This is a genomic window from Blautia sp. OF03-13 (assembly GCF_003460685.1).
In the GTDB taxonomy this organism is placed as follows: Bacteria; Bacillota; Clostridia; order Lachnospirales; family Lachnospiraceae; genus Fusicatenibacter; species Fusicatenibacter saccharivorans.
In genome coordinates this window covers 1-47,686 of the sequence record NZ_QTVR01000023.1, presented here as the reverse complement: position 1 = coordinate 47,686, position 47,686 = coordinate 1, and the positions used below count along the sequence as shown (strand labels likewise).

Here is a 47,686-nt window from a genome sequence, read left to right as displayed (position 1 = left end):
TTTGATTTTTTGTAGATACTCTGGCATAAATAACTGCCTGACGTTTATCATTTTCGATATTTATGCCTTTGAATTGAAGATATTGGTCATACGTATAATAACGCCTGTCGGTCGGAGTTCGATTTGCTTTTAAAATTCCTTCTCTGTCCCAACGCTGTAACGTTTTAACAGATATCCCTAACAGTTCAGCAAAATCTTTCGGCTTGTAGTTTGTGATATTTGATGTGTTCATAATATGATTCTCCTTTTATATATTTAAACACGTTATATCACATTTGACAATATATTTAGTTACTTATATTTTCCTCCTCATGTATGTGGTGTGTTACTGTATTCACAAGTGACTTGTCAGTCGACTTTTAGTCTATCATAAGATGGAGGCGGGTGCAATCCTTTTCCGGGGGCATAAGTTGACAAAAGAAAGGGGCACGCTTATAATTGAGACAAATTCAGAGCGCTTCCAGAAAACAGCGCAGACAGTAAAAAAGTGATAAAGGAGACGCATGGGAAAACAGAAAAAGAAACAGAAAAAATGCGGCAATCCGCTTTGGACTCTGGTATTTTTAGCGGCACTTGCTGTTTTCTGCTTTTCCGGGTACAAGCTGATCGGCATTTACCTGGATTACAAGACCGGCACGGATGAATACCGGGATCTGCAGCAGTATACGACGGAAATTACAAAAACACCGGAGACACCGGCAACGACGAAAACAGAGGAGCCGCAGGCGGAATCCGAACCGGCGGAGCCTTCCGAACCGGAGCCGGAACCACTGTCGTATCCGACAGAACCGCCGCTTGCCGTCGATTTTGAATCCTTAAAAGCGATTAACCCGGATGTGAAGGGATGGCTTTATATCGAAGCTCTCGACATCAGTTACCCGGTCGTACAGGGGCCGGACAACGATGCGTATCTTCATACGACGTACGAGGGAACGAGCAATTTTGCGGGTTCCATTTTCCTCGATTACCAGAATCAGGGTGATTTCAGTGATGGAAACACAATCGTTTACGGTCATAATATGAAGAATCTCTCCATGTTCGGAAAATTGAAACAGATGAAGGAGCAGGAAAAATATAGGGACAGCGTCTATTTCTGGATGCTGACGCCGGAATCAAACGATGTGTACCAGATTTTTTCTGCCTTTTATACGGAGGCAGACAGTGATGTCTACACGCTGCATTCCGGCGGGGGTGAAGCGTTTGTACAGTATCTGAATACCATGGCGGCACGGTCAGAGATCCCGGTGGAGCAGCCGGAGATGGATGAAAACAGCCATATTATTGTGCTGTCCACCTGTGCGGCGAGCGATACGACTGGACGGTTCGTCGTTCTGGGCGTGCGGCGGAATCGGTAATGATTGGTCAGAAGGAGGAATGACAGATGGAAGAGGAAAGAAAAATCGAAGAACTGCAGAGATTGATTGATACACATGAAAATATCGTATTCTTCGGCGGCGCGGGCGTGTCCACGGAGAGCGGGATTCCGGATTTCCGGAGCGTGGATGGCCTTTATCATCAGAAGTATGACGTTCCGCCGGAGACAATTTTAAGCCACAGCTATTTCCTGCGGTACCCGGAAAAGTTTTATGCTTTTTACCGCGACAAAATGCTTCCGGTCGGCGCGAAACCGAACGCGGCGCATAAGAAACTTGCAGAGCTGGAAGCGGCGGGAAAATTAAAAGCGGTTGTGACGCAGAACATTGACGGACTGCATCAGGCGGCGGGAAGTAAAGTAGTGTATGAACTGCACGGAAGCATACACCGCAATTACTGCATGAAATGCGGGGCAGCCTGCGGTACAGAGCTGGTGAGAAAGAGCAGCGGCGTTCCAAGATGTGAAAAATGCGGCGGCATGATCAAGCCGGATGTCGTTCTCTACGAGGAGAGCCTGAACGAGAAAGTGCTCGACGGAGCGATCCGCGCGATTGCGGCCGCCGATCTTCTGATCGTCGGCGGAACGTCGCTTGCTGTGTATCCGGCAGCAGGTCTTCTCCAGTATTTTCGGGGCGATGCACTGGTCCTGATTAATAAAGGTGCAACACCGATGGACAACAACGCAGATCTTCTGATCCAGCAGCCGATCGGACAGGTGCTCGGCAGTATCCGGGTGTGAAAATTCAGAGCTGTGAAAAATGGAGGTGCGGCTCTGATGATACAGAGAGAACCTTGAGAAAAAATCTCGGAAAGTGTCAGGAAATATAAAAATAAGGCGGAAGAAACATGGCAGAACATTACGAAGTAGGCGATATTGTAAAACTGAAAAAGCCGCATCCGTGCGGCAGCAGCGAGTGGGAAATCCTGCGTGTCGGCGCAGATTTCCGTCTCAAATGCACCGGCTGCGGCCACCAGATCATGGTAGCACGCAAGCTGGTCGAGAAAAACACCCGCGGATTACGAAAAAAAGATGCGTAATATCGTGAAAAAAACAAGAAAACACGCGAAAAAGGGCTTGCTATAAGCCCTTTTTTATGTTAAAATAACAAATTGTGACGTATAAAAATAATTCCTTGCTCCCCATAATGAAAATGGGGTGCCAAAAAGTCCAAAAGGAGGTAAAGCATGAACAAGTACGAATTAGCACTGGTTGTGAATGCAAAACTTGAAGAAGAGGAACGCGCAGCTGTAGTTGAGAAAGCCAAAGGTTATGTAACCCGTTACGGCGGAACAGTTGGCGAAGTAGAAGAGTGGGGCAAAAAACGCCTTGCATACGAAATTCAGCATATGCGTGAAGCATATTACTACTTTATTCAGTTTGAAGCAGACGCAACAGCTCCGGCAGAGATCGAGAGCCATATGCGTATTATGGATAACGTACTGAGATACTTAGTCGTTAAAAAGGAAGCTTAAGAGGTAAGCGAATGAATAAAGTTATATTGATGGGAAGATTGACCAGAGATCCCGATGTCAGATACTCTGCTGGAGAAAACTCCACAGCGGTAGCCCGTTATACACTGGCTGTTGACCGCAGATTCCGCAGAGACGGCGATTCCGCAACCGCAGACTTTATCGGATGCGTTGCTTTCGGCCGCCAGGCAGAATTTGCAGAGAAATACCTGCGTCAGGGAACGAAGATCGCCATCACCGGCCGCATTCAGACCGGAAGCTACACCAACCGTGAAGGCCAGAAGGTCTACACGACAGACGTAGTTGTAGAAGAGCAGGAGTTTGCAGAGAGCAAAAATGCAGGTGGAAACAACGGAGGATACTCCGCACCGCAGCATAACAATCCGGCTCCGTCCGCGAATACATCTGACCTGGGCAGCGCCGATGGTTTTATGAATATTCCCGATGGCATTGACGAAGAATTGCCATTTAATTGATAGAAAAGGAGAGATTGATCATGGCTTATAATAATAGTGAAAGACCAGCTTCCAGAAGACCGGCCCGCAGAAGAAGAAAAGTTTGTGTTTTCTGTGGTGGAGAAGAGATCAGCTACAAGGATGCAGCTAAACTGAAAAAATATGTATCCGAGCGTGGTAAAATCCTGCCGAGACGTGTAACTGGAACCTGCGCAAAACATCAGAGAGCAGTAACAGTAGCCGTTAAGAGAGCAAGACATATGGCTATTATGCCGTACGTAGATGATTGATTCTGACTTGCGCTAAGCACTGTCCGAACGTTCATTTTGAATCGGTAAATAAATGGAGGTATCTGCCCGAAAAGGGCGGGTACCTTTTTTGTATCCAGAAGTATCTTGTTGCCAAAGTACAGGTCAAAGTGGTATAATCGGAAAGACAGGAGCGAAATACAACACGCAACGTTGGAAAGGTGTTAGGAAATGAAAAGCAAAATGAAGTTGAGCGGCCAATTGCGGAGCTATCTTCGATGGCCGCTGATTTTGTCCATCCTGATGCTTGTGATGAATATCGGCATGTATTTTGTGGATGTGATGGCAGGAATGTGGTTCACGCTGTTTTTTGCAGTCTATGTGATCGCAGCCGCAGTTCTCTATTACAGACAGCGTCCGCAGGTGATCAACGAGCTGATTACCTTTGCGACTGAATACGGCCAGGTTCAGAAGCATCTGATCCAGGAACTGGCGCTGCCCTATGCCGTTATGGATTCGCAGGGAAAACTTCTCTGGGTCAACAAAGAGTTTACAAAAATCACAGGGAAGGATACACAGTATCATAAATGTATCGCCACCATTTTTCCGGAGCTGACGGTCGAGCGGCTGCCGAAAAATGAGGAGGAGACCGACATCAACGTGGCTTACGGCGAAAAGAATTTCCGTGCCCATGTAAAAAGCGTCTGCATCGACGAGCTGATCCAGAATTCGGAGATGATCAACACAGATATCAAAGGCTATTTTATTCAGGCACTGTATCTGTTCGATGAGACGGAGCTCCGCGAGTATATGCGGAAATTCGAGGACGAAACGATGGTCACCGGTCTTCTGTATCTGGACAACTACGACGAGGCGCTGGAGAGCGTCGAGGAGGTCCGCCGTTCCCTTCTGACCGCACTGGTCGAGCGAAAGATCAACAAATATTTCAACGATCTCGATGGACTGGTGAAGCGGTATGAGAACGACAAATACATCGTGGTCATGCGCCGGAGTTCGTTAAATGAACTGAAAGAGAAAAAGTTCGATATCCTCGAGGACGTCAAGACCATCAACATCGGAAACGAGATGGCGGTCACAATCAGTATGGGTATCGGAGCAGATGCTGGATCGTTTGCGAAAAACTCCGAGTATGCGAAAATCGCGATCGACCTGGCTCTTGGCCGGGGCGGCGATCAGGTCGTTTTAAAGGACGGTTCGAAGATTCAGTATTTCGGCGGAAAAACGCAGGCTGTGGAAAAGAATACGAGAGTCAAAGCCCGCGTCAAGGCGCACGCGCTGAAAGAATTTATGAACACGAAAGAGAAGGTCGTTGTCATGGGACACCGCCTGCCGGATGCCGATTCGTTCGGTGCGGCCATCGGTATCTACCGTGCGGCGAAAACGCTGAATAAAAAAGCGTACATCGTCATCGACAACCCGACCAGCTCGATCATTCCGCTGATGAATACGTTCAGCGACAACCAGGATTATGAGGCGGACATGTTTGTCAACAACCATGAGGCGAAAGAGATCATGGACGACAACACGCTGCTCGTTGTGGTCGATACGAACAAGCCGAGCATCACACAGTGTGAGGATCTGCTGTACATGGCGAAAATGATCGTCGTGCTGGATCATCACCGGCAGGGAAGCGATACGATCCGCAACTCGGTGCTTTCCTATATTGAGCCGTATGCATCATCCGCGAGCGAGATGGTTGCCGAGATTCTCCAGTATTTTACCGAGGGAATCCGCATCCGGAACGTGGAGGCGGACAGCATCTATGCCGGCATCATGATCGATACCGACAACTTTATGCAGAAAACAGGTGTCCGCACGTTCGAGGCGGCAGCGTTCCTGCGCCGCTGCGGTGCGGATGTGACGCGTGTGCGCAAGCTGTTCCGTGAGGATATGAACGATTACAAGGCAAGAGGAGAGACGATCCGCAATGCGGAGCTGTTCCGCGGCCAGTTCGCGATTTCCGAATGCCCGAGCGACTATGTGGACAGCCCGACGGTGGTCGGAGCACAGGCGGCGAACGAGTTGCTGAACATTGTCGGTGTCAAGGCGTCCTTTGTACTGACCGAGTATAAAGGCGTGATCTATATCAGCGCCCGCGCGATTGATGAGGTCAATGTACAGATCATCATGGAGCGGATGGGCGGCGGCGGTCATCTGAATATGGCAGGATGCCAGCTTGAGACCGTCGATCTGGAGGGGGCGCGCAGCCTCCTAAAATCAACCTTAACAGAAATGCAGGATGGAGGAGAAATCTGATATGAAAGTTATCTTACTGGAAGACGTAAAAGCACTTGGTAAAAAAGGACAGACTGTAAACGTAAGTGATGGATATGCAAGAAACATGCTTCTGCCGAAAAAGCTTGGCATCGAGGCAACCGCAAAGAACCTGAATGAACTGAAACTGCAGAAAGCACACGAGGACAAAGTGGCAGCAGAGCAGCTTGCCGAGGCACAGGCTTTCGCAAAAGAAATCGAGGGAAAACAGGTTACCGTAGCCATCAAAGTCGGTGAGGGCGGAAAAGTATTCGGAAGTGTATCGGCAAAAGAAATTGCAGAAGCAGCCAAAGAACAGCTTGGATACGACATTGACAAAAAGAAAATGCAGCTTCCGAACCCGATCAAGGTTCTCGGAACGACAGAAGTGCCGATCCGCCTGCATACCAAAGTAACTGCAAAGCTGAAAGTTATCGTAAAAGAAGCATAATTCTATGGAAGAAGCACTGATTAAACGAATCCTTCCGCACAGCATCGAGGCGGAGCAGTCGGTCATCGGTTCCATGCTGATGGGACGCGAAGCCATCATGGCAGCATCGGAAATCCTGACGAGCGACGATTTTTACCAGCACCAGTACGGCGTCATTTTTGATGCCATGGTGGAGCTGTTCAATGAGGGAAAACCGGTCGATCTGGTCACCCTGCAGAACCGCCTGCGTGAAAAGGATGTTCCGCCGGAGATCAGTTCGATGGAGTTTGTCCGCGATCTTTTAAATGCGGTGCCGACTTCGGCGAATGTGCGCCATTATGCGAACATCGTCAGCGAGAAAGCGGTGCTGCGCCGTCTCATTAAGCTGACAGAAGAGATTGAGAATGACTGCTATCTGAACAAAGAGCCGGTGGAAGTCATCATGGAGGAGACGGAAAAGAAGATGTTCCAGTTATTGGGCCAGCGGAATTCCGGAGACTTCATGCCGATCCGCCAGGTTGTCATCAATACGCTGGAGAACATCGAGCGTGCATCGAAGACGAAGGGAAATGTCACGGGTATTCCGACCGGATTCACGGATCTGGACTACAAGACATCGGGTCTGCAGAACTCTGACTTTATCCTGATTGCGGCACGTCCGTCTATGGGTAAAACGGCGTTTGTCCTCAATATTGCGCAGTATATGGCGTTTAAGAAAGACAAAGCCGTTGCGATTTTCAGTCTCGAGATGTCGCGGGAGCAGCTGATGAACCGTCTGCTCTCGATGGAGTCGAAAGTAGATTCCCAGCATCTGAGAACCGGAAACCTGAAAGACGACGAATGGAGCAAGCTGATCGAGAGCGCCGGCATGATCGGTGAATCCCGACTGATGATCGACGATACACCTGGTATCTCGATCGGAGAGATGCGGTCGAAATGCCGCAAATACAAGCTGGAGCACGGTCTTGATATCATCATCATTGACTACCTGCAGCTGATGTCGGGAAGCGGAAAGAGCTCCTCGGAATCGCGTCAGCAGGAGATTTCGGATATCAGCCGTTCCTTAAAAGCACTCGCGAGAGAGCTGAATGTGCCGGTTGTTGCACTGTCCCAGCTTTCCCGGGCTGTTGAGCAGCGTACCGACCACCGTCCGATGCTTTCCGACCTGCGTGAGTCGGGAGCGATCGAGCAGGATGCCGACGTTGTTATGTTTATCTATCGAGATGATTACTATAATAAGGATTCCGAGAATAAGGGAATCGCGGAAATCATCATCGCCAAACAGCGAAACGGCCCGATCGGAACCGTCAATCTGGTCTGGCTGCCGGATTATACGAAATTTGCGAATGCAGAGAGATAAAAGAAAATATTTTATGTGTCAGAACGTGTCGTGGGATAGTCCTGCGGCACGTTCTTTGTGTATAATTGTATGAAATTGTCGGAATATTACGATGAGATTTTCTTGCGGCAGGGGATAACAGATCCTATAATAAAGGGAAGAAGGGAGTGGCTGCCGTATGGAAAATAGAACGTATCTGGTCACGGAGGCGGAGAAGCTGACCGGGGAGAAAGCGCATGTGCTCCGGTACTGGGAGGACGAGCTCGGCATGGAAATCCACCGCAATTCGCTGGGACACCGCTGCTATACTGCGCAGGACATTCAGATTTTTCTGGGAATCCGGGAACTGAAGAAAAAGGGGCTTCACCTGAAAGCGATCCGCGAGCTGATGCCGAAGCTGGTGCAGGCAACGGCGGAGATCAAAGCGTTTCCGGCGGAAGCGGCAGAGACGGCAAAGGAGAAGCCGGATCCGGCAATACCGGGAAAAGCGGACGAAGTGCCGGAGGTGGTTGTCGATCTTCTGCCCGAGCGGGAAGCAGAACAGCTGGCGGACACTGTGATGCGGCAGGAAGAGGAGGAGCGTCAGACGGAGTTTTACCGCGTGCTCGGCCGTCTGCTTGATCAGATGATACAGAAGCGGCGCCAGGAAGAGCGGAGCCGCCGTGTGGATGAGGCGATCCGCCGCCACCAGCAGAGCCGGAGAGAAGCAGCGGCGACGCTGGAGCAGAAAGGAAAACGGACGAAAGCAAAACGGGGCCATCGGAACAATGGGTAAATCGGACAGAAAAAAAGAACGCCTGTGAGAGGCGTTCTTTTTGGATCCACGCGGAAATCCGGCTTATTTTGCAGCCAGATAATCGTTGATCTGGTCTTCCAGAACCTGAGCGTCCAGGCCGTGAACCATAGCTGCTTCTTCCAGGGACTCACCCTGTGCAGAAGGGCAGCCGATGCAGTGCATGCCGGCTCCCATCAGGATTCCGATGATATTTGTATCCATTGCGATTAACTTGCCGATTGTCATGTCTTTCGAGATCTTTGCCATCTTAAAGTTCCTCCTTTAAATGTGTATATACCCGTCGTTCCGATTTTGACGGCTATTTTGATTATAGCGTACCCCCGGGGGGAATGCAAGAACAAATTCATAAGATTATAGAATGTTTATAATTTTGTACTTGTATTTCAGAGGGCAATCGTTTACAATGTGGATAGTACCGAAAGGGCCAAAAAATCTACAAGGAGGATAAGATCATGGCATATGTAATCACAGACGAATGTGTAAGCTGCGGAACCTGCGCTGGAGAATGTCCAGTAGAGGCTATCGCTGAGGGAGATTCCCATTACGAAATCAACCCGGATGTATGCGTTGAGTGCGGAACATGCGCAAGCGTATGTCCAACCGAGGCTATCACAGAAGAGTAATTTGTACGGAACGTACAAAAAAGGAAGTCCTTCGCGGACTTCCTTTTTTTATACATACGTTTCAAAACTTACAGAGAAGCCAGCTCCTGCAGAGCATTCTCTTTTACCATTGCATTTCCATGTTCCAGCAGAAATGCTTCAGCGGCCAGGGAGAAGGATTCCTGTCTGCCGTACTCAGAAAGAATGTTGCAGACCTTGTTGAATTCCTCCGGTTTGCAGCCGGACTGGTGCAGAACGAGCTGATAGTTGGCATCTGCCTTGTTCTTATAGAGGGAATTGCTGCCGGTAAAATACTGGTTCAGCGCTTTTGCGGAGCTGATGACATCGTCGAGGGTTGAGAAGTGGAAGGTGCGTACCAGATCCACATTCTTTTCCTCGGATGCTGCAGGCTCTTTTTCGTTTTCCTTCTGTGCCGCTTTCTTTGCGATTTCCTGTGCCTTGTTCTTCACATCGCAGAGCTTGTGGAACAGGTCGATGATGTCGTCCGCGCCGGAATACTGTACCGGTTCCGGTCCGTCCGTATCGTCGCCGGATGGAGCAAATTTGGCGAAGCGGGTGTCGAGCTCCTGTGGATCCTCGACTCTGGTGATAATGAGGACAATACTGTCCGGAGCCACCGGAACGGCCTCGACCATGAGCGGGGCATTATCCACATTGAAGCCGAACTGCTGGTTGGCTTCAAGCATCATATCCTGAAACAGGCTGCGGGCCTTTTCCGTGCCGTAAGCCAGTTCGCTGAGCTTTAAATTTCTTTCGGCAAGATCGGCGCTGGTCAGTGTGCAGCGGATCTTGTTATCATTGATTTTTTCTATTTTCATAACTCTCACGTCCTTAATTACTCTTTACTTATATAAATAGGGCTGCTTACGATATAGTATAACACATCACGGAAAGAAGTAAAGAACTTAAGATTTTTTTTACATTTCGCATAATTTTTTCAGAAATGAAGGGACAAACTTTATTTGTAATTCCCCCGGTTTGAAGTATAATGGGAGTTGGGGAAACCTTTGCTTCTGTCCGGAGGGTGCATACTCCGGCCGGAAGCAGGCACAGAAAAAACGGATCGGATAAGAAGGCGTCCCCGCGAAACATGATCATTGAAACTAAAAACAAAAGTATTTCATACGGATCGATGGGGCTTTCTTTTTTGTACGTCACAACTGCAAATAAGCCATGAAACAAACAATCGACAAAACTTTTTAAACAGATTTTCTGAAAAATACCCAATAGCAAAAAGCAACGATACTTTCGTTACTGTTCAATCAGCAGTGAAACACCTGCTGTTTCGCTGCGTAAGAACATGATTCAGGTGTGAGCAGCCCTCCTTTTGCGAAGCAAAACTTTAAATGAGGGCTGCGAATGTTACAGTTCGCTGGGAACCAGTGAACTGTAACGATACTTTCTGACTCGCATGCGGTTCCCTTGCGCATAACGGTTGCTATTGGGTATTTTTTTTGTTATAATGGGCGCAAGTGGGGAGATCTTCAGAGCGAAGAAAAGGGGAAAAGAACACATGAAGGAGCAACAGAAGAAAAAAGCAGCGCCGGTACTGGTCGTACTGATTCTGATCGTGCTAGTCGGTGCAGCAGGCGTTGTTTCATTTTTGATAAACCGATATAAACCCGGAACCGAATACATGGCCGGGAACGAATATTTTAACCTGACAGACGAAAACAGCGTTGCGCTGATCCAGAACGGAGAACTTCTGGAAGAGCAGGCCGTCCTTATCGGAGGAGAGCCGTATGCGGCGTACACATATGTAGAATCCCAGCTGAACAGCTGCTTCTACTGGGATGAAGAAACAAAAGGAATCCTGCTTACAACGAGCGGCGGCGTGCAGACACTGCTTCCGGGCGATGCGGCCGTTGCCAAAACACCGGGCGGACAGCCTGCCGTACAGCAGGAGAGCGACGGAACGGTTTACATTTCGCTGGATGTCGTAAAAGAATACACAGATCTCGACTATGCATATTACAGCGATCCCAACCGTGTTGTAATCCGGAATGAATGGGACGGCGTGGAGCAGGCGACGGTACAGTCAGACACCGCGCAGGTGCGCCAGAAGGGCGGCATCAAGAGTCTGATTCTTGCGGATGTACAGAAGGGAGACACCCTGCTGTATCTGGAAAATCTGGACAACTGGTGCAAAGTCATGACGGCGGACGGCTATACCGGATACATCCAGACAGAGGATATCTCCGAGCCGGAGGCCATCGAAGCGCGGACGGCAAAGAAAGATTCCTATGAAAGAATTACACGGGATCACAAAATCAATCTGGTCTGGCATCAGAGCACATCGACCGAGTCGAACGACGCGATGGCAGAGATGACAGCAGAAATGACCGGCGTGAACGTGATTTCACCGACTTGGTTTTCCGTGACAGACGAAACCGGTACGATTTCCAGCCTTGCGAGCGCCGATTACGTGAAACTGGCGCATGACGCGGGACGGGAAGTCTGGGGATTGATTGATAACTTTAATGAAGCATTTGACGAAACAACCGATCTTGCCTACGCATCCGTGCGCAGCAGAATCATTGAGCAGCTGCTCGCCGAGGCAGCATCGTGCGGCATGGACGGCATCAACGTGGATTTCGAGAATCTGAAAGAGGCCGGAATCCCGCATTACCTGCAGTTTCTGCGGGAACTAACGAGCGCGGCGCATGCACAGAATCTTGTGGTGTCAGTCGATACGCCGGTACCGCAGGCTTACACGATGTATTATCAGCGCGGCGAGCAGGCAAGATTTGTGGACTATATGATTGTCATGGCCTATGACGAGCATTTCGCGGGAAGCGAGGAGGCAGGCTCTGTTTCATCCCTCCCGTTCGTACAGCAGGCCGTGGAGGAGATGACGCGGGTGATGCCTGCCGATCAGGTGATCTGCGGAATCCCGTTTTATACCCGTGTCTGGACGGAAAAGTTCGGACAGAGCGCCATTACCAGCGAGGTGCTGGGCATGGATGGCGCCAAAAACTATGCCAAAGAGAATCAGATGACAGAAACCTGGGATGCATCCCTTGGCCAGAATGTGGCAACGGTAGAAACTTCCGATGCCAGATACACGATCTGGATGGAGGATGAGCAGTCCATGGAGGAAAAACTGAAAGTGATCCAAAGCGCCGATCTCGCCGGAGTGGCAGAGTGGAAGCTCGGATTCGAGTGCGCAGACGTCTGGAGTCTGATTTCAGAATATATTGAAACAAACAGTTGACGAGGAGTCCGGGAAGGATAAGGGGAATGATAAAAGCCCGGGCACGAAGGAGGAGTATACATGTCAGAAAACAATCACGAAGAATTATTTAAAACAACGCTGATGGGCGGTTTCGATAAGGACGATGTCATGACGAAAGTGCAGAACCTGAAAGATCAGGCGTATGCCGCTCAGAAGAAACTGGAAGCGAAGATCGAGGAAAAAGAGCAGGAAATCGAGAAGCTGAACCGCAAGATCCGCGAGCGTGAGGATAAAATCGAGGAGCTCGAAAAAAACATTCATGAGAAATACCAGAGCTATATCGACAATTATGACAGCATCAGCGGCCTTGTGTTTGAGGCACAGGTGAAAGCGAAAAAACTGACACAGGAAACAGAGGAGAGCTGCAGAAAGCTAAAAGAAGAGACCGAGGAAGCCTGCCGCCGGAAAACCGAAGAAACGGACGAGTCCTGCCGCGAGAAAACGGAGGAAACGGATGAGGCGTGCTGCAAAAAGAGAGAGGAGACAAACGAGTCCTGCCGGAAACAGCGGGAAGAGACAAAGGAATCCTGTGCAAAGCAGCGCCGCGAGACGAAGGAACAGTGCGAATACATGGTAGAGAGCGCACGTCAGAAGGGCGAGGAACTGGCTGCTGTTTATGAAGAAAAACTGCAGGCCGAAGCAGAAGAAATCCAGAGCCATATGGACGCGGAGCTGCAGAAAGCCAACACCAGATACCAGAAGATTTACGCCGAGATGGAAACCATGACGAGTGTACTCGAGAAGAATCGCAGAATTTTTGAGGAGACCTTTGCCGGCATCGAAAAAATGCGTGAGGAGATGAAACGTTCTGCATCGGAAGTGGAAACCTTCATGAAAGATCCGGTAAAAAGTATCTTTCCCGGAGAGGCAAAAGAAACAGCCGCAGAGCCAGACCGTGAAGATACCGCAGAAGAAGCAGAGGAAGAAGACGAAATCGTCGAAAATTCCGCAGTCATCGATTTCGAAAATGAGCCGGATTATCTCGATGATGACAACGACGAAGAAGAGGATGAAATCCCGAATCGCGCGCATGATGAAGAAGATGAGGAAGAGTAACCGGAAGCAATAAGAGTTGTAACCTGCCCCGCTGCTGCATAAAATGACCAAGAAAGGAAATTTGCAGCAGGGGGCTTTTTATTTGGAAAAAGGGAAAAAACTGGAATGGCTGATGGCGGTGATTCTGCTTTCGGCGGCGTATGTTCTGTCCCGCGAGGGCGCACGGCTGGTGGCAGCACAGAAGGCAGCCACAAAAGTAGTGGTGCTGGACAGCGGCCACGGCGGCGACGATCCCGGCAAAATCGGGGCAAACGGTGTCAAAGAAAAGGACATCAACCTTGCGATTGCCCGTCTGCTGAAAAAGAAGCTGGAAAAGCAGGGAATCCTTGTGGTGATGACGCGGGAAGGGGAGGATGATCTCTCCAATCCGGGAGCCGTGAATGCGAAAGTGCAGGATCTGCAGCGGCGCGTGCAGCTGATTCATAAAAAAAAGCCGGACTGTGTGATCAGCATTCACCAGAACAGCTACCCGGATGCGGCGGTCAAAGGGGCGCAGGTGTTTTATTATACGGATTCAAAAGAAGGCGAAAAACTGGCGCTCTGCATGCAGGCTGCACTGGTCGCGGGGCTCGATCCGGCGAATCACAGGAAAGCCAAGGGAAACAAAACGTATTACATGCTGAAGAAGACAGACGCAGTGCTGGTGATCTGCGAGTGCGGATTCCTCTCAAATCCGGAGGAGGAAGCGCTCCTGAACACAAAGGAGTACCAGAAAAAGGTGGCGGATGCACTGTGTGACGGCGTTTTAACGTATCTGGGAGAAAAGAAGAATGGCAAAGAGAAGACACAGACGAAGACGGAAGAGACCGCTGCGGGCGCTGCTTCCGCTTATGCTTGCCCTGCTGGCGGCTTATCTGGTATTCGGAGAATTTGATGAGAGCGATCCCGCGCAGAACGGAAGCGGAGCGGACAGCAGCACTGCTTCACAGACGGCAGACGAAAACAATGGTCTGTCAGAGAATGGCGCAACACAGTTTCAGGCGGAAAATACAGATGGGGAGGAGCTGGCGAAGCGGTATTATTACAGCCAGCTCGATGAAAACAGACAGATGATTTACCGCGAACTGGTGCAGGGAATCGCGGAACACCAGGAAACCATCATCACAAAAGGCGGCGATCCCGATGTGACGGCGGAGGTTTACGGATGGGTCTATATGGATTACCCGGAGTACTGCTGGATCAACGGAGCATCACATGTCACGGGATACGGTGAGCCGAAAAACTACTGTGAGGTAGTTCCAGAATACACGATTTCTGCGGAGGAGATCACAGGCCGCCAGACCCAGGTCAAAGGGGCGGGAAATGATTTCTTAAGTGATATCGACCGTTCGATGGATGACTATGGGAAGATTAAGGCTGTCTTTGAAAAATGTATCCGGCAGATTGATTATGTGAAAGATGCGCCGGAGAATCAGACACTCTACAGCGGACTTGTGAACGGACAGACGGTCTGCGCAGGCTATGCCAGAACGTTCCAGTATCTGATGAACCGCCTGGACATCCCGGTCATTTATGTGACGGGAACGACAGACACCGGCGAGGCGCACGGCTGGAATATCGTAAAGTGCGGAGACAATTATTACAACGTCGATGTAACCTGGGGCGATCCGGTATTCGCAGAGGGCGAGAGCGGCGAGTACAATCTGCCGGACGACCTGATCTACTACGATTTTCTCTGCGTTTCCGATGCGGAATTTTCGGACACGCATCAGGCGGATGCGAATCTGCCGCTCCCGGCGTGCAATGCAGATGACCTCGAGTATTACCGCCAGATCGGCCGGTACATGGATACATTTGATGCGACGCAGATTCTGTGGGAAATGGAGACGGATATTGAAGAGACAAAAGAGTATTCCGAATTTAAATTTGCCACCGATGATCTGATGGCGCAGGTCATGGAAGCCCGACCGGAGCTTCTCGATAAGGCTTCCGGCTATCTTTGTAGCTATTACGGACTCGGGTCCGTAAAATATACATACAGCGAGGATACGGCGACAAGAAAGCTGATGGTATTCTGGCAATATAAAGGAGAACCGAGTGAATGACGGTTCTCCTTTAAAAATATCCGGAAACAAAATGTCGATCAGCTCGCGCTCGCGAAACTCGATGGTAATCAGGCACGAATAAGGGAGTTCGGAAACCTGGGAAACACTCACAAGATCCTGACGGACGGTGATGGAATGATCCGTGACATTGGTAACCTCTGCGACCCAGGCGGCATGCGGGATCATCAGATGTTCCGCAATCGAAGGGCCGACCTGCGCGGTATCGCCGTCGGTTGTCTGACGTCCGCAGATAATCAGATCCGCGCTGCCGATCACCTGAATACCCTGCGCCGGCGTTAAGAATATCCCCCGTGGGGGCTTGTGAAAAAGGCCGATTTTTGGTAGAGTAAAGGGATATTTGAGCGGTTGGAAAACGGCCGCGCCGGGAAAGTTAAGAAAAAGAAGAAAGAAGCGGAAGATATGGAACAGGAATTATTACAGGAAATTGCCTCCTACTGGGGAACCCGTGCGGAGGGGTATTCTGAGGTCAATGAAAAAGAACTGGCGGGAAGCCAGAGAGAAGCGTGGCTGCATGTATTAGAGGAGCAGTTTCCAGAGAAAAAGAAAGAAGAGATGAAGATTCTCGATATCGGAACCGGCCCGGGATTCTTCCCGATGATTTTGTCGGAGGCAGGTTATACGGTGACGGCTGTTGACTACACGGAGGAGATGCTGGAAAAGGCGAAAGAGAATCTGGGAAAATATACGAAATACGGTCTGGAGCGCGTGACGCTGCAGCGGATGGATGCACAGAATCTGGAGTTTGCGGATGAGACCTTTGATGTTGTCATTTCCAGAAATCTGACCTGGAATCTGGAAAAGCCGGAGCAGGCATACCAAGAGTGGATGCGTGTCCTGAAACCGGGCGGCGTGTTGCTCAATTTTGATGCGAACTGGTACGGTTATCTCTATGACGAGGAGAAAAAAGAAGCGTACGAGGCAGACCGGAAGAAAGTGGAAGAGCAGCAGCTCGACGACCATTATCTGTGCACGGACATTGACCGCATGGAAAATATTGCGCGCCAGGTGCCGCTCTCTGCGATGGAACGGCCGGCGTGGGATACGAAGGTGCTCGAATCCCTCGGCGTCTGTTCCATCCAGACCGATTCCGAAATCTGGAAGCGCGTCTGGAGCGAGGAAGAGAGACTGAACTATGCATCGACACCGATGTTTCTGGTGCGCGCGGAAAAAAGCGCAGAGCAGTCCTTCCAGCTTGGTGATGTGACCGTACGCCGTGGCGAAAAATATCAGGGGGATATCTCCTTTGCGAATGGGGATATCGTGCTTCCGGGAACGATTATCTGTGGAAAACTTCCGGGAAAAACAATGCTGATCACCGGCGGCGTTCATTCCGGGGAATACGTCGGCATTCAGGCGTGTGTGGAACTGGGAGCGGAGCTTCAGCCGGAAAAAACGGTTGGAACGATCGTGATTTTAAAGGTCTTAAACCGTCCTGCTTTTGAAAACCGTGCGGGCAGTCTCGGACTTTCCGATGGCAAAAACCTGAACCGTGTATTTCCGGGCAATCCAAACGGAACCGAGATGGAGCGGCTGGCGTGGGCCATTACGAAAGAAGTTTATCCGAAGGCGGATTATTATATTGATCTCCACAGCGGCGATGATTTCGAAGCATTGACGCCGTATGTCTATTACGCCGGAAAAGCGGCGCAGGAGGTGACAGAAATTTCGCGGAAAATGGCGGAGCAGGTGGATGTTCCGTACATGGTGCGTTCCATGGTGTCATCAGGCGGAGCGTACAACTACGCGGCGTCCAAGGGCATCGCGAGCATCCTCTTAGAGCGCGGCGGCATGGGAGCCTGGACTTCCGAGGAGGTCAATTCCGACAAGCGTGATGTGCGCAATATCTTAAGCAGCCTCGGCATGTATCAGATCCGCCGCGATGTGCGGAACTACGTGCCGATAGAGGTGACGGATGTCCGCTATCAGGCGGCTTCCGAAGACGGCCTCTGGTATCCGGCGGCAAAACCGGGCGATATGGTTGCAGAGGGCGCACTGCTCGGAACGATCCGTGATTATAATGGAAAACTCCGTGAGACATGCCGTGCCGAGTATACCGGTGTGGTGCTGTACCAGACGGGCAGTCTGCAGGTAACAGAAGGTGGCCCTGTCGTTGCTTACGGAAGAATTGTGCGCGAGCCGGAGTACGACGACCGCAAAGAGCAGATTGTCCATTACTGGGAGAAGCGGAGCGAGAGCTTTTTAGAGCAGAGACGCTCCGAACTTGCGAACCCGATTGCGAAGCGCTGGATGAAAGAGATTGAAAAACAGATCCCGGCGGGAAGACGGTTAAAGATCCTTGATGTGGGCTGCGGAGCCGGATTTTTCTCGATCCTGCTGGCAAAAGAGGGCCACGAGGTCTTCGGCATCGACCTGACACCAGAGATGATTGAGAATGCGATCCAGCTCGCCGAAGAAGAGAATGCCGACTGCTGCTTCCAGGTCATGGACGCGGAAAATCCGATGTTTGCGGATGAAACGTTCGATGTTGTCATTTCCCGAAACCTGACGTGGACGCTGCCGAATGCGGAGCATGCTTACGGCGAGTGGATGCGTGTGCTGAAAACGGGCGGTGTGCTGCTGAACTTCGATGCCAATTACGGAAAAGAAGACGTTGCAGATACAAAGGGACTTCCGGAGGCGCATGCCCATTTCAAGGTTGGAAACGAGATGCTCGAAGAGTGCGAACGGATCAAATCACAGCTCCCGATCAGCCGCAAAAACCGGCCGGCGTACGATGTGGCGGTGCTGTGCGAAAACACAGCGGGAGAAATCCGCATTGATACGAGCCTTGGAAAACGCATTTATCTGGAAAAAGACGAGTTCTATAACCCGGCACCGATGTTTTCGATTTGTGCCGTGAAGCAGTAAAGGAGTATTTGTGAAAAAATATCTGTTAAAACGACTGCTTCGCCTGATTCCGGTATTCCTCGGCGTGACGATTCTCGCTTTTCTGCTGACGGGACTTTCCTCGGTCGATGCGGTGGATTTAAAAGAGAGCAGCAGCGGCGGCGTGATGTCGGAGGCGGAAAAAGAAGCGCTGCGGGAGGAGCTGGGACTGAATGAGCCGAAAGCTGTCCAGTACCTGCAATGGCTGAAAAACGCCCTGCGCGGTGACTTCGGGGAGTCGTACGTTTCCGGCAAACCGGTGCTTGTAAGCTTCTGCGAAAAACTGCCCGCAACGATTGCACTTGCGGCGCTGGCGCTTGCCATGACGGTCTGTCTTTCGTTTCCGCTCGGTATCTTAAGTGCAAAATATCAGAATACATGGGCGGACCGCAGTATCAGCCTGTTCTGCTTTGCAGGTAATTCGTTTCCGGGGTTTTTCACTGCACTTCTTCTCTTGTATTTCTTTTCGCTGAAATGGAATCTTTTTCCGGTTCTCAGTATGGGAAAGGGATGGAAAAGCTGTGTGCTTCCGGCGGCGACGCTTGCGGTTTCGATGACGGCAAAATACACCCGTCAGGTGCGTTCTGCCGTGCTTGCAGAGCTGGAGCAGGAGTACGTGGCGGGTGCACGGGCACGTGGGTTAAGTGAAAACCGGATTCTGTTTGGAAATGTATTAAAATCCGTGCTGCTTCGGATGGTCACGCTGCTATTCTTATCCGCCGGTTCGCTGCTTGGAGGAACCGCCATCGTTGAGACGATTTTCATGTGGAATGGTGTCGGAAAAATGGCCGTGGATGCCGTTTCCATGCACGATATTCCCGTGATTCAGGCATATCTGGTGTGGATGGCGGCGATCTATCTGCTGCTGCATCTCATTGCTGATCTGATGATGGGTGCACTGGACCCGCGGGCGAAGCTGGAGGGAATGCGATGAAAAAAGAACAGAAAAGAAAGATCCTTTTATGGCATCCTCGCCGGTGCGCTGCTGCTGTTTGCCGCATGTGCGGCCCATCTGGCACCGTACGATCCGTATGAGCAGAATCTGGAACTGTCCCTTCTTCCGCCGTCCGCGGCGCACTGGATGGGGACGGACCGCTATGGAAGAGATCTGTTTTCAAGGATTCTCTCCGGCGCGCGGGTCAGCATTTTTTCAGCACTTCTTGTCGTTGCGGCAAGCGCTCTGATCGGAACACTCGCCGGAATTTTCAGCGGCTGGCTGGAAGGTAAAACGGATACGGTTCTGATGCAGATCTCCGATATTTTTCTGGCCTTTCCGGGTATGGTATTTGCAATCGCATTTTCCGGCGTTCTGCAGAGCGGCATGACGGGAGCCGTTGTGTCGCTGATCCTTGTTTCCTGGCCGAAATATGCACGGCTTGCACGGAACCATGTGCTGGCATTGAAACACATGCCGTTCATCGCGGCGGCGCGCCTTACAGGAAACGGAACATGGAAGATGATCAGACGCCATATTCTGCCGAATCTTGCGGGGCAGACGATTGTCACAGCGGTGCTTGATATCGGAACGATGATGCTGGAAATCGCGGGTCTGTCCTTCCTCGGCCTTGGTGCGGAAGCGCCGTCGGCGGAGTGGGGAGCGATGATGAGCAACGGAAGAAGTATGCTGCAGACCGCGCCCTGGGTCATTCTGGCGCCGGGACTGGCGATTTTTCTGACCGTTCTTGTCTGCAATCTGCTTGGTGAGGCGGTACGGAAAACGGTGGATCAGGGATAAGGGGCAAACGAAAATGGAAACAAAGGGAGCAAAAACATGAGCGAAAAACTGCTGGAAATCAGCGGCCTTTCTGTCTGTTATGAGGGGGAGCAAATTTTAAATAACATCTGTTTTTCCGTCGAAAAAGGAGAAACCGTCGGCATCGCCGGGGAGTCGGGCAGTGGAAAAAGTACCTTGCTGCGAGCGATCCTGCGGCTGATGGGAAAGAATGGTTCCATCACCGGCGGGCAGATCACATTTCGCGGAGAGGAGCTGACGGGCATGTCCGAAAAGAAGCTGCGGAGTCTGTGCGGTTCAGAAATTGGTATGATTTTCCAGAATACAGGGGCATCATTCTGTCCGACCCGGAAAATCGGAACACAGATCTGTGAAAGCGTGCGCGCCCATGAGAAACGCTGCGGATTCATCACCCCGATTTCTGGGAGAATGTCTGGCAGAAAAAGCCGCAGAGAAATCAAAGATATGACGCTCCAGCGATTTGCGGATATGGGGCTTTCGGATGGCGAGACGATCTGGAACAGCTATCCATCGTCGCTCTCCGGCGGCATGAACCAGCGCGTCGGGATTGCGCTCGCAATGCTGCTGCATCCGTCGCTTCTTCTGGTGGACGAGCCGACGAGTGCACTCGATGTGGTTTCGCAGGCGCAGGTGCTGCGGGAGCTTCAGGCGTTGCAGCAGAAAGAGCAGACGGGGATGGTGCTGGTGACGCACAATCTTGCGGTTCTCGAGCAGATGGCAGACAGGGTTGCTGTTTTGAAGGATGGAAACATCGTGGAGCAGGGGGAGACAAGGACGGTTTTCGATCACCCAAAGGACGAATATACAAAAAATCTCCTTGCGGCTGTGCCGGGAAGAGGGAAGAACGATGCATAATCATAACATGCTGGAAGTAAACAACTTAAGCAAAAACTTTGCTGGAACCGGCCGGGAAACGGAATTTGCCGCCGTGGACGGCATCAGCTTCACACTGGATGCGGGTGAATGTCTTGGCCTGATCGGGGAGAGCGGATGCGGAAAAAGCACGACGGCCCGTCTGATCACCGGATTGGTCCAGGCGGATGCAGGCAGCGTTCTGTTGGAAGGCGAGGAAATCCTCGGAAGAAAAGGCAGGCGGCAGCGCGAAGTTTACCGGAAAATACAGATGGTCTTCCAGACCCCGCAGGATTCCTTCGATCCAATGCAGACGCTCGAAACCGGGATTCTGGAAGCTTTTCGGAATCAGGGAATGAGCCGGAAAGAGGCGTGTCTTCATCTGCCGGAGCTGCTGAAAAAAGTGGAACTTAGTTCGGAAACGGCGATGCGCTATCCCCGCGAGACGAGCGGCGGAGAGTGCCAGAGAGCCGCAATTGCGCGGGCTCTTGCTGTGCAGCCGTCTCTTCTGATCTGCGACGAGGCAACGAGTGCGCTCGATGCGGCGGTACAGGCGCAGATCGTTCAACTGCTGAAAAAACTGCAGCGGGAAGAAGGACTTGCGATGCTGTGGATCGGCCACGACCTTGCGCTGGTGCGGGAACTCTGCAGCCGTGTGATTGTCATGCGGCAGGGAAAAATCGTGGAGCAGGGGGAGACGCGGGAGGTATTGGAGTACCCGAAAGAGGAATACACGAAACTGTTGATGGAGTATAGTCTGTGAGAAAACTGTTGAAACAGAAAATCAGACAGCGGAAATGGTGGTGCCATTTGCGAAAACAGGAGAAGTACAGAATGCAGAGAAAGAACGGCAGAAGGAAAAAAATTGCATATGTTTTGTGCGGCATTCTGGCGGTGGTACTGTTTTCCGGTTGTCAGAGCACAGCGGCAGATGGTACAGATGAAAAAGTTTTCGTATACGGCGACACGACATTCAACGCCGAAAACGACGAGTCCGATGTCAACCCGCACAACGGCTATTCCGGCTGGGCGTGTATCCGCTATGGGATCGGTGAGACGCTGTTTCATTATTCCGATTCTATGGAGATCGAGCCATGGCTGGCAGAAAGCTATGAGATTGTGGACGATACAACATGGCGGATTACACTGCATGAAGGCATCTCCTTTACGAGTGGGCGTACTCTCGACGCGGAGGCGGTCAAAGAATGTCTCGAGGATCTGATCGCAGTACATGACCGTGCATGCGGGGATCTGAAAATTGAGAGCATAGAGGCAGACGGCCTGATCGTAACGATTCACACCGAACAGCCTGTCCCGGCGCTTCTGAATTATCTGTCTGACCCATATGGATGCATCATTGATATGCAGGCAGGCGTGACGGATGACGGCAATGTCGCCGGAACCGGCCCGTACCGCGCAGTACAGGTGGAGACGGATCAGGGACTGACGCTCATGAAAAATGACAATTACTGGAACGGAACGCCAAAGCTCGACCGGATCGAAGTAAAAACGATCCGCGACGGCGATACGATGACGATGGCGTTACAGTCAGGCGAGCTCGACGCGGCGTACGGCCTGCCGTATTCCAATCTGATCCTGTTCCGCGATGAACCATACACGATTTCTTCGGCGGATACGTCGCGTACCTTCTTCGGACAGTTCAACGGATCATCCGAGGTGCTGCAGGACGACCGCGTGCGCGAGGCAGTCATCGGAGCGATCGACCGGCAGGGCTTTGTGAATACGCTGATGGAAGGAAACGGAAGCGTGGCGGAAGGCCCGTTCCCCTCTTACTTTGCATTCGGCGACAGCAAAGTGCAGGAGGAGTCCTATGATCTTGAGTATTCCAGAGAACTGCTGGCTGAAGCAGGCTGGACCGATGAGGACGGCGACGGCTACGTGGAAAAAGACGGAAAACGCTTGACCATCTGCTGGCTCACGTATCCGAGCCGCCAGGAACTGCCGCTTCTCGCGGAGAGTGCACAGGCATCGCTGAAGAAAATCGGAATCGAAGTACAGATCCAGTGCACGGCAAATCATCTGGAACTGCTGAAAAAAGGAAACTGGGATGTTTATGTAAGCGCATTTGTCAGCGCACCGACGGGCGATCCCGAGTATTTCTTTACAACGCACTGCCTGCAGGATTCCTCCAAGAACCGCGGCGGTTATTACAGTGAGACACTCGAGATGCTGGAGCAGCAGTTAAGCGGCGAGTTTGATACCGAAAAACGAACCGAACTGGCCATCGAGATGACGCAGACGCTGCTGGATGACCACATGTTTTTCTTCGCATCACACCTCAAAATGTCGATGGTATCCGGCGAGGGCGTGACGGGGCTTACGGCGCATCCGTGTGATTATTATGAAATTACAGTCAATTTGGACAAAAACAAATGATTATTTGGAAAAAGAGCAGAAAATGTGGATTTTCTGCTCTTTTTGCGCTATGATAGGAAAAGAACGGCACTGCGACGGTGCCAGAGAAGAGAAAAGGAGAAGTTACGATGCGGAAAGAAGAATTAAGAACATATATTGAAAACCACGAATCCGAGATGATCGGGGATCTGAAAAGCCTGATCCGGATTCCAAGCGAAAAACAGGCGGCAGAGCCAGGCAAACCATTCGGCGCACCGGCGGCAGAAGCACTGGCGCAGGGAATCGAAATTCTGGAAAAATACGGCTTTGCCGTAACCAACTACGACAACTACGCGATTGCAGCTGACTTTAATCAGGAAGAAAAGGGCCTTGATATTCTCGCCCACCTCGATGTCGTACCGGCAGGCGAAGGCTGGCAGGAGACCGATCCATTCACCCCGCTCATCAAAGAAGGAAAAATGTTCGGCCGCGGAACCGCAGACGACAAAGGACCGGCGATCGCAGCTATCTACGCAATGCGCGCTGTCAAAGAACTCGGTTACCCATTAAAGAAAAACGTCCGTCTTGTCCTCGGTTCCGACGAGGAGTGCGGAAGCTCTGACCTCGAATATTATTATAAGAAAGAAGTGGAAGCACCATGCACCTTCTCACCGGATGCCGAATTCCCGGTCATCAACATTGAAAAAGGCGGCATGCGCGGCCACTTCGAAAAAACATCCGATGCCGGAACGACAGGCGTGCGCCTCGTATCCTTACAGGCCGGCACCAAACTGAACGTTGTACCAGGCAAAGCATATGCAGAGCTTGCCGGCATGGCAAAAGAAGACCTGAAAGCCTGCGCTGATGAAACAGAGCAGAAGACCGGTGTTTCCTTCGTTTTGGAAGACACCGAAAACGGCAATATAAAAATCACCGCCTGCGGTGCCTTCGCCCACGCATCCACCCCGGAAATGGGTAACAACGCACTGACTGCACTGCTGCAGCTTCTCGCATCCGTTGGAATGGAAGAGAGTGAACTGAAAAACGACATCAGTTTCCTTGCAAAAGTTTACCCGCACGGCGACGGCAAAGGTGCAGGCCTCGGTGTCGCCATGTCAGATGAAGAGTCCGGCGAGCTCACCTTAAGCCTCGACCTCATGAACTACGACGGCAAAACCCTGACCGGTTCCTACGACTGCCGCGCCCCGATCTGCGCGACAAAAGAAAACCTGTACGATACCGCCGGGCAGAACATGAAAAAAGGCGGCTTCTCCATGGAAGGCAGCGGAATGTTCCCACCACACCACGTCCCGGCCGACAGCCCGTTTGTCCAGACCCTGCTGCAGTGCTACACGGATGTCACTGGAAAACCAGGCAAACCATTTGCGATCGGCGGCGGAACGTATGTGCATCATCTGAAAAACGGTGTTGCGTTTGGATGCGCAGACCTTGAAGTCGACAACCGTATGCACGGAGCAGACGAGTTCGTGGAAATCGAATGCCTGAAAGAATGCGTTGTGATCTTCGCGGAGGCGATTGTGCGGATCTGCGGGGAATAAATAATTGAAAAATAAAAGATAAAAAAGATCTTCAGCCAAACCGATAGATTCTGAAAAGAACAAGGTTTGCCTGAAGATTTTTTATGGCTCTGAATTGTTACAAATTTTCTCAGAACCGCAGTTCCCTGCACCGGTTCAGGCATGCAAAGATTTCCTGCCGTCTCGGCCGTGCCAGGTCGCTGGGTCTTCCAGGAGCGAGAAGAGAAGCAAGGCCTTTTTCATCCATCTGTTTTTCCAGCAGATCCACTACCTGCACCAGTGTTTTCTTACGGTCCATCTTGTGCTCCGCTGCTTCTAAAAGAAGCGCAGCCAGCCCGTTCAGCTGTTCACTGTCCGTGAGTTGTTCCACGGCGCGCAGATCCGTCAGAGATTTGTTGATGAGGATGGATTCCCGGCCCATGACCTTGACTTTCGTGCGGTCACTTCCCGTCAGGCCTTTACCCGGCTGCGGGCAGCGATGGAAGGCTGGAACGGAAAAAGGGCGCACGGAGGCAGTAAACGGCGGAAATTCCGCGGCTGTGGTTTTCGCGCGATCCGTAATGTCATAAGGAACGTATTCTTTCATCTGAATGACAGTGTCTGCCACGTGGAAGTAAGAACCGGAGCTTCCGGCAACGAGAATCGACGAGATGCCGAGCTTCTCATACAGATCCCGCACGCGGCTGATAAACGGTGTGATCGGTTCCTCGCTGTCGGCAACGACGCGCTGCATCAGCTCATCGCGCACCATAAAGTTGGTGGCGGACGTGTCCTCATCGATCAGAAAGAGGCTCGTACCGGATTCGATGCCCTCGATCACGTTGGCAGCCTGCGAGGTGCTTCCGCTGGCATCTGCAGTCGAAAATGAGGTGGTGTCGCTCTTTCCGGGAAGATCGTGGATGAAGAGGGAGATATCGACGTTGCTGATGCTTCTGGAGTCCTCGGAGCGGAGCTTTCCGGCGCTTGCATCGGTGATGACATATTCACGGCCGTCCCCGGCGATGTGGTTGTATACGCCGCGCTCAAGCGCCTGCAGCAGGGTGGATTTTCCGTGGAAGCCTCCGCCTACGATCAGTGTGACACCGAGTGGAATTCCCATGCCGGAAACAGGTCCGCGGTTTGGAAGATCGAGGGTAACGCGCAGGGATTCCGGTGAGGTAAACGGAACGGCGTGCTTCATCGGCAGATCGGAAACACCGGTCTCGCGCGGGAGAATGGAGCCGTCGGCGATGAAGGCAGTGAGTCCTTTTTCTTTTAATGCGGCGCGGATCGCCTGCTGGTCCTCACAGAGCCGGGCGACATTGGCGCATGCTTTCGGATCCAGAGCACGGTAGAACAGCGATTTTTCTACGCAGCCGGGCAGAAAGTCGAAAAGAATGCGGATCAGCTCCTGCGAGGCGATGGTGCGGCCGTTGGCCGGAAAGCCGATTTCCATGTTGATGATAAGACTGCCGTCGGAAGGATTCAGAACACAGGCAGTACGCTCAAGAATTTCCTGCCCGCAGCGGCTTATCCCCAGCAGACCACTTTTGCCGGAGCCCTTTGCGCGGAACGAATACGGTGCGATGGCGCGTGCAAACTGGCGCAGCAGGTAATCCTGGAGGGCGACGCGCTTTTCGTATGTGTCGTAGAGAAAAGCCGGAAACGCAGCGGTTTTGCCGCTGATATGAACGCTGACCCGCGACGGAGCGGCGAACGGATCGCCCTGGACGTGGTCGATGGAGAGTGTGTAGCGCGGAAACTGATAGGCACCGCGGGTGGATTTATAGGCGGGATAGCTTTTGCGATTGATATTGAATAAAAGCTGTTTCAGGTCATTTGCAGATTGCATGAAAAAAACTCCTTTCAAAATAAAAAAGGTGAGGCTGCCGTACAGAGCGTGTCTGAAAATGGCTTTTCGCAAGCTGCGAGTTCCGGTTTGCGGAAATGATTTTTCAGACACGCGCTGGACGACAGCCTCATCCAAAAAGCTTTAACGTCTGGAAACACTCTGGCGCTTCACCAGCTTGGTTGCCATGCACATTTTCAGACATTCGCGTTTCGGATCGGCCACGCGGTCAAGCAGGCGCTGGACGGCAGTGGCACCAAGCTCGCGTTTTCTGACCTTCATGGTGGAAAGCGGCGGAACCATCATATCGCACATCGGAACGTCATCAAAGCCGATGATGGAGACATCCTCCGGGATGCGGTAGCCGTTTTCACGCAGTGCACGCATGGCGGCCGCCGCGATGATGTCATTATCGGCAAAGTAGGCATCCGCGATCGGAGCTTTCGATTCGAGAAGGCGCAGCATGTCGCGGTAGCCTTCGTCCGAGGTCGGGGAAACCAGGTGAACATATGGATGCGAGGTGCTGATGCCGTTTGCACGGAGCGCTTTGTAGTAGCCGTCGGCGCGTTCGGAGAAGTTGCTGATGTCGAGGCTCGAGTGAAAGTAGCCCACGTTTTTGTGTCCGCACTGAATCAGATAATTCGTGGCGTTGAACGCCCCCTGAATGTTGTTGATCAGAACGCAGTCGTAATCGAGCTCATCGTAATAGCAGTCCACGACAACGATCGGAACAGAAAAATCGCGGAACTTGCGGAAATCGGACGGAGCCATTTCGGTTGCAAGAAGAAGAATGCCCTCACAGTCCACAGCGCGGAGTGCATCGAGCTGGCTGTCAATATCCATGGTCTCATAAAAATAGGAGATATGAAGCGCACAGCCCTGGCGGGTGCATTCGGTGGAGATTCCTTCGGTCAGCTGGGAGAAAAACGGCGTGTCGGCAGCGACCTTTCCGTGCTTTTTATAATTGACCAGCTGAATAATGCGGGAGGAAGCGCCGGAGGCTTCAGTTTTTTTCGGCGCATAGCCATACTCGGCTGCGGTTTTTAAAACCAGCTCTCTTGTGGCATCGCTGATGCCGGGTTTGTTATTGAAAACCATAGAAACCGTGGCAGGCGATACGTTGATCAGCTTTGCCAGTTCTTTCGCAGAAATATTCATAAGAGTTCAGCTCCTGTTCGATAAAATCAGCCCGCATGGTGCTTTCGTTTGTTTTGTGCATGCGGGATGTTGAAATTTATTTCAGTATTTATCTGAAAAATATTAAACTTATGCATTGATTTTAATATGAATTAAAAAAGAAGTCAACTTCTGAACTGTAAAAAAATGAAATATGAAGAAATGCATAAAAACAGCCATTCTTTTTTGTATAAATTACTAAAAAAGATTTAATAAAGCTGAATAGATGTTGACAAGTTCAAAAGAATTTAGTAATATAAGAGCCATAAAGAACAGGGAAATTCAAGGCATAATTTAGCAGAGTTTAAAGAAAATTAAGTGGAGGAAATGAATATGAAATCAATTAAGATCGGATTTGCACCTACGAGAAGAAGCATTTTCAGTGCCCCGGATGCCGTAAAATACGCCAACCTGACGAGAGAGCGTTTAAAAGAGCTCGGCGTTGAATTTGTCGATATCACAGACATCAATGAGGAGGGTCTGTTTTACGATGAGGCGGACCGTGAGAAAATCCAGGAGAAATTCCGCCGTGAAAACGTAAAGGGAATTTTCTTCCCGCACGGAAACTTCGGAACGGAATATGTCTGTGCAAGACTGGCAAAGGAAATGGGGCTTCCGGTACTTCTCTGGGGACCGCGCGATGAGAGACCGGATGAGAACGGTGTGCGTCTCCGCGACAGCCAGTGCGGCCTGTTTGCAACCGGAAAAGTGCTGCGCCGTTTTGGTGTTCCGTTCACCTATATGACGAACTGCCGTCTGACCGATCCGGAATTTGAGCGCGGCATCAAGGATTTCCTTGCTGTATGTAATGTGGTAGATACCTTCCGCCACACCAGAATCCTTCAGATCGGACCGCGTCCGTTCGACTTCTGGTCTACCATGTGCAACGAGGGCGAGCTGCTGGAAAAATTCAACATTCAGCTTTCCCCGATTCCGCTTCCGGAACTGACTGCGGAGATGAAAAAAGTAAAAGCAGAGGGCAGCGAGGTAGAAAAAGTCGTTGCATACTGTAATACCAATATGTGTGTAAAGATCAAACCGGAAGAGCTGGAAAATGTAGCAGCTCTGAAGGTTGCGATGAAGAATCTGGCTGCAAAATATTCCTGCAATGCCATCGCGATCCAGTGCTGGAACGCACTGCAGGGTGAGATCGGCATCATGCCGTGTGCGGCAAACTCCCTGCTGAACGAAGAGGGAATTCCGGTTGTCTGTGAGACCGATATCCACGGAGCCATCACCGCTCTGATGGTAGAGGCTGCCGGCAGAAACGACAAGAGAAGCTTCTTTGCTGACTGGACGGTACGTCACCCGGACAACGAGAACGGCGAGCTGCTGCAGCACTGCGGACCGTGGCCAATCTCGGTAGCACAGGAAAAACCGACCATCGGTTATCCTCTGGCATTCAGTCATCCGGGAGCTGTAGAGGCACAGGCAAAATTAGGCGAAATGACACTGGCGCGTTTCGACGGAGACAACGGAGAGTACTCCCTGCTGCTTGGAAATGCAAAAGGTGTCGAGGGACCTTACACGAAGGGAACCTACGTATGGGTTGAGGTACAGAACCTGAAACGCCTCGAGGCAAAAATCGTGGAAGGACCGTACATCCACCACTGTGTCGGTATCCACGAGAACGTTGTGCCGGTTCTGTATGAAGCATGCAAATACATCGGCATTGCCCCGGATTTATATGATCCGATCGAGGAAGATGTCAAAGCATATTTAAGAGGAGAATGAAAATCATGAGTGAATACAAGGAATTGAGTTGTCTGGCGTATGATCTGCGGAAGAAAGTAGTGGAAATGGTAGTTTCCGGCAAGGGCGGCCACATCGGCGGTGACATGAGTGTCATTGATGTGCTTGTAGCGCTGTATTTTAAAGAGATGAACATCAGCCCTAAGAACATGGACGACCCGGACCGCGACCGTTTTGTAATGAGTAAAGGTCATTCCGTTGAGGCATATTATGCAGTACTTGCAGCAAAGGGATTCTTCCCGATGGAAGAGGTCATCGAAAAATTCTCCAAATTCGGCAGCCCGTACATCGGCCATCCGAACAATAAACTGCCGGGCATCGAGATGAATTCCGGTTCTCTCGGCCACGGACTTCCGGTCTGCGTGGGAATGGCGCTGGCAGGAAAAATGGATAAAAAAGATTACCGTGTTTACACCGTTATGGGTGACGGCGAGCTGGCAGAAGGATCTATCTGGGAGGGCGCAATGTCCGCAGGAAACTACAAGCTGGACAACCTCTGTGCGATCGTAGACCGCAACCGTCTGCAGATCTCCGGAAATACCGAGGATGTCATGAAACAGGACAGCCAGGAGGAGAGATGGGCAGCGTTCGGATGGAATGTTCTTTCCGTACCGGGCAACGATATGGACGCGCTCGTTCATGCGTTTGAGCTGGCGAAACACTGCAAGGGAAAACCGACGGTTATTATTGCAAATACAACGAAGGGCTGTGGTTCTTCTGTGATGGAAAATAAGGCGGAGTGGCATCATAAAGTGCCGACACCGGAGGAAGTAGAACAGATCATGAAGGATCTGGATGAGAGAAAGGAGGCATTGTCATGAATAAGATTCCAAACAGACAGGCCATTTGCGAGGTTTTAATGAAACATGCCAAGACGGATAAAGATATCGTGGTGCTCTGCAGCGATTCCAGGGGAAGTGCTTCCCTAACACCGTTTGCAAATGCGTATCCGGAGCAGTTTGTGGAGATGGGTATCGCGGAGCAGGATCTGGTCAGCGTTTCTGCCGGTCTTGCAAAATGCGGCAAGAAAGCATTTGCGGCATCTCCGGCGTGCTTCCTTTCTACAAGAAGCTATGAGCAGGCGAAAATTGACTGTGCATACTCCAACACCAATGTAAAGCTGATCGGCATCAGCGGCGGTGTGAGCTACGGTGCACTCGGCATGAGCCATCATTCTGCACAGGACATCGCAGCAATGGCAGCTATTCCGAACATGCGCGTTTATCTGCCGAGCGACCGCTTCCAGACAGCAAAACTGGTTGAGGCGCTTCTTACCGATGAAAAACCAGCTTATATCCGAGTGGGAAGAAATGCCGTTGCGGATATTTACAGCGAAGAAAATACCCCGTTTGAGATGGATAAGGCAACGGCTCTCTCGGAAGGCACCGATGTTTTAATGGTAGCCTGCGGTGAGATGGTCCGCCCGGCGCTCGATGCAGCTGCTATGCTGAAAGAAGAGGGAATCAGCGCAGGACTGCTCGATATGTACTGTGTGAAACCGCTGGACAAAGAGGGCCTGGTAGAGGCTGCAAAGAAGGCAAAAGTTGTCATTTCGATCGAAGAGCACGCTCCATTTGGCGGTCTTGGATCGATGGTGAGCCAGGTGGTCGGTGCGGAGTGCCCGCGCAAAGTCGTTCCTATGTCTCTGCCGGATGCGCCGGTCATTACAGGAACATCCAAAGAAGTGTTTGATTACTATGGACTGAATGCGGAAGGCATTGCAGCGAAAGCGAAAGAATTACTGAAATAATGATGTTTATGACGTTCCTGCGTGCCCGGACTGTGGAAGGCCCGGGGGTGCAGGGACGTTTCTTTATCTATAATAGTAATGGAGTTGGAAATATGGAGAAAAGGTATATTATCGGAATTGATCAGAGCACGCAGGGAACGAAAGCGCTGCTCTTTGATGGGGAGGGACATTTACTCCGCCGTACCGACCTGCCGCACCGGCAGATTGTCAATGAAAAGGGATGGGTGTCCCATGATCTGAATGAGATTTACCGGAATACAGTACAGACGGTAAAAACGCTGGTGGCAGAGTCCGGTGTTGCACCGGAAGAAATCGCCGGAATCGGCATCAGCAATCAACGTGAGACGACGGCGATCTGGGACAAGGCGACCGGGGAACCGCTGGAAGAGGCAATTGTATGGCAGTGCGGCCGCGCAAGCGGGATTGCGCAGGAGATTGCGGAGCAGGGGCACGCAGAGGAGATCCGCGAGGCGACGGGTCTGCAGCTTTCGGCTTATTTTCCTGCTGCAAAGATGGCATGGCTGCTTCGAAACGGCGGAGAAGAAAGACAGAAACGTGCCGCAGACGGGAAAATCTGCCTGGGTACGATTGACAGCTGGCTGGTTTACAAGCTGACGGAGGATCATGCATTTAAGACGGATTTTTCAAATGCGTCGAGAACGCAGTTGTTTAATCTGAAAACACTGGCGTGGGATGAGCAGATCTGTGAGATGTTCGGGATTCCGGTCTGTGCGCTGGCCAGGGTGTGCGATTCCGATGCGGTGTATGGAACCACGACGATGGAAGGATTGTTTTCCGAGCCGGTTCTGATCTGTGGTGTATTAGGCGACTCTCATGCGGCTCTGTTCGGACAGGGCTGCTTAAAACCGGGCATGATCAAGGCAACATATGGAACGGGTTCTTCGCTGATGATGAACATTGGAGACAGGCCGATTCAGAGCAGCCACGGCGTTGTGACTTCGCTTGCGTGGGGAAGAGGCGGCAAGGTGGACTATGTGCTGGAAGGAAATCTGAACTACACCGGAGCGGTGATTACCTGGCTGAAGGATGACCTGAAGCTGATTTCTTCGGCAAAAGAGACGGAAGGACTGGCAAGGGAGGCAAATCCGGCAGACCGCGCGTATCTGGTTCCGGCATTTACCGGGCTTGGTGCGCCGTACTGGGATGAGAAAGCAACGGCATCGATCAGCGGAATTACCCGCACCACAGGAAAAGCTGAGGTGGTAAAAGCGGCTCTCGACTGTATCGCCTACCAGATCACCGACCTTGTCCGTGCGATGGAGCAGGATACCGGCATGCGGATCGAGGAACTCCGCGTGGACGGCGGTCCGACACGAAACAGATATCTGATGCAGTTCCAGAGTGATATTACGAATAAACGCGTAAATATTCCGGACGCGGAGGAGCTTTCCGGCATCGGAGCGGCTTATATGGCCGGTATTTCAGCCGGGGTCTACGATCTGGAAAAACTCGCAGGAAATATGAAACGAAGTGTGTATGAACCGAAGATGGACGACGAAATCCGGGAGAAGAAGTATGCCGGATGGAAAAAGGCTGTCGACGGGGTGTTAAGTAAATAGGGGACTTGTACTCTGTGCGGCGGGAGGTTTTTGCGCCTGACGGTGGGATGACGAAGGGGGGACGCGGGCATTACTGTGCACTCGGCAAATACGCGTTTGTGATAAGAAAACGAAGACGCATACGTGCGTGATTGAGAAATTTGAAAAATAAAATAATCTACAAACAAAAAGGAACGATTTGGATAGAACGTTCCTTTTTTGCATATAGAGAATAAATTGTACAGAAATAAAAGGCGCTGTATAAACAGCGCGTAATGCTGATAGAATGCGAGAAAACAGCAAGAAAAAGAGGATTAAACTTGTAGTTCAATGAAGAAAAAAATAGATGTGGTATAGTATCAAGAAAAAGGGATTTCGCATGAAGGAAAGTTCAATAGAAGATGTATTAGAGCGTGTCTGAAAAATCATTTCCACAAACTGGGACTCGCAGCTTGCGAAAAGCCTTTTTCAGACACGCTCTAGAGTGTACATTATGCAAAAAAGGAGGGACAAGAGTTTGTCCGGTAAAAAACAGGAAGTATGGTAAGATAAGCTGGTAATGGAGAACGTATGCAGATTCGTATGGATGAAAAAGGGAGGATTCTGTTTATGGCTACTTACGTTATTTCTGATATTCACGGTGAGTATGAGAGATTTATGGAGCTGCTGGAAGAAATTGAATTGAAAGATACAGATACGCTCTATATTCTGGGGGATATTTTGGACCGGGGTGAGCATCCGATTAAGGTGGTATTGAAACTGATGGAAATGCCGAATGCGTTCTGTATCGTGGGGAACCATGAGGTGATGGCGCTGGAATGTCTGCGGTTTCTCTGTCAGGAAATCACAGATCTTGCCATCGAGGAAGTGGATGCTGAACTGTTGGACAACCTGGTTCGCTGGAAGTATAACGGCGGTGATGCTACGATCCGGGAATTTCGGGCGCTGGATCCCGAGATGCGGGAGGAAGTACTGAATTTTCTGGAGGATTTCAGTCTGTATGAGGAGCTTACAGTGGGAGAAAAACAGTATCTGCTGGTGCATGGAGGGCTGGGGGGATTTACACCGGAAAAGAGGATCGAGGAATATTCCCTGCACGATCTTGTATGGGCCAGACCAGATTATCAGAAGGAATACTTTGCGGATACAAATCTGGTAACAGGACATACACCGACGCAGACGATTCCGGAAAATGATAATCCCGGGTATATTTATAAAAAATATCACCACATCGCCATCGACTGCGGCGCATGCTTCCCGGGAGGGAGGCTGGCGGCAATCTGTCTGGAAACGGGGGAAGAGTTTTACAGTTCGGACAACAATGGGTGAAAGATTTTAGACGTTCCATGATGCCAGTATCAGAAGACCGAAATCCGGAACCAGCAGAACAAGCGGGAAGATTTTTGAAACAGGACATGCCAAAACACAAGCAGGAAAGCCGTTTTTGGAAAAATGAGCGGATAACGAAAGCTTTGAAGATTGCAGGAGCAGACATGAAAGCTGCGAAAGAAAAGGAGATTTTGGATGCACTATATTATTACTGATATACATAACGACAGCTGGCGGTTCATGAAATTGCTGGAAAAAATGGATCTCAAAGAGGACGATCACCTGTATCTGCTTGGTGATTTGTTTGACCGCTGCATGGATCATCCAGACCCGGCGGGCGTGTATTTTCAGGTATTGAAGCTGGGGAAAAAATGTACTGTGATCCGCGGCAACCACGATCATTGGCTTGCCAATTACATTTTCCGCTATTACGGAATGGATGAGAGAGACCGCGCCCTCCTGCAGCCGTATCCGTACAATTCCTTCCATCTTCTGCAGGAGCGCCTGACAGAAGTAGATCTGAAAGAGCTTGCGGAGTATATCCTCTCCTGGCCGGTACAGGTGGAAATCGAGGTGGACGGTCAGCCGTATCTGCTTGCCCATGCCTGTACGGCAGAACCGGGAAAATGGAAACTGGACAACTATTATCTGATGGGGGATTTGTGGTACAAGGTTTTTCTTCATGAGGGAGTGCATGGATATATTTCCGTCTGCGGCCATCAGAACATGGGAAATGGATCCATCTGGAAGAATAAAAAAGAAAACGTCTATCTGTGTGACTGCGGCTGCGGCTTTGAGAATGGAAGACTGGGATGCCTTTGCCTGGAAACGAAGGAAACTTTCTACGTATAAACAAACAGAGGAAAAGCAATGAAGCGATATATGATGTCAGATATTCACGGATTTCTGGAGGCATTCGAGGCAGCTCTGAAAAAAACAGACCTTTCGGGGGAAAACCAGCTGATTCTGCTGGGCGATTACATAGATTATGGGCCAGATGGCCGGGCGGTGCTGGAAAAAGTCAGGGCATTGCAGGAAAAATATGGTTCGGAAAAAGTCATTGCCCTGATGGGAAATCATGAAAAAGCACTGCTGGACTGGCTGGAAGAATATGCAGATGTCAACCGGCATATCGGCAGTGTGGAGCAATATCGCAGCCGGGAATGGCTGGCATCGGATGCAGATGGAGACTATGAAACGCTGCACAGCTTTCTGAAAGAAGAACATTTTCAAGAGTTTCTGGAAAAAGAAGCACACCTCTCAGAGGATTCCAGAAATACAGAAGCAGTACGGCTGATGTTCGAAGATGCGGGGGATCTGATCACCTGGATGCGCCATTTTCCTTACTTTTATGAAACAGAACGCCAGATTCTGGTGCACGCCGGAATTGCCGAATGGGGCGGTAAAGACTGGCTGTGCGTGACCAGCGAGGAGCTGATGGTGGGGAAAAGAACGGTAAGCCGCGGAGCATTCTATAAGGATGTGATTGCGGGCCACATTTCCACGGCAAAAATCAGTGAAAACAGAATATATGACGGTATCTGGCATGACGGTCAGAGTCATTATTATCTCGACGGAACCACCTGGCGGAGTGGAAAAATTCCGGTGCTGGAATATGACAGTGAAACTGGAAAATACAGAGAAATATGGTGAGACACGTTGTAATGCAGCACAGTAAGATCACGGCAGGGCAGAAAAAGTGATTTAGTCAAATCAAGCAAGTGGTAAAGTGGATTGCGAATATCCGCTTTGAAAAGACACAGGATCGAAACAGAAGGGAGTACATCAGATGCATTTACCAATCAGTGTAACACAGGATGAATTATTAGAAGTATTGCTTCAGGTTGCGCCGGTGCGGCCGGTTTTTATCTGGGGTGCGCCCGGCATCGGAAAATCCGCGTTAGTGGAAAAATTCGCAGACGAAGTCGGCCTGCCGTGTGTGTCGCTCCTTGGAAGCCAGCTCGCGCCGGAGGACATTATCGGCATTCCGCAGATCCGGGGCGAGACCTCGGAATTCCTTCCGCCGAAAATGATCGCCAGAAAAGAGCCATATGTCCTGTTCCTGGACGAACTCAACGCCTGTACGCAGGAAGTGCAGAAAGCCTTCTATTCCCTGATCCATGAGCGGCGGATCGGAGAATACCATCTTCCGGAGGGAAGCATTGTGATCGGAGCAGGAAACCGTGCCGAGGACAGCGCGATCGTAAAAACGATGTCGTCCGCCCTTTTAAACCGTATGTTCCACGTGCAGCTGAAAGCGGATGTGGGACAGTGGATCAAGTGGGCGCAGGCAGAAGGACTCCATCCGTGGGTCATTGACTATATCATCCAGCGGCCGGATCACCTCTTTTCTGAACCGCCGAAAACCGAAGAACCGTTTTCCACCCCGCGTTCCTGGCATATGCTGAGCGATGCGTTGAAGGAATACCGGGCCGGGGAGCAGGATATTTCGCAGGAAACATTAAAAATGATGGCGTACGCCTGCCTCTTGGAACAGCATGCGGGGATGTTTCTTGCTTACACAAAAACACTGCGCAACACACATCTCCTGGATGACATTATCGCGCAGAAAGCAAAATGGCCGGACAAGCCGGAAAACCGGGATGTGCTGTATTTTCTCGCACAGTCCTTCCGCGCCAGACTGCTTGCAGAACTGCCGAAAAGCAAACAGGGAATTTCCGGCGGCATGCTTTCCTTTGCGTACCGCGCCAAGGGCATGATCAAAGAACTCGCAGTCATCAATTTCGAAATCGCCCAGATGACCGTCGCAGCTGATGGAGCGGAGGCACTGCCGGACTGGTTTATGATGGAAATCATCCGCGATCTGCCGCGGCTCGTCGGATGAAAAAAGGAAGGAGAAAAGGATGCCATACGTTCGAAGCAGGTATTACCGCGAAGAAGAAAAGCCGGCCGGGTACCGCAGAGTGGAGGCCGGCTTTGGTTTGCTGGAAAAAAATACACTGTTCCATCAACTGGATGGGTACATCACTGCAAAGCCCTCACATCTGAATGCAAAAGGAAGTCTGGCCTGTGTTACGAAAGATGGAGATATCTACGTCAACATGCGGGCGAACCTGTCGCTGGAACAATGGTGCTATGTGATGGCACACAACCTTCTGCACCTGGCGTTCGGCCACTTTGACAAAGCGAGCATCCCTTCCGACTGCGAATTTGTTCCGGCACTCTGGAACAAAGCCTGTGATATCTACATTACCAGATTCCTTTATGACATCCGCCTCGGCGAGCCGATCTGCGCAGATCCGGCGGAAGCATATCCGATCAAACTGAACAGCGAGCAGAAAATTTATGAATATCTGTTGAAGCACCAGGATAATGGTGCGCAGATCTGCGGGACAAACTCTGAAAAATTAAAGGATATGATCGGGGTAGAACGGCCGATCGTTTATAAAAAGGGAGAAAGAAATGCATATGCTGAAAAATTTTCCTATGCAGTCACTCATTCCATCAAATCTGCACTCTGCGATGCGGGAGGATACGATCTTAAAACGAAAAAGGATACCGTCATTTCCAGAGCAGCAGAATGGTTCCTGTCCCATTATCCGCTGCTCGGAGGTCTTGCGGCTGCATTTAAAATTGTGGAGGACATTGAAATGTGCCATCGGTATGAAATCCATATTGCAGCGGTTGACGCAGAGCAGGGAATCATTTATGCCAATCCGTCGTGCGGATTTTCGGAGGAAGAGTGGATTTTTGTTCTCGCGCATGAATATCTCCATGCCGGACTGCAGCACCAGAAACGGTGCAATGGGCGTGACTTCTTTTTGTGGAACATCGCCTGCGACTACGTCATCAACGACTGGCTGCACGAAATGGAGATCGGCAGAATGCCGCCGGATGGGCTGTTGTATGATGAAACACTTCACAACAAATCGGCAGAAAGTATCTATGATCTGATCGTGAAAGAGATCCGAAAGTACAAAAAACGAAACACCTTCCGGGGCTTTGGAAGAGGTGATATGTTTAACGGAAACAGACCGCATTTTGCTGGAAGAGAAAACGGGGTCAGCCTGGATGAACTGCTGAAAAACGCACTGCGGGAGGGACTGGATTACCATCAGGAGCACAATCGTGGTTTCCTGCCGGCCGGGCTGGTACAGGAAATCAGGGCGCTTGCGATGCCGGCCATTCCCTGGGATGCCGCGCTGGCGAAGTGGTTTGACGTACAGTTTCCACCGCTGGAAAAACACCGCACCTATGCGCGGCCGAGCAGACGGCAGGGTGCCACGCCGGATATTCCAAGGCCAGGATATGCGTATTACGAGCAGGATCTGGAGAGCCGGACCTTCGGTGTGGTTGTGGACACGTCCGGTTCCATGAGTGCAAAACAGATCGGTATGGCACTCGGCTCCATCGCCAGCTATGCCGCGGCGAAAGATGTTCCGTTTGTGAGAATCATTTTCTGCGATGCCAAAGCGACGGATGCGGGATATCTGGCACCGGAAGATATTGCCGGCCGGGTAAAAGTCACGGGACGAGGAGGAACCATACTGCAGCCGGGCGTGGATTGTCTGGAACAGGCGAACGATTTTCCAAAGGACGGGCCGATTCTGATTATTACGGACGGGGAGATTGAGAATGACCTGAAGATAAGACGAGAGCATGCATTTCTGCTTCCGAGAGGAAACCGGCTGCCGTTCCGGGCACGGGGAGAAGTGTTTTATTTTCGGGAATAGTGCGGCGTAGTCTGTGTCTCTGCAAGAAACGATAGCAGCGGCAGAGAAAGCGGACAGAATTTGCGGATGATGTTTTGCGATACCTTAGAGAACAGAAACAGAGAACACGAGAGGAGACGCTGAGAATGAGCATTGTCATTACAGGCGATACCCATGGCACCTTTGATATTGGAAAAGTTGTACGCTATTTTAACGAGCACGAAGACGAGTACACCCGGGATGACTATCTGATCATCTGCGGAGATGTCGGCATCTGCGGCTTTTCTGCAGCATACGAAGCGAATACGAGAGCCGTTTTCCGAAGTCTGCCGGTGACGACACTGTTTATAGACGGAAATCATGAGAACTTCGAACAACTGAATTCCTACGCCGTGGAGCAGTGGAACGGCGGAAAGGTGCATATCATTGAGGACAACATGATCCATCTGATGCGCGGCCAGATCTTTAAGATTGACGGGCTGAAATTCTTTACCTTCGGAGGGGCTTACAGCATCGACAAAATGTCCCGCGCGGAGGGAATTTCGTGGTTTCCGGAAGAAATTCCGTCACGGGAAGAGTACGAAGAAGGATGGAAAAATCTGGAAAAAGAAGATTTCCAGGTGGACTACATACTGACCCACACAGCCCCAAGAGATGTGGCCGCGGCAATGGGGTATGGAGAGCTGTCTGACGATGAGGTGGAACTCCGCCAGTACCTGCAGCGCGTGGCGGATGAGACAGAGTTTCAGAAATGGTATTTCGGACACTTTCATGAAGATGCGGAAGTGGAAGAGGTGTTTGTGTGTCTGTATGATGAGATTGTGGAGTTGAGTTAGGACAGGATCTTGTCCTGAAAAAAATAAGAAGCATGGTAAGATAAAATAGAAGCAGAGAACAGCCAGAAAATGCACGTCGAACCATAAAAATCTGCTTTGAAAAAAATAAAAGTTAATTGTGTTCTTCTGACGGGGCGTCCATGTGATCCAGCGCATACTCACACGCCTGAATCACAAAACTGGAAAAGGTAATGTCCTGGTCAGAATCGGAAATTGCCTGTTCGATCTGATCGATCAGGTGAATGGGGAAACGGATGGTTTTGTTTTCCGTTTCCTTGCGGTTGCCTTTTAACTGAAATGCCATATCAAACTCCATTCTGCTGCCGGAGAATATAAGAACGGAGCATGCTTCCGGATCTTATGTGGAAACTACGGGCAGCATAAAACATAACAAAGGTGTTTCAAAAAAGGTTCGACAAAAAATAAATTTTTCGAATCTGCGAAATCGAAAAATGAAGAAAAAGCTGTTTTGGGGACAGCTTATTTCAGTGCGCTTTTTTCTGGCTGTATTCTGATTTTAAAGAGTACTGGAAGCCCAGTCTGTTTTATTGTATTGCATAATGATGATGAAATATGCATTGCAAAATGCATGACAAAATACATTGCAAATAAAGGGAGGATGTATTACACTAAAAGAAATACAACAGAAGAAGGAGGAAAGTGAAATGTTCATTGCTCTGCTCAGCTAATGATTGAGATGCAGAGCAAGAAAAGCCGCCTTTCCATTGACGGAAGGCACCAAGGATCCTAAAGACAGCATAAGCGGCAGATATTCAGAGAAAAAGGATCGAAATTTTACATTTACGAGGGAGAAGACGTATGAAAGTGTGGAAGAAATTACAAGTTGTCTTTCTGGCACTGCTTTTATGCACCGGAATGATGACACAGCCTGCTCTTGCAGCATCGCTGCTTCAGGATGGAATCGAAGCAGCCTTGACAACAGACAAAGAAACTTACCAGCAGGGTGAAGAAATCAAAGTTACTTTAACTGTAACCAATACAAATGATACAGCAGTAACGAATCTGTCACTGGAAAATATTTTGCCGGAAAATTTTGTGCTGGCCGAAAATACGGAGACAACAAAAAAGATGGAATCTCTGCAGGCTGGAGAAACCGTTACGTTGACAACGGTTTGTACGGTAAAAGCATCAGATGACAAGAAGGATGATGAAAATAAGGAAAATCCTTCTGGAGATGACAAAAAGAATCCGACAGGTAATGAAAAGCCAGGAAATGGAAACGTAGCAAATGACACGAAAAATCCTGGTACGACAACGGGCAGCAAGGATTCCGGAACGACATTAACAAAAGATCAGGGAACTGGAAACGCAAAGCAAAATGGCCAGTCCTTAAAGGCTGAGAAATTGAAATCTGCACCGAAAATGGGTGACAACACCAAAATTATTGTTTGGGTTGTACTGCTGGTGCTGGCAGGAGCAGCCATTGTTGTTGCACTGAAGAAAAAAAACAGAAGAAATAAAATGTTGGCGTGGTTTCTGTGCCTGATTATGACGGGAAGCACCGTTGCAGGCGTATTTCCGGAACGGGCAAGAGCAGAAGCACAAAGTGTAAACATAGGAAAGGTCATGGAGCTTTCCAAGAATATTCTTGTGGATCAGACTACCGTGGAGCTGAAAGCAAAAGTTGAATATACCTACGTGAAGTCAGATGATCCATCGGACGACACCAAAACATATACACGCGGTGAGTGGGTGCAGATGCTCGCTGAAAAGGTTGAAATGAACCTGGATACAGATCCGGATTCCTTAAACCATTATTATGCGGATACGGCAGGAAATGCGTATGAAGCAGCAATCGAAATCGCAGAGAAATATGGAATCCTGCCGCCACCGGATATCGAAGATCTGGAGCAGGATATCCCGTTTTTCTATCCAGATGAACCGGCAACACGCGAATTTGCGGCTTATACGGCAGTACATGCAATGGGATTCAATGGAATACATTCGTATGATACGAACAGTTGGACGGATTGGGATAGTATTACATATCAAAATGAAGCAGCAATTGCAGTAGGGAAAGGATTTCTGGAATTAAATACAGAAAACCAGTTCCAGCCGCATGCGTTGCTTTCCAAGAAAGATGTTAAATCGATTTTCTGTGAAATTGATGAAATCAGACAGGAAGACACAACAATTGGTGAAGAGCCGCATGATAATACACAGTACGTAGATGGTGTCTTGAAAAAAGAACTGGAAAATATCACAGATTATACAGTTGTAGAGAATGCGGATGGAACCTATACAGTTACACTTCCGAAAACAACCGAGACAGAAAAAATCGGAGAAGGAAGTGTTATGATCCTTCCTGCGAATGAAGTTTATATTTCAGGTATCGCGCTCAAAGCAACTACGGTAACAGAGGATGGCGAGAAACTGATTCTGACATGCATAAAGCCAGAATTATGGGAAGTGGTCAGCAAAATTGATTTTGTCGGAGGCGGTACAGCACTTATCGGAGGAGCTGCTGACACGGATGAATACGGAATTGCAACACAGGCTAATATAGGAGCAGGTGGTGTTATTGATGTTGGCTACGAAAAGAATTTTGAATTTAATATTGGTTCGAATGATGAAGGAAAAGGAAAAATTGATTTTGAAATTCCTGAAATTCTGTGCGTTGTAAATGTTGACGTTGGAGTAAATGGTGTTTCGGTAAATGAACTTAAACTTGCTGTCACGGAAAATGCAAATGAAGATATTACGGCGGAAAAAGAATTTGCTGACAGTGGTCAGGTAGAATTAATGCGTTTTCCAATTACAATAGGGGCTACCGGTTTTACCTTTGATGTTGTACTTTTCTGTTCATACAAAGCAGATGGATCCTTACATATTTCATATAGCGTTGAATCAACACAGGGATTTGAATATAAAGATGGAACATGGAGAGGCATTTTCGATTTTCATCATGGTGTTGATACCCTTGAGGTAAAGGGAAATATGGAAGGCGGTATTGGCATAAAAGGTCTGTTGACTTTGTACAGTGTTTTTGATTTAGCAGGCTATTATGCAGATTTAGGCTTAGGCGTTGAGGCAGAATTTGCATACCATGATTTAGAAAATGGAAGTCTCGCATGCGAGGATATCAAGGTATATCCATACTCAACAAATGGACTCGATACAGATTCCCTGCTTGGAGATGTATTGAAGAAATATTTCGATTTTGATCTGGAATTCAAACCGCTTCAAAATGATGAAAACAACAACTTGAGAATAAAAATGCATAAGGAAAATGGAGTCCGCGTTGAAAAATGTACGTACGCCAGCGGCGGTATCACAGGATATGTTTACTCGAGCAAAACACGTTTGCCGATAGAAAACGCGAGAGTCAGAATTTCCAGAAAAGTCAGAGCAGGCAGCGGCAATGGTGGAAACAGCGTAGCCGGAGGCGGCAGTGGAGGCGGAAGCCATGGAGCCTGGAACCTTGAAACAGAAGAAAATGAAATTGCTGTTTTTTCAGGAGGAGCTGGAGCCTGGAGAGAGGAAGGAACAGAAACAGAAAGAATTCTCTATACCGATGTGTTTGGCAAGTACAGCACCAAAAATCTGCAGGATGGAACTTATGAAATTACAGTATCCGCAACGTCTTATCAGACGTACAAGGTTGCGGAAGTTCTGGTTCAGAAAAGTGAAATCAGATATGTAGAAGATATCTATATGGTGGAGCGCCATGATGATTTTAATACAGGTTCTGTAGAGGGAACGATAACCGATGCAGTCACGGGAGATGGTATTACAGAAACAGCCTACATTGTACGCAAAGGCTGGAACAATCAAACGGGTGATGCTGTGACAGAAGGAGTATTTGAAAATGCAGACTATACTCTTTCAATGGAAAATGGAAATTATACGCTTGAAATCAGCAAAGAAGGCTATGTGACGAATTACAAAAATATCACAGTAGCGGGAGACCAGATTGAAACAGCAAATATTGTTCTTGTACCGGGAGATGGGGACGGTGAAACCGCAGGAGAACTCCGCATCGTATTAACCTGGGGCGAAGAGCCGTGGGATCTGGATTCTCATCTTGCATGCTACTCGTCGGACAAACCGTATCATATCTGGTTCGGACAGACAGATTTCGAAGGAAATTCTGTTGGAAACTTAGACGTAGATGATACAAGTAGTTATGGTCCGGAAACCATTACAGTACGTAACGTAAAAGCAGACGAAAAGTTCAGCTATTTCGTACACGATTATACCAACAGTTACAGTGAAGTGGCCAATGAAATGTCTCTTTCCGGAGCAAAAGTTCAGGTTTACCTCGAAGGCAAAAACATTGCAACATACACGATTCCGACAAATCAGCCAGGAACCTTATGGCATGTTTTCGATTTCGATGGAGCGACCAAAACCATTAAATCTGTAAACACGCTTGAATATCAGAATGACCCATACACCATCGGTGGAATTGATCAGGAAATGGATGATGTGGATGACACAGAAGAGATTGAAATGTACGCTGGAAAGGTACGAAACAAAAAACAGCCAGAGCAGAAAGTGGTTGTTGAGGAAACTCCATTACCGGAAACAACTGCAGAGAGCGTGATTTCGGAGTCGGAAGTAGCAGAACCTGGTGAAGCAGTATCCAAATCAGAATCAGAGCCAGATGATGAAAACGTGGCAGAAGATGAAACGGTAACTCCGTAATACAAAGAAGTTTAAAATGTGGTGAATCAGTAAATCTGATGCACCACATTTTAAACGAATCAAGTAAGTGGCGAAGCGGATTGCGAATATCCGCTTTGACAGGCAGAATAAGGAGCAGGTACAGATGAAAAAATGGATCCGCGCAGTATTGGCAGGCACAATCATTCTGGCATTGATTCTGTTTGGAATTTTTGCAGCTCAAAATACACAGAAGAGTACAAAGCCGGAACAGAATCCGGAAGAACAGAATACAAGTGTATCGGAAAACAGCACATCGGATGAGAGCACAGCAGAAAACAGTACGGATGATCCTGACATCATTGTAAAAGACAATGTAAAGGTGATTACCAATGAGATGAAATCAGAAGATCAGCCAACGGAAGTTTCTGACAACAGTCTCACCTTTGAAAAAGATCCTAGTTACCAGACCGGAGATGTTCTTGTTGCGGGAGAAATCAGTGCAGCGCCTTCTGGATTTATTCGAAAAGTAGTGCAGATAGAAAAAACGAATCAGGGTTACCGGGTAGAAACAGAGCCAGCGACCCTGCTGGATGTATTCGAAAAGGCACATATTATCAAACAGTTCCGGCTGACGGAGGATGGTGCAAGTGAAACAGGAAATAACAGCGCTTATATTATTAAAAGACTGTCCGAAGATGAATCGGAAGAAGAGACAGAGGAAGAAAACAGTGATTACGATTACAGTGTCTCAATCAATGTTGAAGAGGAACCCGTTCAGTTTTCAGGAGAGGCAGGATGGGGATGCTGGCTGGAACTTCAGATTGATATCGAAGACGGTGAAGTCCAGTGTGGAATTGCAGTAAGGAGCAAAGCCGGTATTTCCCTGGAATGCGGCGCAAACAGCGAGAAAGAATTTGAAAAGGAAAAAACCGTTTACGAACGAAAACTGCCGAATATCGAGTTCAACGCCGGTATTGTACCGATTGTTATTACAAATCATATGGAAGCCGTTGTCGGGGCAGCGGGAAGTCTGGAGGGCGGCATTCACAGCTCTTACGGTGCAACAGCCGACAGCACCCTGGGATTCCAGTATGACAGCAGAACAGGCAAAGTAGAAGAAGTCAAAGAAGGAAATCTGAATTCAGACGGACTTGAGTGGAGTACGGTTGAGGTGAACGGAAGGCTGGAAGCATACATTGACATCCGGCTGAGCGCAAAATTATATGACAGCGCTGGCCTGAATCTTTCCGGCGGAGCAGTTGGAAAAGCAGAAGGCCAGGCAAAGGTATCCATGAAGGACGACCTGGGTGGATATGCGGGCTCACTGGAGCTTTCCATCAGCCCGAGAATCAAAGGAAAAGCAGTGGTTGATATCCCGGTCATTGATAAAAAAATGCAGGAAACAGATCTTTTTGACCGGACCTTTGATCCAATCTGGTCAAAACACTGGGAGTCAAGTGCAGACTGGCAGAAGGATATGGAATGGACGGAAACTGGGGAGCAGGGAGATATCTATGTTACACGGTATGGAGAAGTAAATCAGTGTGACAGCACGGCATTCCAGTTTGAAATCCCAAAAGGCTGGGAAATTCAGACGGAGGAAGTTGGCGGTCCCATGGATGCGGTCAGAGAAAACGTTGTTCTGACAAACGATAGAGGTGTTACCGTTTCATTTTGGTACTGCCAAGGCGCGCTTGGCGGCTATTCGCGTGATATGCTGAAGGCACAGGTTTCACAGGCAGACACTTCTAATTTCGTGCCTGGATATCCATGGGGAACCGATCGTGACTGTTCAGATCTTGGCGAATTTATGGTAGCACGAGTACATATCACAGGCGAGATGATGGCTGGCATTGATGATGATTATGTTCCTGTAGACAGCACGTTGTTCGCAGTGATACCGACATCCCGTCTTGGCGAGATTGAATTTGCAGGTCAGGCTGGGGACGTAGACGAATTTTCTTTTGACTATCCGACACCAGTTGCATTTATCGCAGAAGCACCAGACGGTACATTTACAGAAAAAGAAGAAGAACAGGTGATTCGCATTTTGAAGAGCTTTAAAGTGGCTGAATTAGATTAAGAGGTACCCCGGAGGGCAGGAAGAGATGAATTGTGTTCCGGGGTATTTCAACATCACGTAAGATAAGATGGAAGGAAAGTGTTATTTTAAAATCTTGTGAAATCAAAGAGTGAGGATTTTTTGGAAATTACATAAAAAAAAATAGTAAAGAAAAACGAGCTGCGATATAATGAATGTGATGAAAAAATGAGTAACGAAAAATCAATAAAAATATGGAAAAGAACATAGAAAACATGGATTTTTCGGGAAACAGAAAGAAAAAGGAGGAGTGTTTCGAGATGGAAACAAAGAACAAAAACAAAAAGACAGTCATCATGCTTGCTGTAATTGGTATTGCGATTGTCTGCATTTGTGTCATTGGAGTTTTTGCAAAGAAAGCGTATGACCGTCATCAGGAGGAGCTTCGCTTACAGGCAATTGAGACAAAAAACAGTGAGATTGATGGGGAATATCAGAGATTTGAAAAAGAAGAAGACAGAAATAAAAAACTGGAAGCATTGAAACAAGAGATGGAGAGTGCGGAAAAGTATAAAAAGACAGAAGGCGCTTATAAGGAATGCTCTGTACACTATGAAAAAATCATTGCGCAGATGAAGGACTCCTTTGTCTCCGAATATGACGACACGATCAAAGCAATTGTGGATAAAATCGGCGATGATGTTGAAAAAGTGGACGATAAGGAAGCACTCAAAAACGCTACCAGCGAATTTACGGCATTCAAAGATATCTTGAAAAATGACTTCGAAAATTATAATACCGTTGAGCAGGACAGCTTTGACAAATATAACAGTACGATTGATGATTATGTAACAAAATACAATGATAGAGTAACTGCTATTGAAAAAGCCGAGGAAGAAGCTCGTAAGAAAGCTGAAGAAGAGGCTAAAAAGAAAGCTGAAGAGGAAGCAAAGAAGAAAGCAGAAGAAGAGGCTGCTGCTAAAGCTGCTCAGGAAGAAGCAGAAAGAAAAGCTGCCGAAGAAGCTGCTGAACAAAGTTCCGGATCATCTTCAAGTGGTTCTAGTTACTATGACGACAGTAATGATTATAGTTACAGTGGCGGAAGCTCAAGCTCTGATTATTCTGGTGGTTCTAGCTATGATTCTAGTTCTGGAAATGATTACAATGGTGGATCGAGTTCATCTGGTGGAAGTTATTATGGAAGTTCTGATAATATTAATTTTTGGCAAGAAGATAGTAACGGAAATAGAACTGAAGGTTCTTATAATCCTTCAACTGGTGATTCTTGGGATTCAAATGGAAATTATGAAGGAAATGTAAATGATTGGCTTTGGGATTAATATTTATAATTAAGTAATATAAA

General features: G+C 49.4%; 44 protein-coding genes. 38 read left to right on the top strand and 6 right to left on the bottom strand.

The window, feature by feature from the left end:
• Positions 1-217: MerR family DNA-binding transcriptional regulator (locus DXA55_RS14510; protein ID WP_242998504.1), on the bottom strand; the 217-nt coding region annotated here is incomplete at its 3' end.
• Positions 218-503: 286 nt separating this feature from the next.
• Here DXA55_RS14510 and srtB point away from each other — a divergent pair.
• The 10 genes from srtB (at position 504) to DXA55_RS14460 (ending at position 8,365) form a co-directional block, all read left to right on the top strand.
• A complete protein-coding gene (srtB, locus tag DXA55_RS14505) occupies positions 504-1,355 on the top strand; it encodes a class B sortase (RefSeq protein WP_117814519.1) in 852 nt (283 codons plus the stop codon).
• A gap of 26 nt (positions 1,356-1,381) precedes the next feature.
• A complete protein-coding gene (locus DXA55_RS14500; RefSeq protein ID WP_117814518.1) occupies positions 1,382-2,113 on the top strand; it encodes an NAD-dependent protein deacylase in 732 nt (243 codons plus the stop codon).
• Between the two features lie 107 nt (positions 2,114-2,220).
• The gene (locus DXA55_RS14495; RefSeq protein WP_022461609.1) at positions 2,221-2,412 is read left to right on the top strand and encodes a DUF951 domain-containing protein; all 192 of its coding nucleotides are present in this window, start codon (positions 2,221-2,223) and stop codon (positions 2,410-2,412) included.
• A gap of 147 nt (positions 2,413-2,559) precedes the next feature.
• Positions 2,560-2,847 (top strand): 30S ribosomal protein S6, encoded by a 288-nt coding sequence (gene rpsF / locus DXA55_RS14490; protein ID WP_022461610.1) that lies wholly within the window; start codon positions 2,560-2,562, stop codon positions 2,845-2,847.
• Between the two features lie 11 nt (positions 2,848-2,858).
• Positions 2,859-3,320: a single-stranded DNA-binding protein gene (locus DXA55_RS14485; RefSeq protein ID WP_055220137.1), complete on the top strand. Its 462-nt coding sequence runs from the start codon at positions 2,859-2,861 to the stop codon at positions 3,318-3,320.
• 20 nt (positions 3,321-3,340) lie between these two features.
• On the top strand, positions 3,341-3,589 hold the full coding sequence (gene rpsR, locus DXA55_RS14480) for a 30S ribosomal protein S18 (RefSeq protein WP_022461611.1): 249 nt from the start codon (positions 3,341-3,343) through the stop codon (positions 3,587-3,589).
• A gap of 189 nt (positions 3,590-3,778) precedes the next feature.
• Positions 3,779-5,824: a DHH family phosphoesterase gene (locus DXA55_RS14475; RefSeq protein WP_055228105.1), complete on the top strand. Its 2,046-nt coding sequence runs from the start codon at positions 3,779-3,781 to the stop codon at positions 5,822-5,824.
• A 1-nt stretch (position 5,825) separates the two neighbouring features.
• Complete coding sequence (rplI, locus tag DXA55_RS14470) at positions 5,826-6,272, top strand: 50S ribosomal protein L9 (RefSeq protein ID WP_117814517.1); 447 nt, start codon at positions 5,826-5,828, stop codon at positions 6,270-6,272.
• Between the two features lie 4 nt (positions 6,273-6,276).
• Positions 6,277-7,611: a replicative DNA helicase gene (dnaB, locus tag DXA55_RS14465; protein WP_022461614.1), complete on the top strand. Its 1,335-nt coding sequence runs from the start codon at positions 6,277-6,279 to the stop codon at positions 7,609-7,611.
• Between the two features lie 157 nt (positions 7,612-7,768).
• Complete coding sequence (locus DXA55_RS14460; RefSeq protein WP_055220134.1) at positions 7,769-8,365, top strand: MerR family transcriptional regulator; 597 nt, start codon at positions 7,769-7,771, stop codon at positions 8,363-8,365.
• Positions 8,366-8,428: 63 nt separating this feature from the next.
• On the opposite strand, the gene DXA55_RS14455 is transcribed toward DXA55_RS14460, so the two are convergent.
• Positions 8,429-8,632: a DUF1858 domain-containing protein gene (locus DXA55_RS14455; RefSeq protein WP_117814516.1), complete on the bottom strand. Its 204-nt coding sequence runs from the start codon at positions 8,630-8,632 to the stop codon at positions 8,429-8,431.
• A 206-nt stretch (positions 8,633-8,838) separates the two neighbouring features.
• Between DXA55_RS14455 and DXA55_RS14450 the strand changes: the two genes are divergently transcribed.
• Complete coding sequence (locus DXA55_RS14450) at positions 8,839-9,009, top strand: DUF362 domain-containing protein (protein WP_022461616.1); 171 nt, start codon at positions 8,839-8,841, stop codon at positions 9,007-9,009.
• A gap of 68 nt (positions 9,010-9,077) precedes the next feature.
• Here DXA55_RS14450 and DXA55_RS14445 read toward each other — a convergent pair whose 3' ends face one another.
• The gene (locus tag DXA55_RS14445) at positions 9,078-9,827 is read right to left on the bottom strand and encodes an adaptor protein MecA (RefSeq protein WP_117814515.1); all 750 of its coding nucleotides are present in this window, start codon (positions 9,825-9,827) and stop codon (positions 9,078-9,080) included.
• Between the two features lie 695 nt (positions 9,828-10,522).
• Here DXA55_RS14445 and DXA55_RS14440 point away from each other — a divergent pair.
• The 12 genes from DXA55_RS14440 to DXA55_RS14390 all read left to right on the top strand — a co-directional run bounded on the left by DXA55_RS14440 (position 10,523) and on the right by DXA55_RS14390 (position 24,771).
• On the top strand, positions 10,523-12,223 hold the full coding sequence (locus tag DXA55_RS14440; RefSeq protein WP_158565096.1) for a glycosyl hydrolase family 18 protein: 1,701 nt from the start codon (positions 10,523-10,525) through the stop codon (positions 12,221-12,223).
• 60 nt (positions 12,224-12,283) lie between these two features.
• The gene (locus tag DXA55_RS14435) at positions 12,284-13,300 is read left to right on the top strand and encodes a hypothetical protein (protein ID WP_117814513.1); all 1,017 of its coding nucleotides are present in this window, start codon (positions 12,284-12,286) and stop codon (positions 13,298-13,300) included.
• Between the two features lie 82 nt (positions 13,301-13,382).
• Positions 13,383-14,174: an N-acetylmuramoyl-L-alanine amidase family protein gene (locus tag DXA55_RS14430; protein WP_330415328.1), complete on the top strand. Its 792-nt coding sequence runs from the start codon at positions 13,383-13,385 to the stop codon at positions 14,172-14,174.
• The gene (locus DXA55_RS14425) at positions 14,071-15,345 is read left to right on the top strand and encodes a transglutaminase domain-containing protein (protein WP_117814512.1); all 1,275 of its coding nucleotides are present in this window, start codon (positions 14,071-14,073) and stop codon (positions 15,343-15,345) included. The genes DXA55_RS14430 and DXA55_RS14425 overlap by 104 nt, the downstream gene beginning before the upstream one ends.
• Before the next feature lie 135 nt (positions 15,346-15,480).
• Positions 15,481-15,645 carry a hypothetical protein gene (locus DXA55_RS18990; protein ID WP_330415327.1) on the top strand — a complete coding sequence of 55 codons (165 nt, stop codon included), beginning with the start codon at positions 15,481-15,483 and terminating at the stop codon, positions 15,643-15,645.
• 120 nt (positions 15,646-15,765) lie between these two features.
• Entirely contained in the window at positions 15,766-18,234 is a 2,469-nt protein-coding gene (locus DXA55_RS14415; RefSeq protein ID WP_117814523.1) for a methyltransferase domain-containing protein, read from the top strand.
• Between the two features lie 10 nt (positions 18,235-18,244).
• On the top strand, positions 18,245-19,186 hold the full coding sequence (locus tag DXA55_RS17370) for an ABC transporter permease (RefSeq protein WP_199605846.1): 942 nt from the start codon (positions 18,245-18,247) through the stop codon (positions 19,184-19,186).
• 33 nt (positions 19,187-19,219) lie between these two features.
• The gene (gene nikC, locus DXA55_RS17365) at positions 19,220-19,987 is read left to right on the top strand and encodes a nickel transporter permease (protein WP_199605848.1); all 768 of its coding nucleotides are present in this window, start codon (positions 19,220-19,222) and stop codon (positions 19,985-19,987) included.
• 36 nt (positions 19,988-20,023) lie between these two features.
• Positions 20,024-20,860: an ABC transporter ATP-binding protein gene (locus DXA55_RS14405; RefSeq protein ID WP_117814511.1), complete on the top strand. Its 837-nt coding sequence runs from the start codon at positions 20,024-20,026 to the stop codon at positions 20,858-20,860.
• On the top strand, positions 20,853-21,620 hold the full coding sequence (locus DXA55_RS14400) for an ABC transporter ATP-binding protein (RefSeq protein ID WP_022461627.1): 768 nt from the start codon (positions 20,853-20,855) through the stop codon (positions 21,618-21,620). Before DXA55_RS14405 ends, DXA55_RS14400 begins: the two co-directional genes overlap by 8 nt.
• Positions 21,621-21,691: 71 nt before the next feature.
• Positions 21,692-23,254: an ABC transporter substrate-binding protein gene (locus DXA55_RS14395; RefSeq protein ID WP_117814510.1), complete on the top strand. Its 1,563-nt coding sequence runs from the start codon at positions 21,692-21,694 to the stop codon at positions 23,252-23,254.
• A 107-nt stretch (positions 23,255-23,361) separates the two neighbouring features.
• Entirely contained in the window at positions 23,362-24,771 is a 1,410-nt protein-coding gene (locus tag DXA55_RS14390) for a Sapep family Mn(2+)-dependent dipeptidase (RefSeq protein ID WP_117814509.1), read from the top strand.
• Positions 24,772-24,880: 109 nt separating this feature from the next.
• On the opposite strand, the gene DXA55_RS14385 is transcribed toward DXA55_RS14390, so the two are convergent.
• Both DXA55_RS14385 and DXA55_RS14380 read right to left on the bottom strand, forming a co-directional pair.
• Positions 24,881-26,581, bottom strand: a complete 1,701-nt coding sequence (locus DXA55_RS14385; protein ID WP_117814508.1) for an ABC-ATPase domain-containing protein — start codon at positions 26,579-26,581, stop codon at positions 24,881-24,883.
• A gap of 141 nt (positions 26,582-26,722) precedes the next feature.
• Positions 26,723-27,736 carry a LacI family DNA-binding transcriptional regulator gene (locus tag DXA55_RS14380; protein ID WP_117509779.1) on the bottom strand — a complete coding sequence of 338 codons (1,014 nt, stop codon included), beginning with the start codon at positions 27,734-27,736 and terminating at the stop codon, positions 26,723-26,725.
• 351 nt (positions 27,737-28,087) lie between these two features.
• Here DXA55_RS14380 and DXA55_RS14375 point away from each other — a divergent pair, with 351 nt between their 5' ends.
• The 12 genes from DXA55_RS14375 (at position 28,088) to DXA55_RS14325 (ending at position 39,653) form a co-directional block, all read left to right on the top strand.
• Complete coding sequence (locus tag DXA55_RS14375; protein ID WP_117814507.1) at positions 28,088-29,488, top strand: L-fucose/L-arabinose isomerase family protein; 1,401 nt, start codon at positions 28,088-28,090, stop codon at positions 29,486-29,488.
• 5 nt (positions 29,489-29,493) lie between these two features.
• Entirely contained in the window at positions 29,494-30,327 is an 834-nt protein-coding gene (locus DXA55_RS14370; protein ID WP_117814522.1) for a transketolase, read from the top strand.
• On the top strand, positions 30,324-31,256 hold the full coding sequence (locus tag DXA55_RS14365; protein WP_117814506.1) for a transketolase family protein: 933 nt from the start codon (positions 30,324-30,326) through the stop codon (positions 31,254-31,256). Before DXA55_RS14370 ends, DXA55_RS14365 begins: the two co-directional genes overlap by 4 nt.
• Before the next feature lie 92 nt (positions 31,257-31,348).
• A complete protein-coding gene (locus DXA55_RS14360; protein WP_117814521.1) occupies positions 31,349-32,836 on the top strand; it encodes an FGGY family carbohydrate kinase in 1,488 nt (495 codons plus the stop codon).
• A gap of 403 nt (positions 32,837-33,239) precedes the next feature.
• On the top strand, positions 33,240-33,362 hold the full coding sequence (locus DXA55_RS19640; RefSeq protein WP_369123056.1) for a DUF6783 domain-containing protein: 123 nt from the start codon (positions 33,240-33,242) through the stop codon (positions 33,360-33,362).
• Positions 33,363-33,424: 62 nt separating this feature from the next.
• A complete protein-coding gene (locus tag DXA55_RS14355; RefSeq protein WP_117814520.1) occupies positions 33,425-34,144 on the top strand; it encodes a metallophosphoesterase in 720 nt (239 codons plus the stop codon).
• Positions 34,141-34,359, top strand: coding sequence for a hypothetical protein (locus DXA55_RS14350; RefSeq protein WP_117814505.1), 219 nt, complete (start codon positions 34,141-34,143; stop codon positions 34,357-34,359). Before DXA55_RS14355 ends, DXA55_RS14350 begins: the two co-directional genes overlap by 4 nt.
• Positions 34,340-34,996 carry a metallophosphoesterase gene (locus DXA55_RS14345; RefSeq protein ID WP_117814504.1) on the top strand — a complete coding sequence of 219 codons (657 nt, stop codon included), beginning with the start codon at positions 34,340-34,342 and terminating at the stop codon, positions 34,994-34,996. Before DXA55_RS14350 ends, DXA55_RS14345 begins: the two co-directional genes overlap by 20 nt.
• Positions 34,997-35,014: 18 nt before the next feature.
• Positions 35,015-35,797 carry a metallophosphoesterase gene (locus DXA55_RS14340; RefSeq protein WP_117814503.1) on the top strand — a complete coding sequence of 261 codons (783 nt, stop codon included), beginning with the start codon at positions 35,015-35,017 and terminating at the stop codon, positions 35,795-35,797.
• Between the two features lie 136 nt (positions 35,798-35,933).
• Positions 35,934-36,989, top strand: coding sequence for an AAA family ATPase (locus tag DXA55_RS14335; protein ID WP_055220096.1), 1,056 nt, complete (start codon positions 35,934-35,936; stop codon positions 36,987-36,989).
• 19 nt (positions 36,990-37,008) lie between these two features.
• Positions 37,009-38,838, top strand: coding sequence for a vWA domain-containing protein (locus tag DXA55_RS14330; protein ID WP_117814502.1), 1,830 nt, complete (start codon positions 37,009-37,011; stop codon positions 38,836-38,838).
• 125 nt (positions 38,839-38,963) lie between these two features.
• On the top strand, positions 38,964-39,653 hold the full coding sequence (locus tag DXA55_RS14325; RefSeq protein ID WP_117814501.1) for a metallophosphoesterase family protein: 690 nt from the start codon (positions 38,964-38,966) through the stop codon (positions 39,651-39,653).
• Positions 39,654-39,765: 112 nt separating this feature from the next.
• Here DXA55_RS14325 and DXA55_RS14320 read toward each other — a convergent pair whose 3' ends face one another.
• Positions 39,766-39,957 carry a YlcI/YnfO family protein gene (locus tag DXA55_RS14320; RefSeq protein WP_055220177.1) on the bottom strand — a complete coding sequence of 64 codons (192 nt, stop codon included), beginning with the start codon at positions 39,955-39,957 and terminating at the stop codon, positions 39,766-39,768.
• Positions 39,958-40,472: 515 nt separating this feature from the next.
• Between DXA55_RS14320 and DXA55_RS14315 the strand changes: the two genes are divergently transcribed.
• From DXA55_RS14315 to DXA55_RS14305, 3 genes are all read left to right on the top strand, one after another.
• Complete coding sequence (locus DXA55_RS14315; RefSeq protein WP_117814500.1) at positions 40,473-44,321, top strand: PEGA domain-containing protein; 3,849 nt, start codon at positions 40,473-40,475, stop codon at positions 44,319-44,321.
• Between the two features lie 124 nt (positions 44,322-44,445).
• Positions 44,446-46,365 carry a hypothetical protein gene (locus tag DXA55_RS14310; protein WP_117814499.1) on the top strand — a complete coding sequence of 640 codons (1,920 nt, stop codon included), beginning with the start codon at positions 44,446-44,448 and terminating at the stop codon, positions 46,363-46,365.
• A gap of 278 nt (positions 46,366-46,643) precedes the next feature.
• Positions 46,644-47,663, top strand: coding sequence for a hypothetical protein (locus DXA55_RS14305; protein ID WP_147342030.1), 1,020 nt, complete (start codon positions 46,644-46,646; stop codon positions 47,661-47,663).
• Positions 47,664-47,686: the final 23 nt, after the last annotated feature.

Excerpts from the sequence above, each read along its gene's own strand:
- dnaB (WP_022461614.1), top strand. The coding sequence starts at position 6,277 with ATGGAAGAAGCACTGATTAAACGAATCCTTCCGCACAGCATCGAGGCG.
- DXA55_RS14365 (WP_117814506.1), top strand. The coding sequence starts at position 30,324 with ATGAATAAGATTCCAAACAGACAGGCCATTTGCGAGGTTTTAATGAAA.
- DXA55_RS14495 (WP_022461609.1), top strand. The coding sequence starts at position 2,221 with ATGGCAGAACATTACGAAGTAGGCGATATTGTAAAACTGAAAAAGCCG.
- DXA55_RS14380 (WP_117509779.1), bottom strand. The coding sequence starts at position 27,736 with ATGAATATTTCTGCGAAAGAACTGGCAAAGCTGATCAACGTATCGCCT.
- DXA55_RS14325 (WP_117814501.1), top strand. The coding sequence starts at position 38,964 with ATGAGCATTGTCATTACAGGCGATACCCATGGCACCTTTGATATTGGA.
- DXA55_RS14395 (WP_117814510.1), top strand. The coding sequence starts at position 21,692 with ATGCAGAGAAAGAACGGCAGAAGGAAAAAAATTGCATATGTTTTGTGC.
- DXA55_RS14460 (WP_055220134.1), top strand. The coding sequence starts at position 7,769 with ATGGAAAATAGAACGTATCTGGTCACGGAGGCGGAGAAGCTGACCGGG.
- DXA55_RS14315 (WP_117814500.1), top strand. The coding sequence starts at position 40,473 with ATGAAAGTGTGGAAGAAATTACAAGTTGTCTTTCTGGCACTGCTTTTA.
- DXA55_RS14425 (WP_117814512.1), top strand. The coding sequence starts at position 14,071 with ATGGCAAAGAGAAGACACAGACGAAGACGGAAGAGACCGCTGCGGGCG.
- DXA55_RS14320 (WP_055220177.1), bottom strand. The coding sequence starts at position 39,957 with ATGGCATTTCAGTTAAAAGGCAACCGCAAGGAAACGGAAAACAAAACC.
- DXA55_RS14345 (WP_117814504.1), top strand. The coding sequence starts at position 34,340 with ATGCACTATATTATTACTGATATACATAACGACAGCTGGCGGTTCATG.
- DXA55_RS14400 (WP_022461627.1), top strand. The coding sequence starts at position 20,853 with ATGCATAATCATAACATGCTGGAAGTAAACAACTTAAGCAAAAACTTT.
- rpsF (WP_022461610.1), top strand. The coding sequence starts at position 2,560 with ATGAACAAGTACGAATTAGCACTGGTTGTGAATGCAAAACTTGAAGAA.
- DXA55_RS14330 (WP_117814502.1), top strand. The coding sequence starts at position 37,009 with ATGCCATACGTTCGAAGCAGGTATTACCGCGAAGAAGAAAAGCCGGCC.
- DXA55_RS14310 (WP_117814499.1), top strand. The coding sequence starts at position 44,446 with ATGAAAAAATGGATCCGCGCAGTATTGGCAGGCACAATCATTCTGGCA.
- DXA55_RS14355 (WP_117814520.1), top strand. The coding sequence starts at position 33,425 with ATGGCTACTTACGTTATTTCTGATATTCACGGTGAGTATGAGAGATTT.
- DXA55_RS18990 (WP_330415327.1), top strand. The coding sequence starts at position 15,481 with ATGATCCGTGACATTGGTAACCTCTGCGACCCAGGCGGCATGCGGGAT.
- DXA55_RS14340 (WP_117814503.1), top strand. The coding sequence starts at position 35,015 with ATGAAGCGATATATGATGTCAGATATTCACGGATTTCTGGAGGCATTC.
- DXA55_RS14360 (WP_117814521.1), top strand. The coding sequence starts at position 31,349 with ATGGAGAAAAGGTATATTATCGGAATTGATCAGAGCACGCAGGGAACG.
- DXA55_RS14455 (WP_117814516.1), bottom strand. The coding sequence starts at position 8,632 with ATGGCAAAGATCTCGAAAGACATGACAATCGGCAAGTTAATCGCAATG.
- DXA55_RS14305 (WP_147342030.1), top strand. The coding sequence starts at position 46,644 with ATGGAAACAAAGAACAAAAACAAAAAGACAGTCATCATGCTTGCTGTA.
- DXA55_RS14390 (WP_117814509.1), top strand. The coding sequence starts at position 23,362 with ATGCGGAAAGAAGAATTAAGAACATATATTGAAAACCACGAATCCGAG.
- DXA55_RS14405 (WP_117814511.1), top strand. The coding sequence starts at position 20,024 with ATGAGCGAAAAACTGCTGGAAATCAGCGGCCTTTCTGTCTGTTATGAG.
- DXA55_RS14485 (WP_055220137.1), top strand. The coding sequence starts at position 2,859 with ATGAATAAAGTTATATTGATGGGAAGATTGACCAGAGATCCCGATGTC.
- DXA55_RS14440 (WP_158565096.1), top strand. The coding sequence starts at position 10,523 with ATGAAGGAGCAACAGAAGAAAAAAGCAGCGCCGGTACTGGTCGTACTG.
- DXA55_RS14450 (WP_022461616.1), top strand. The coding sequence starts at position 8,839 with ATGGCATATGTAATCACAGACGAATGTGTAAGCTGCGGAACCTGCGCT.
- DXA55_RS14375 (WP_117814507.1), top strand. The coding sequence starts at position 28,088 with ATGAAATCAATTAAGATCGGATTTGCACCTACGAGAAGAAGCATTTTC.
- DXA55_RS14335 (WP_055220096.1), top strand. The coding sequence starts at position 35,934 with ATGCATTTACCAATCAGTGTAACACAGGATGAATTATTAGAAGTATTG.
- DXA55_RS14445 (WP_117814515.1), bottom strand. The coding sequence starts at position 9,827 with ATGAAAATAGAAAAAATCAATGATAACAAGATCCGCTGCACACTGACC.
- DXA55_RS14475 (WP_055228105.1), top strand. The coding sequence starts at position 3,779 with ATGAAAAGCAAAATGAAGTTGAGCGGCCAATTGCGGAGCTATCTTCGA.
- DXA55_RS14500 (WP_117814518.1), top strand. The coding sequence starts at position 1,382 with ATGGAAGAGGAAAGAAAAATCGAAGAACTGCAGAGATTGATTGATACA.
- rplI (WP_117814517.1), top strand. The coding sequence starts at position 5,826 with ATGAAAGTTATCTTACTGGAAGACGTAAAAGCACTTGGTAAAAAAGGA.
- DXA55_RS14385 (WP_117814508.1), bottom strand. The coding sequence starts at position 26,581 with ATGCAATCTGCAAATGACCTGAAACAGCTTTTATTCAATATCAATCGC.
- DXA55_RS14370 (WP_117814522.1), top strand. The coding sequence starts at position 29,494 with ATGAGTGAATACAAGGAATTGAGTTGTCTGGCGTATGATCTGCGGAAG.
- DXA55_RS14435 (WP_117814513.1), top strand. The coding sequence starts at position 12,284 with ATGTCAGAAAACAATCACGAAGAATTATTTAAAACAACGCTGATGGGC.
- srtB (WP_117814519.1), top strand. The coding sequence starts at position 504 with ATGGGAAAACAGAAAAAGAAACAGAAAAAATGCGGCAATCCGCTTTGG.
- rpsR (WP_022461611.1), top strand. The coding sequence starts at position 3,341 with ATGGCTTATAATAATAGTGAAAGACCAGCTTCCAGAAGACCGGCCCGC.
- DXA55_RS14415 (WP_117814523.1), top strand. The coding sequence starts at position 15,766 with ATGGAACAGGAATTATTACAGGAAATTGCCTCCTACTGGGGAACCCGT.